The sequence below is a fragment of the Paraniabella aurantiaca genome (assembly GCF_050309965.1).
In the GTDB taxonomy this organism is placed as follows: Bacteria; Bacteroidota; Bacteroidia; order Chitinophagales; family Chitinophagaceae; genus Niabella.
Genome location: NZ_JBLOSY010000003.1, coordinates 633,862 through 691,532, shown reverse-complemented (window position 1 = coordinate 691,532; position 57,671 = coordinate 633,862). Strand labels below are relative to the sequence as shown.

Annotated in this window: 45 protein-coding genes and 1 pseudogene (2 of these 46 only partly in view); 27 read left to right on the top strand and 19 right to left on the bottom strand. The window is 42.7% G+C overall.

Annotated features, from left to right (window positions below; genetic code table 11):
- A protein-coding gene (locus ACLOAU_RS26265; RefSeq protein ID WP_427864887.1) for a 3-hydroxyacyl-CoA dehydrogenase family protein crosses the window boundary here: on the bottom strand, window positions 1-794 show its 5' portion. Its footprint begins 100 nt before the window's first position; 794 of the gene's 894 nt are visible here — the first part of the coding sequence; its start codon is at window positions 792-794; its stop codon lies off the left edge, out of view.
- A gap of 108 nt (window positions 795-902) precedes the next feature.
- On the opposite strand from ACLOAU_RS26265, the gene ACLOAU_RS26260 reads away from it, so the two are divergent.
- Complete coding sequence (locus ACLOAU_RS26260) at window positions 903-1,358, top strand: ribonuclease domain-containing protein (protein ID WP_427864886.1); 456 nt, start codon at window positions 903-905, stop codon at window positions 1,356-1,358.
- Window positions 1,355-1,636, top strand: a complete 282-nt coding sequence (locus tag ACLOAU_RS26255) for a barstar family protein (protein ID WP_427864885.1) — start codon at window positions 1,355-1,357, stop codon at window positions 1,634-1,636. The genes ACLOAU_RS26260 and ACLOAU_RS26255 overlap by 4 nt, the downstream gene beginning before the upstream one ends.
- Here ACLOAU_RS26255 and ACLOAU_RS26250 read toward each other — a convergent pair.
- The 3 genes from ACLOAU_RS26250 to ACLOAU_RS26240 are packed head-to-tail and all read right to left on the bottom strand — an operon-like array spanning window position 1,633 to window position 4,963.
- The gene (locus ACLOAU_RS26250) at window positions 1,633-2,121 is read right to left on the bottom strand and encodes a VOC family protein (RefSeq protein ID WP_427864884.1); all 489 of its coding nucleotides are present in this window, start codon (window positions 2,119-2,121) and stop codon (window positions 1,633-1,635) included. The two genes, ACLOAU_RS26255 and ACLOAU_RS26250, sit on opposite strands and share 4 nt — an antisense overlap.
- Window position 2,122: 1 nt before the next feature.
- A complete protein-coding gene (locus ACLOAU_RS26245; protein ID WP_427864883.1) occupies window positions 2,123-3,478 on the bottom strand; it encodes an efflux RND transporter periplasmic adaptor subunit in 1,356 nt (451 codons plus the stop codon).
- Between the two features lie 57 nt (window positions 3,479-3,535).
- Window positions 3,536-4,963 (bottom strand): TolC family protein, encoded by a 1,428-nt coding sequence (locus ACLOAU_RS26240; RefSeq protein ID WP_427864882.1) that lies wholly within the window; start codon window positions 4,961-4,963, stop codon window positions 3,536-3,538.
- 669 nt (window positions 4,964-5,632) lie between these two features.
- On the opposite strand from ACLOAU_RS26240, the gene ACLOAU_RS26235 reads away from it, so the two are divergent.
- On the top strand, window positions 5,633-6,028 hold the full coding sequence (locus tag ACLOAU_RS26235) for a helix-turn-helix domain-containing protein (RefSeq protein ID WP_427864881.1): 396 nt from the start codon (window positions 5,633-5,635) through the stop codon (window positions 6,026-6,028).
- A 74-nt stretch (window positions 6,029-6,102) separates the two neighbouring features.
- On the opposite strand, the gene ACLOAU_RS26230 is transcribed toward ACLOAU_RS26235, so the two are convergent.
- Complete coding sequence (locus ACLOAU_RS26230) at window positions 6,103-6,738, bottom strand: C40 family peptidase (RefSeq protein WP_427864880.1); 636 nt, start codon at window positions 6,736-6,738, stop codon at window positions 6,103-6,105.
- A gap of 507 nt (window positions 6,739-7,245) precedes the next feature.
- On the opposite strand from ACLOAU_RS26230, the gene dnaE reads away from it, so the two are divergent.
- From dnaE to ACLOAU_RS26210, 4 genes are all read left to right on the top strand, one after another.
- Window positions 7,246-10,917 (top strand): DNA polymerase III subunit alpha, encoded by a 3,672-nt coding sequence (gene dnaE, locus ACLOAU_RS26225; RefSeq protein WP_427864879.1) that lies wholly within the window; start codon window positions 7,246-7,248, stop codon window positions 10,915-10,917.
- Window positions 10,918-11,015: 98 nt separating this feature from the next.
- A complete protein-coding gene (locus ACLOAU_RS26220) occupies window positions 11,016-11,735 on the top strand; it encodes a phytanoyl-CoA dioxygenase family protein (RefSeq protein WP_427864878.1) in 720 nt (239 codons plus the stop codon).
- A 45-nt stretch (window positions 11,736-11,780) separates the two neighbouring features.
- On the top strand, window positions 11,781-12,347 hold the full coding sequence (locus tag ACLOAU_RS26215) for a thioredoxin family protein (protein WP_427864877.1): 567 nt from the start codon (window positions 11,781-11,783) through the stop codon (window positions 12,345-12,347).
- Window positions 12,348-12,776: 429 nt separating this feature from the next.
- Window positions 12,777-13,460 carry a TIGR02117 family protein gene (locus ACLOAU_RS26210; protein ID WP_427864876.1) on the top strand — a complete coding sequence of 228 codons (684 nt, stop codon included), beginning with the start codon at window positions 12,777-12,779 and terminating at the stop codon, window positions 13,458-13,460.
- A gap of 26 nt (window positions 13,461-13,486) precedes the next feature.
- Here the strand turns inward: ACLOAU_RS26210 and mqo are convergent, their stop codons facing one another.
- From mqo to ACLOAU_RS26190, 4 genes are all read right to left on the bottom strand, one after another.
- Window positions 13,487-14,968 carry a malate dehydrogenase (quinone) gene (gene mqo / locus ACLOAU_RS26205; RefSeq protein ID WP_427864875.1) on the bottom strand — a complete coding sequence of 494 codons (1,482 nt, stop codon included), beginning with the start codon at window positions 14,966-14,968 and terminating at the stop codon, window positions 13,487-13,489.
- 258 nt (window positions 14,969-15,226) lie between these two features.
- On the bottom strand, window positions 15,227-17,113 hold the full coding sequence (locus ACLOAU_RS26200; RefSeq protein ID WP_427864874.1) for an ABC-F family ATP-binding cassette domain-containing protein: 1,887 nt from the start codon (window positions 17,111-17,113) through the stop codon (window positions 15,227-15,229).
- 134 nt (window positions 17,114-17,247) lie between these two features.
- Complete coding sequence (locus tag ACLOAU_RS26195) at window positions 17,248-18,033, bottom strand: SDR family oxidoreductase (RefSeq protein WP_427864873.1); 786 nt, start codon at window positions 18,031-18,033, stop codon at window positions 17,248-17,250.
- Between the two features lie 13 nt (window positions 18,034-18,046).
- Complete coding sequence (locus tag ACLOAU_RS26190) at window positions 18,047-19,621, bottom strand: M1 family metallopeptidase (RefSeq protein WP_427864872.1); 1,575 nt, start codon at window positions 19,619-19,621, stop codon at window positions 18,047-18,049.
- Window positions 19,622-19,887: 266 nt separating this feature from the next.
- Between ACLOAU_RS26190 and ACLOAU_RS26185 the strand changes: the two genes are divergently transcribed.
- Window positions 19,888-20,520 carry an START domain-containing protein gene (locus ACLOAU_RS26185; protein ID WP_427864871.1) on the top strand — a complete coding sequence of 211 codons (633 nt, stop codon included), beginning with the start codon at window positions 19,888-19,890 and terminating at the stop codon, window positions 20,518-20,520.
- 54 nt (window positions 20,521-20,574) lie between these two features.
- Here the strand turns inward: ACLOAU_RS26185 and ACLOAU_RS26180 are convergent, their stop codons facing one another.
- Both ACLOAU_RS26180 and ACLOAU_RS26175 read right to left on the bottom strand, forming a co-directional pair.
- Entirely contained in the window at window positions 20,575-21,264 is a 690-nt protein-coding gene (locus ACLOAU_RS26180) for a rhomboid family intramembrane serine protease (RefSeq protein WP_427864870.1), read from the bottom strand.
- A gap of 52 nt (window positions 21,265-21,316) precedes the next feature.
- Window positions 21,317-21,961 (bottom strand): J domain-containing protein, encoded by a 645-nt coding sequence (locus ACLOAU_RS26175; protein WP_427864869.1) that lies wholly within the window; start codon window positions 21,959-21,961, stop codon window positions 21,317-21,319.
- 233 nt (window positions 21,962-22,194) lie between these two features.
- Between ACLOAU_RS26175 and ACLOAU_RS26170 the strand changes: the two genes are divergently transcribed.
- The 9 genes from ACLOAU_RS26170 (at window position 22,195) to ACLOAU_RS26130 (ending at window position 35,830) form a co-directional block, all read left to right on the top strand.
- Complete coding sequence (locus tag ACLOAU_RS26170) at window positions 22,195-23,682, top strand: DUF6600 domain-containing protein (RefSeq protein WP_427864868.1); 1,488 nt, start codon at window positions 22,195-22,197, stop codon at window positions 23,680-23,682.
- A gap of 202 nt (window positions 23,683-23,884) precedes the next feature.
- Entirely contained in the window at window positions 23,885-25,057 is a 1,173-nt protein-coding gene (gene uxuA / locus ACLOAU_RS26165; protein WP_427864867.1) for a mannonate dehydratase, read from the top strand.
- A 284-nt stretch (window positions 25,058-25,341) separates the two neighbouring features.
- Window positions 25,342-25,896, top strand: a complete 555-nt coding sequence (locus ACLOAU_RS26160; protein WP_427864866.1) for an RNA polymerase sigma-70 factor — start codon at window positions 25,342-25,344, stop codon at window positions 25,894-25,896.
- A gap of 63 nt (window positions 25,897-25,959) precedes the next feature.
- A complete protein-coding gene (locus ACLOAU_RS26155; protein ID WP_427864865.1) occupies window positions 25,960-27,150 on the top strand; it encodes a FecR domain-containing protein in 1,191 nt (396 codons plus the stop codon).
- A gap of 290 nt (window positions 27,151-27,440) precedes the next feature.
- On the top strand, window positions 27,441-30,800 hold the full coding sequence (locus tag ACLOAU_RS26150) for a SusC/RagA family TonB-linked outer membrane protein (RefSeq protein WP_427864864.1): 3,360 nt from the start codon (window positions 27,441-27,443) through the stop codon (window positions 30,798-30,800).
- Between the two features lie 17 nt (window positions 30,801-30,817).
- Window positions 30,818-32,314: a RagB/SusD family nutrient uptake outer membrane protein gene (locus tag ACLOAU_RS26145; protein ID WP_427864863.1), complete on the top strand. Its 1,497-nt coding sequence runs from the start codon at window positions 30,818-30,820 to the stop codon at window positions 32,312-32,314.
- A gap of 10 nt (window positions 32,315-32,324) precedes the next feature.
- Window positions 32,325-33,158, top strand: a complete 834-nt coding sequence (locus ACLOAU_RS26140) for a DUF4843 domain-containing protein (RefSeq protein WP_427864862.1) — start codon at window positions 32,325-32,327, stop codon at window positions 33,156-33,158.
- A 29-nt stretch (window positions 33,159-33,187) separates the two neighbouring features.
- On the top strand, window positions 33,188-34,636 hold the full coding sequence (locus tag ACLOAU_RS26135) for a PKD-like family lipoprotein (RefSeq protein ID WP_427864861.1): 1,449 nt from the start codon (window positions 33,188-33,190) through the stop codon (window positions 34,634-34,636).
- 30 nt (window positions 34,637-34,666) lie between these two features.
- Window positions 34,667-35,830, top strand: a complete 1,164-nt coding sequence (locus tag ACLOAU_RS26130; RefSeq protein WP_427864860.1) for a redoxin domain-containing protein — start codon at window positions 34,667-34,669, stop codon at window positions 35,828-35,830.
- A gap of 83 nt (window positions 35,831-35,913) precedes the next feature.
- Here ACLOAU_RS26130 and ACLOAU_RS26125 read toward each other — a convergent pair whose 3' ends face one another.
- The 6 genes from ACLOAU_RS26125 to ACLOAU_RS26100 all read right to left on the bottom strand — a co-directional run bounded on the left by ACLOAU_RS26125 (window position 35,914) and on the right by ACLOAU_RS26100 (window position 46,922).
- On the bottom strand, window positions 35,914-37,212 hold the full coding sequence (locus ACLOAU_RS26125; RefSeq protein WP_427864859.1) for a dicarboxylate/amino acid:cation symporter: 1,299 nt from the start codon (window positions 37,210-37,212) through the stop codon (window positions 35,914-35,916).
- A 32-nt stretch (window positions 37,213-37,244) separates the two neighbouring features.
- On the bottom strand, window positions 37,245-37,826 hold the full coding sequence (locus ACLOAU_RS26120) for a hypothetical protein (protein ID WP_427864858.1): 582 nt from the start codon (window positions 37,824-37,826) through the stop codon (window positions 37,245-37,247).
- Between the two features lie 19 nt (window positions 37,827-37,845).
- Window positions 37,846-38,439 carry a sugar O-acetyltransferase gene (locus ACLOAU_RS26115; RefSeq protein ID WP_427864857.1) on the bottom strand — a complete coding sequence of 198 codons (594 nt, stop codon included), beginning with the start codon at window positions 38,437-38,439 and terminating at the stop codon, window positions 37,846-37,848.
- 38 nt (window positions 38,440-38,477) lie between these two features.
- Entirely contained in the window at window positions 38,478-39,449 is a 972-nt protein-coding gene (locus ACLOAU_RS26110; RefSeq protein WP_427864856.1) for a YihY/virulence factor BrkB family protein, read from the bottom strand.
- Window positions 39,450-39,563: 114 nt separating this feature from the next.
- Window positions 39,564-41,858 (bottom strand): translocation and assembly module lipoprotein TamL, encoded by a 2,295-nt coding sequence (gene tamL, locus ACLOAU_RS26105; RefSeq protein ID WP_427864855.1) that lies wholly within the window; start codon window positions 41,856-41,858, stop codon window positions 39,564-39,566.
- Window positions 41,859-41,894: 36 nt separating this feature from the next.
- A complete protein-coding gene (locus ACLOAU_RS26100; protein WP_427864854.1) occupies window positions 41,895-46,922 on the bottom strand; it encodes a translocation/assembly module TamB domain-containing protein in 5,028 nt (1,675 codons plus the stop codon).
- Window positions 46,923-47,165: 243 nt separating this feature from the next.
- Between ACLOAU_RS26100 and ACLOAU_RS26095 the strand changes: the two genes are divergently transcribed.
- The 5 genes from ACLOAU_RS26095 to ACLOAU_RS26075 all read left to right on the top strand — a co-directional run bounded on the left by ACLOAU_RS26095 (window position 47,166) and on the right by ACLOAU_RS26075 (window position 49,271).
- The gene (locus ACLOAU_RS26095) at window positions 47,166-47,996 is read left to right on the top strand and encodes an alpha/beta fold hydrolase (protein WP_427864853.1); all 831 of its coding nucleotides are present in this window, start codon (window positions 47,166-47,168) and stop codon (window positions 47,994-47,996) included.
- Window positions 47,997-48,020: 24 nt separating this feature from the next.
- Window positions 48,021-48,266, top strand: a complete 246-nt coding sequence (locus ACLOAU_RS26090; RefSeq protein ID WP_427864852.1) for a hypothetical protein — start codon at window positions 48,021-48,023, stop codon at window positions 48,264-48,266.
- Window positions 48,267-48,279: 13 nt separating this feature from the next.
- Window positions 48,280-48,741: a PA2169 family four-helix-bundle protein gene (locus tag ACLOAU_RS26085; RefSeq protein WP_427864851.1), complete on the top strand. Its 462-nt coding sequence runs from the start codon at window positions 48,280-48,282 to the stop codon at window positions 48,739-48,741.
- Window positions 48,742-48,767: 26 nt separating this feature from the next.
- On the top strand, window positions 48,768-48,926 hold the full coding sequence (locus tag ACLOAU_RS26080; RefSeq protein WP_427864850.1) for a phosphatidate cytidylyltransferase: 159 nt from the start codon (window positions 48,768-48,770) through the stop codon (window positions 48,924-48,926).
- A 141-nt stretch (window positions 48,927-49,067) separates the two neighbouring features.
- The gene (locus ACLOAU_RS26075) at window positions 49,068-49,271 is read left to right on the top strand and encodes a hypothetical protein (RefSeq protein ID WP_427864849.1); all 204 of its coding nucleotides are present in this window, start codon (window positions 49,068-49,070) and stop codon (window positions 49,269-49,271) included.
- An 81-nt stretch (window positions 49,272-49,352) separates the two neighbouring features.
- Here ACLOAU_RS26075 and ACLOAU_RS26070 read toward each other — a convergent pair whose 3' ends face one another.
- Window positions 49,353-50,555, bottom strand: a complete 1,203-nt coding sequence (locus tag ACLOAU_RS26070) for an NAD(P)/FAD-dependent oxidoreductase (protein ID WP_427864848.1) — start codon at window positions 50,553-50,555, stop codon at window positions 49,353-49,355.
- A 107-nt stretch (window positions 50,556-50,662) separates the two neighbouring features.
- Here ACLOAU_RS26070 and ACLOAU_RS26065 point away from each other — a divergent pair, with 107 nt between their 5' ends.
- Window positions 50,663-51,691 carry a ligase-associated DNA damage response exonuclease gene (locus ACLOAU_RS26065; protein WP_427864847.1) on the top strand — a complete coding sequence of 343 codons (1,029 nt, stop codon included), beginning with the start codon at window positions 50,663-50,665 and terminating at the stop codon, window positions 51,689-51,691.
- The gene (locus tag ACLOAU_RS26060; protein WP_427864846.1) at window positions 51,688-53,277 is read left to right on the top strand and encodes an ATP-dependent DNA ligase; all 1,590 of its coding nucleotides are present in this window, start codon (window positions 51,688-51,690) and stop codon (window positions 53,275-53,277) included. Before ACLOAU_RS26065 ends, ACLOAU_RS26060 begins: the two co-directional genes overlap by 4 nt.
- Before the next feature lie 196 nt (window positions 53,278-53,473).
- Here ACLOAU_RS26060 and ACLOAU_RS26055 read toward each other — a convergent pair.
- Window positions 53,474-53,871 (bottom strand): annotated as a pseudogene (locus tag ACLOAU_RS26055) (IS200/IS605 family transposase).
- A 304-nt stretch (window positions 53,872-54,175) separates the two neighbouring features.
- Between ACLOAU_RS26055 and ACLOAU_RS26050 the strand changes: the two are divergent.
- From ACLOAU_RS26050 to ACLOAU_RS26040, 3 genes are all read left to right on the top strand, one after another.
- Complete coding sequence (locus ACLOAU_RS26050; RefSeq protein WP_427864845.1) at window positions 54,176-56,638, top strand: ligase-associated DNA damage response DEXH box helicase; 2,463 nt, start codon at window positions 54,176-54,178, stop codon at window positions 56,636-56,638.
- Window positions 56,639-56,868: 230 nt separating this feature from the next.
- Window positions 56,869-57,504 carry a ligase-associated DNA damage response endonuclease PdeM gene (pdeM, locus tag ACLOAU_RS26045; protein WP_427864844.1) on the top strand — a complete coding sequence of 212 codons (636 nt, stop codon included), beginning with the start codon at window positions 56,869-56,871 and terminating at the stop codon, window positions 57,502-57,504.
- A 48-nt stretch (window positions 57,505-57,552) separates the two neighbouring features.
- On the top strand, window positions 57,553-57,671 hold the 5' portion of the coding sequence (locus ACLOAU_RS26040) for a hypothetical protein (RefSeq protein ID WP_427864843.1). It continues 49 nt past the right edge of the window; the window shows 119 of its 168 coding nt (coding positions 1-119); the start codon lies at window positions 57,553-57,555; its stop codon lies off the right edge, out of view.

Here is a 57,671-nt window from a genome sequence, read left to right as displayed (position 1 = left end):
ATATTCACCAGTAGCGGGCAGGGGGCGTATTTAGGACTACCAAATCCATTATAGAGTACCTGCAAAATTGAAAGACATACATCCAGCCCGATAAAGTCCGCCAGCTGTAATGGCCCCATCGGGTGGGCCATGCCCAGTTTCATGATAGTGTCGATAGCTTCTACATCGGCCACACCTTCATGTAGCGTGTATATAGCTTCATTGATCATAGGCATTAAAATCCTGTTGGCCACAAAGCCGGGATAGTCGTTAGCTAAAGCGGGCGTTTTCCCTAATTGTTTGCTAAGCTCTACGATAGTACCCGTTACATAATTGCTGGTAGTGTAACCGTTAATGACTTCCACCAGTTTCATCACCGGAACGGGGTTCATAAAGTGCATTCCTATTACCTGTTGCGGTCTTTGAGTTGCTGCCGCAATCCTGGTGATAGAAATGGAGGAGGTATTACTGGCCAGGATGCAGTCGGGTGGCGCTGCTTCATCTGCCTGTTTAAATAATTGTAGTTTGATAGATTCGTTCTCAGTGGCTGCTTCCACAACCAGTTGGGCAGTGGCGACCCCTTCACTGATATCTGTTTCTGTTTGTATATGTTGGAGAATCACAGCTTTTTGTTCTTCGCTGATCAGCTCTTTGGCAATCTGTCGATCGAGGTTTTTTGAGATAATGCCGATGGCCTTTTGCAATTGCTGTTCGGATATGTCAATCAGTGTTACATTAAAATGATGTTGCGCAAATACATGGGCGATGCCATTTCCCATAGTGCCGGCTCCAATAACAGAAACATTTTTAATCATACGGAATGTTTAGTTACCGAAAGATAGCAAAAAGCGGGCAAGTCTGGGTATATAGATCTCCCATCGAATAATCAGCTGAATCGTCAACTAATTGCATAAGTTTGCAGTATGATGACCGGTAAAAAATTGAGCTATATTCTCCTGGCGCTGCTACTGGCGGGGGCATTCCTGTTTTTTAAGGGTAAGCCACAAGCCGGTGGCGGTACTGCTGTAAACGACAGTACTGTTCAAAGTATCGATCAGCTAACCCGGGAAGACCTGGTGGTGTCTTATGTAAAAAAACATCAGCAGTTACCGGCATATTATATTAAGAAAAGCGAAGCCAGGGAAAAAGGCTGGGATGCTGCTACGGGTAATCTCTGCGATGTGTTACCCGGTAAGGCAATTGGGGGGGATGTATTTTCTAACAGGGAAGGAAGCTTGCCTGCGGCGGAAAAGAGAAAATGGTTCGAAGCGGACTTGAACTATAAATGCGGCCGGCGTAATGCAGACCGTTTGCTTTATTCAAGCGACGGATTGATATATGTTACACATGATCATTATAAAACATTTCAACAAAAATGAAACAGGTGAAATTTGATTTTGAAAGAATTGGAACTATCGATGATTTTTATGTGGTTGCAGTGCGTGAATTAGGATTACCGGAGCATTTTGGAAAAAACCTGGATGCCTTATGGGATAGCATTACCGGCGATATAGCGCTACCTGTATCTATTCAGTTTGTTAACCTTTCTATGACGCAATTGGAGACCTTTGAGAAAGTGATCAGTTTATTTGAAGAAGCTGCTGAAGAATTGGGTGACAATTTTATATTTGAATATTACCTGAAGCCGATGTATTAGGGTGTAAATCCTTGCTGATCATTATTGATCTCCAGCCAATAGCCATCGGGGTCCTGGAGCCATAGCTGCCTGATGCCATCTGGCCTTGTTGTTACGGCTCCTTTTTTACCTCCGGCATCCTCCCACGAGAGATTATTCTTTTTAAGTTTTTCGATGAACGCTTCCAACGATGGAACGCTGAAACAGATATGATGGTTTTTATAATACTCCTTTTTCCCTTCTGATCCTAGTATCAGGTGCAGGGAGGTATGGGGGCCTGTTTTCAGCCATACATGCTTGCCCAATTTAAAGGGCTCTTCTATTTGGGGTAGCCCGATAATGTTTTTGTAAAAATCAGCGGCTTTCTTAAGGTCCATAACAAATAGCGCCTGGTGATTTATTACTGCCACCGCTTTGCTGCTGTCCTGTGCCTGCGATTGGCTGATGCCTGCCAGCAAAATAAAAGCAAGTATGCCTGTTCTCAACCGGCTGATAGAAGGTGTCATGCTATTTCTTTTTAAAGAGTTCGTCTTTAGTAACAATTTTTACTTTATCGCCGTCCTTTAGGGTTTGGCTTACCATGTTGTAAGGGCCGGTAACAATCATATCACCGGGCTTTATCCCGCTGGTGACCTCTATATAGTTAATGTCCTGTATGCCGGTTTTAACTACTCTTTTTTTCACAACACCATCTTTCATCACCATAAACACTACTTCCTGCATGTCGTTGTCTTCGGTTTCTAAGGCATCTGTAGTATTTGCTTTCTCATTTTCCTTTTTAGCTTCGGCAAGGCTCTTATCGCTGTCTTTAATACGCGCGTTTACTGAAGCTATAGGTACGGCAATGACATTACTTTTCTGTTTGGTTTTGATGTCAGCGCGGGCATTCATACCGGGCCTGAAAGGAAAACGGCTTTTTCCTGACGGGTCAATAAGGTCCTGGTAAGAAGATTTATCAAGGCGGATCCGCACTTCGTAATTAGTTACCTCGGTACTCGCCGTGGCAGCCAGGGCAGACTTCACACTACTGGCTATTTTGGTAACGATGCCTCTGAACTTGCGATCATTATAAGCATCTACTTCAACATCAGCATTGTCACCAATATTCACTTTTACAATATCATTCTCACCTACGTCTACTCTTACTTCAATCGTGTTCATATCGGCGATGGTCATCATTTCGGTTCCGGCCATTTGTGCCGTACCTACTACTCGTTCTCCTTTTTCTATTTTAAGAGAAGATACAACCCCTGTCATAGGAGCAACAATCGTGGCGCGGCTCAAAGTGATATTGGCCGAGGTAAGACCGGTTTGAGAAGACTGTACACCAGCCTGGAGGCTGCGTATGTTTTGTAGTGCGGCGTCGTAATTTGCTTTGGCGGAAGAAAGGCTGGTTTCGAATTGTTCAAACTCCGCTTTGGATATAACGCGGTCGCTGTATAGGGTTTTATTACGGTCGTATTGTTGTTGTGCCTGGTCCATAGTTGCCTTTAATGCACCCAATGCGGCCCGGCTATTCGCTACTGTAGCCTGCGATTGGCCTACCCTTGCAGCAGCTTCGTCTCTTTGTAAAGCATATACATCTGCATAAACCCTGGCAAGCACCTGGCCTTTGGTTACACTGTCACCTTCGGCAACGGTAAGTTCGGTGACCTCGCCGCTAATATCGGGGCTTATCTTAACCTCGTATTCGGGGTAGATCTGCCCGCTGGCAGTTACTGTTTCGGTAATAGAACGGGAAGCGGCTTTCTCGGCTGTTACCGTTAATGCTCCTTTACCTTTATTCATATTTACTGCGATCAAAAACACGAGTGCCAAAGCCGCCCCGGAAATGATCAGTATTTTTTGCCAACGTTTACTCATTGATATGTATAATTTGGAATCCCGATAACTCGGGAAGTGATTGGGATTACTGCCCGGTTAAAGTTTTAATCCTAAGCCCTTGTAAAATTCTAACAATTTCATTTTAAAAACATAATCATATTGCGCTGATACCAGGTTTATTTTCGCCCTGAATAAATTATTCTGGTTTAAAATAAGGTCGATAGGCTGCAGTAAACCCACATCAAATCTTTTCCGGGCAAAATCGTATGCCTTTTGTGCCGACTCTACTGCCACCTGTGTCGCATTATACTTTTGAATAGCTGCCACAGCATTGGTATGCGCCTGGTAAATGTCCTGTTTTAAAGTGCGGCTATCCTGTTCTTTTAATAATTGCTGGTTTTCTACATCCAGTTTTGCTTTTTGCCAGTTGATGCGTGCAGATCCTCCGTTAAAAATAGGAATATTCAAAGCCAATCCTGCATTTTGGCTGAAGTTGTTACTGAGTTGCCTGAAGTAAGTGTTTTTGTCAAATCCCTGCGGAACTCTGGCCTCTGAATAAACGACATAATCCTGCCCGCTTATATTTACAAGTCCTGAAGGCGCTGCAGTTATTGTATAATCTCTTGGAATAATCCTTTGCGCATTGGAATAACGGGAGCTTAAACCACCAAAAAAAGAAAGGGTAGGGTACATGCCCGCTTTAGCCACTGCAACATTTCTTTCGCTGGCAAGCAAATTCAGGTTATTGATCTTCTGCTGGGGCAGGTTTTCCAAAGCCGATTGATATACCAGTGCGGGATCCAGTTCTGCCAAGGTTTCTAAGGGAATCGATTCAACAGGTGGAACCTCTATCTCAAAAGGAACATCCGCCTCCAGGTTGATCAATGCCTTTAGTTGCAGCAGCGACAAAATATAATTCGTTCGTGCTGTGATCATATTAGAGCTGTCGGTAGCATATTGGGTTTGGGCTTCCGCCTGGTTTAATTCGGGTAAGGCACCGGCATCTACCTGTTTCTTTATATTATTGAATTGTTCCCGGCTTTGAGCAACCTGCACCTGGCTGATATTGATTTGCTCTTTATTCAATAACGCAGCCAGGTAAGCATTGGCCACATTCAGCGATACGTCATTTTTGGCTTTTTCCAGGCGGGCAACGCTTGCCTGTGCCAGGTAATTATTGGCTTTTACCGTATTCTTTTTCGCAAACCAGTTGAAAAGGTCTAATCCAACGTCAAGGCCATGATTGGCAAATAATATTTCGTTGGTGGTAAACTGGTTCGAGGTAGGGTCGATGGACCGGCCAAACTGAAAGCCTCCGCTGTGCTGGCTGTTAATTCTCGGGTATAACGCCAGTATACTCTGGTGATGCGTTAACTTATCAAAACGGGCCTGTACGTCGGCCTGTTTTACAGAAATATTATTTACAATGGCATAATCCACGCAGCGTTTTAATGACCATTTTTCCTGGCCGAGTGCCGAACCATAGATTGCAATAAGCAGTAAGACGAAAGTTTGTCTCTTCATAAAATAAGCTAAATATGAGTAAAAATAAGATAGAATACAGATATTACCTATACCATAGGTTTTCTGTTATTGTTGAATGTAGAACAGTGCCCGCCACTTTGCCCATATCACATAGTAACATTTGAATGGCTCTTTTTAAAGAGATGTTGAAGTCAATGATTCCAATAATGCATTTGCATGACACAGCTATCATAATTAAGTTATCTAAATAATAAAGGATACACAGCCAAGAAAAGGATATAAGAAAGTTCCGCAATGCCATAATAGTATACCGCATTGGAGCGTTTAACCAGTATGTAAATTTGAAAAGTTCAATAATTTATCAATATTCACTGGCTCAGAATAAGGATCAACTCATAGTCATCAAAAAGTAAAGCAGCCATTTGTATAGCTGCTTTACTACGATTAATAGCCTCTGGTCTTTCTCGATAGGTTTTTAAAAAATACAGTTTTATAAACAATTTTCTTTTGCGTAACTTGCAGTGTTCGGACAAGCAAAGGTTTGTCCAAAACCACTGGCTAAGTTGCGCATGATGGTATGTTTTTCGGAGTCTGTTGATTAGCAACGACAGCCGCGGTAAAAGTAAAAAGAGGAAATAAGTTGAGCAACCCAAATTTCTTATATGTTTATCAGTTTTTTATATAATTTTGTTTGAATATGTGTTACCTATGATACATCATACTCTAAAGCAACTAAGAAAGAGTAAGGGAATTACTCAAACGCAAATGGCGGAGTTATTGCATAAAAGTCAGAATGCATACAGTTTGCTGGAATCCGGGCAATCGAAAATAGATGCGGCAACCATTCCGGATATCTGCCGGGTATTTGATATTACACCCAATGAGTTTTTTGGTTTTGAGCATAGCGGCAAAAACGGTTCCAAACAGGTAGACCTTGTTGAGATCATCAGGCTGTTAAAAACCGAATTGGACAAGAAGAATGAATTGCTAAAGCTTTCATTGACAGCGCTTAGTGAAGTAGAGAAGATAACAGAAAAAAATAAAAACCTCATTAGTTTTCTGAATATCACCAAGAATTATCTATCATCCCAGGATAGCTGTTGATAATGGGATAAAAAAAAGTTCCGCAAGCGGAACTCTTAGTATTAAAGTTGAGTTGTTGTTCGGTAGAATGGAATTTACATTCTTTTAGCACCCAAATAACGGGCTGCATAATATTTTTCGTCTAATCCGCTCACTGTAACGCCATTGCTGGATGAGGCATGTGCAAATTTGTTATTGCCCAGGTATACCCCTACATGTGATACGCCACCTCTTGTATTAAAGAAAAGTAAATCACCTGCTTGCAAATAAGCCATAGAAATAAACTGTCCCGCAGCTTTAAATTGATCACGGGCTGTTCTGGGAAGGTCAATATCAAATGCATTTTTGTACACTTCTCTCACAAAAGCACTGCAATCAATACCACTTTTGGTGGTGCCGCCAAACCGGTATCTGGTTCCGTACCACTCATCAATAGCTTCCAGCAATTTCACACTGGGAAGCATTCCCGGTAACATTTTCAGAATGGCACCATATTTGGATTGGATACCAGAAGGCATAAAAAACTTCTGGGCAGCTTCTAATAAACTTTCTTTTGTACTGTTCGATTTAGGCCTGATCCCGTTGATCTCGTCTTCAATAGACTGGGCAGATCTTACAGCAGTTGGTTTAGTTGGGTCTAGCTGGGCAAATGAATTGTTTACAAAAAACAAGCTAATCAGCCCTAACACACAAACTCTTAGCATAAACTTAAATCCTTTTATTGTTTTCATCCTGTTTTACAACCGGAATTAATTGTCAATTTTCTGAATCCTATTAAAAACGTCAAAAGAACAATATTATTGTTCAATATGCCATTTTTTTACAAATTTTATTAAAATGCTGATTTTTAATAAAATATCTATTTTTTTTGATTTTTTTCTACTTTTATTTATCGCCGGATACCCCATTTTGAAGGTTGAATTCCTTTTTTGGTGTATTTTTTTCTACGCCAGCGGCACTTTTTTCTGTTAAATCAGGTGGCCAAAACCTAAGATATGTTATGTAAAACCGGCTCCGGGTACCTAAAATTCCGCCTGGATGAAGCATCAACTTTGTAGGTATAAGCGATGTTATGGATGTAGATCGCCAGAAATATTGTGCATAAAGAATTTGGGTGGCAAGGGAAAAATATTGCACATTGCAAGGCGAATCCGGGAGGTAAAAAGCGCAGGTAATTCCCCGGGGACCATGATATTTTAAAAGGAATAGCTGCTGTTGCGGCAATCAAAAATAAGCGGATGAAATTCTCACATTTACACGTTCACACACAGTATTCATTATTGGATGGTGCTGCACCTATCGGCAACTTATATAAAAAAGCCATTAAGGACGGAATGCCTGCATTGGCGATCAGTGATCATGGTAACATGTTCGGTGTTTTCCAGTTTGTGGCAGAAGCGTATAAGAACCTGGATGAGAACGGAAAACCTAAAGTGAAACCGGTCGTTGGTTGCGAATTTTACGTAGTAGAAAATCGTCTTGAAAAAACTTTTACCAAGGATAAAAAAGATAAAAGGTATCACCAGATTTTATTGGCCAAGAATGAGCAGGGGTATCGCAATCTGACCAAACTCACTTCGCTGGGATTTATAGAAGGGTTGTATGGTAAATATCCCCGTATTGATAAGGGGCTGATCCTGCAATACCACGAAGGATTGATTGCCACTACCTGTTGCCTGGGGGCATCCGTACCACAGGCTATACTGAGAAAAGGGGAAGCAGAGGCAGAGCAGGAGTTTAAATGGTGGCTGGACCTGTTTGGAGAAGATTTTTATGTGGAACTTCAAAGGCATGATATTCCGGACCAGGAAAAAGTAAACGAAGTGCTGATACGGTTTGCGGCAAAATACAAGGTTCCTATTATTGCCAGTAACGACTCACATTATGTAGACCAGGAAGATGCGAATGCCCATGATATCTTGCTTTGTATTAATACCGGCGAAAAGCAGGCTACGCCTAAATTTAAGGGGGATTTTGGCGATGAAGATGCGAACAGTAAAGGTTCCCGCTTTGCTTTTGCCAACGACCAGTTTTATTTTAAGACAACGGAGGAAATGACCCAGTTGTTTCATGATATTCCTGAGGCAATTGACAACACCAACGCCATAGTTGATAAAATTGAGCTGCTCGACCTGAAGCGTAGCATTTTATTACCCAATTTTCCTATTCCGCAAGAATATAAAACGCATACACAGGATCAAAAAACAGAAAAGGGCGATATTATGAGCGCCGACTCCCTGAATCAGTGGGAGTTTTTAAAGCACCTTACTTATGAGGGCGCCAGAGAGCGCTATGGACTGGCATTTGAAGGAGATGTGAAAGAGCGGATCGATTTTGAGTTGTTTACCATTAAAACCATGGGCTTTGCGGGTTACTTCCTTATTGTAAGTGACTTTATCAAAGCCGGCCGGGACAGTGGCGTATTTATCGGTCCTGGTCGTGGTTCAGCCGCAGGTTCGGTGGTTGCTTATTGTATCGGTATCACCAATATTGATCCCATAAAATATAACCTGCTTTTTGAGCGTTTTCTGAACCCCGACCGTAAATCGATGCCGGATATTGATACGGATTTTGATGATGAAGGGCGCCAGAAAGTAATCGATTATGTAGTACAGAAATATGGTAAAAGCCAGGTGGCTCAGATCATTACCTATGGTACCATGGCTGCCAAAATGAGTATTAAAGATGTGGCTCGTGTAATGGATCTGCCCTTGTCTGATTCAAACGCTTTGGCGAAACTGATTCCGGAGAAGCCGGGTATATCGTTAAAGCGGGTACTACATGCGCCCATGTCTGCCAAAGACGGAGAAAAGTCTCTGTCAGAAAAAGAGGGCCTGGCTTCAGAAGACCTGGATAGTGTAAGAAGGATACGTGAAATATATAACGGCAGCGATTTACAGGCCAAAGTATTGCATGAGGCAGAAATCCTGGAGGGCTCTGTGCGAAATACAGGTATCCACGCGGCGGGTATTATCATTGCGCCAAAAGATCTTACCGAGCTGTTGCCTGTAAGTACAGCTAAAGATTCCGATTTGTGGGTAACCCAGATAGAAGGTAGTGTCATTGAAGAGGCCGGCGTAATCAAGATGGACTTCCTGGGGTTAAAAACCCTTACTATCATAAAAAATGCCTTGCAGCTGATTAAATTAAATTATGGAATTGTAATAGATATCGACAGTATACCGCTGGATGATGAAAAAACTTACCAACTCTATCAGAAAGGGGAAACCAATGCAACGTTCCAATTTGAAAGTCCGGGCATGCAGAAGCACTTACGGGATCTGAAGCCCGATAAATTTGCCGACTTAATCGCCATGAACGCCTTGTATCGTCCGGGTCCTCTGCAATACATCCCCAACTTTATCAAGCGTAAACACGGAGCTGAAGAAATTACTTATGACCTGCCGGAAATGGAAGAGTACCTGGCGGAGACCTATGGTATTACGGTATACCAGGAGCAGGTGATGCTATTGAGTCAGAGTCTTGGTGGTTTTAGTAAGGGAGATGCGGATATACTGCGTAAAGCAATGGGTAAAAAGCAAAAGGCAGTACTGGATAAAATGAAAAAACAGTTTATCGATGGAGCGGTACAGAAAGGACATCCCGCCGATAAGCTGGAGAAAATATGGACGGACTGGGAAGCATTTGCGCAATATGCCTTTAATAAATCGCACTCAACCTGCTACGCCTTTGTGGCTTACCAGACAGCGTATTTAAAAGCACATTATCCAAGTGAATATATGGCTGCGGTATTAAACAACGCCGGTTCTTTGGAAAAGATCACTTTCTTTATGGAAGAGTGTAAACGTATGACATTGGAAGTGTTAGGTCCTGATATTAACGAATCGCTAAAAGGTTTTGCCGTAAATAAAAAAGGAGAGATCCGTTTTGGTTTGGGCGGGCTAAAAGGTGTGGGTGAAGCGGCCGTGGAGAGTATTATTGCTGAACGCGAAAACGGTGCCTACCCTAGCATTTTTGATCTGGTAAAGCGTGTGAATCAGCGTACCGTAAATAAGAAGACGATGGAGAGCCTGGCTTATGCCGGCGCTTTTGATTGTTTTACTGACATCCACAGAGCGCAGTACTTCTTTACACCTCCTAATGATAATATGAATGGACTGGAGAAGATCATTAAGTATGGCCAGGTATGTCAAACCCAGTCGCAAACCAGTTCGAATACCTTGTTTGGTGACCTCGCAGAGTCAATGGAGATACAGGTGCCTAAAATAGCTGAGTGCGAACCCTGGCCATTGGTAGTGCAGTTAGATAATGAAAAAGAAGTAACAGGGATTTTTGTGAGCGGGCATCCTTTGGATGACTATCGTTTTGAAATGGAGAACTACGGTATCTCGAAGATTGGTTATGTGAATGAATTTAAGGAAGACAAAGAAAAAGTAAACTCCAGTGCTACTTTTAAACTGATGGCCCTGGTAAGTGATGCACAGCATCGTGTGGCCAAGAGCGGCAATAAATTTGGAAGTTTTGTTCTTGAAGACTATAGCGGTAAGCTTGAAGTAGTATTGTTTTCTGAAGATTATCTAAAGCATTCGGCGATTCTGCAACTCGGCGCAACGGTTTACCTCACTGGTTTTTTCAAACAGCGATTTAATGGGGATTTCGATTTTAAAATATCATCAATTTGCCTGGCTGAAAGCGTTAAGAAAAATATGACTAAGAAACTGACTTTACAATTGCCTGCTGCAGATATTACTGAAAACATGATAGACTTTGTACAACAGAACCTGAAATCGAATAAAGGCCCCTCAGCTTTGAATTTAAAAATAGTAGACGAGGCTGAAAATATAGAAGTAGAACTCTTAACCAACGGTAAAGGCTTTGAGATGAACAGTGAGCTGATCGGGTTTTTAAAAGATAAAGAAAACTGGAAAGTGAAGGTGGAATGTAATTAGGAAGTAGTAAGTAGTAAATGGTGAGTAGGATGGACTCTGGTTAGTGCCAAGTCTTGGAAAGTTTAGTCAGGCGGTAGAGAAGTACAAATTTGATAGTTATGAATGATCCTCTGGTTCACAAAATGAAGCTTGTAGCACATGGCTTTTCAATTATTGAATTTGTTTATACCAGGGAGGAAGTTGATGCAGTATTGCAAATCATTGAAAAGGCAGATACTTCCAAAGAAACTTTCCGTCAATCAAACGATCTTTTTGCGATCCGGCAGTTTTTAAAAGAGTTGCCGGATGTATTGCCGGTTTTAATAAACGACCGGTTGAAAAATTTGATCAGTAGTTTGTTTGGTGAAAACTATTTCATTGTCAAAAGTATTTATTTCGACAAGCCTTCGGGTTCTAACTGGTATGTAGCTTATCACCAGGATTTAACCATATCTGTTGATCAGAAACGTGAGTTGCCGGGATTTGGTCCCTGGACAGTGAAGCAAAATCAGTTTGCTGTACAACCTCCGATTTCTATACTGGAAAATAATTTTACGATCCGTATTCATTTAGACGATACCAATGAGGAAAACGGTGCGTTAAAAGTAGTACCCGGATCGCATCGGAAAGGGCTGTACCGGCCTGAAACCATTGACTGGAGCAGTGAAACGGAAGTGAATTGTGTAGTACCCGGGGGAGGAGTAATGATCATGAAACCTCTTTTATTACATAGCTCCGGCCGAACTACTAATAATAAAAAAAGAAGGGTAGTGCATATCGAATTCTCTGCAACAGAATTGCCGGAAGGTTTGCAATGGTCGGAGCGTATTAATCTGTAGTCAACTTTTGATCTTCTTCCTTGTTATTGTTGGATGATAAAAACAATGAACTGGAATGAGTATGTTGAGTATACCCATCAACTGTTAACTACCGATCCGCCACCACCTCCTTATGATAATCCTGATTATCATCATTACACCAAAATGAATGAAACCCGCATGAAGCGGTGGGTAAAAACAAATCCTGTTACAGCGGAAACTGCAGCGGTAGTAAAAGCCATCAGCCAGCCACAAAACTGGGTGGTGATTACTGAACCCTGGTGCGGTGATGCAGCCCATATCGTACCCATATTGTACCTGATGAGTTCGTTAAACGATAAGATCAGTTTTGAGTTGCAATTACGCGATAGTGGATCTGAAATTGATCGGTATCTGACCAATGGCTCCAAATCTATTCCTATTTTAATAGTAAGAGATGAAGAAGGTAAAGACCTTTTTCATTGGGGGCCGCGGCCCAAAGAAGGCCAGGAAATGTACCTGGACCTGGCTGCGAAAAAAGCCGATTTCGAAGTGGTGAAGAATGCTATTCAAACTTACTATAATGCGGACAAGTCTTTGAGCACGCAAAAAGAAATAGTGGCTTTATTGAAGAGTTTGCCGGTTTTAAAATAGTTTATAACAGCTAACTACATCCGGCCGTGGGTAACCTCTTGCCGGACCAATAAGCTAATAGTTTAAACTTTTCCAGGGAGGGGGGTATGGGTTGTCATAAATATTTTGTCATGAAAAAAAGTATGACAAAAATCGTATGACGATTAATGTATCGTACGCCCCAATGGTGTGCCTGATTGTTTCCAGTTCAATTAGTTTCTGCCGGTAAGCATATTAACCGCGGAGAAATAAGCCCGCAGAGTATACGCAGAGATCTACATAAAGTCAGTAAATAATTTTGAAGCTGCTATTGAAGTATAGAATAAATGGATCGGCTGTAAACAGTTAATGGGACTCCGCGTAATCTCTTTTTCTCCTGGTCTCTGCGGCTAACAACAATGTTGCTGATCCTGCTTTTAAACCTATATTTACCCCGCAACGCTTATATCAATGAAAAAAATACTAAAACGTACCGCTAAAGTGTTATTGTACATTGTTCTGTTTTTGGGTATCTATGTATTGGCAGGACTGCTGATACCCTTTATACCGGTTAATAAAAATAAAGATTATCAGTCACCTAATGATTTAACGATTTACATTATGTCAAACGGGGTACATACAGATATTGTTGTACCGGTAAAAACGGAGTGGATGGATTGGACGCGATACATAAGCTATGCTGATACAGATCTTAAAGACAGCTCTTATTCTTATGTTGGCATAGGCTGGGGCGATAAGGGGTTCTACCTGCAAACACCAACCTGGGCCGATCTGAAATTCTCCACGGCATTTAAAGCTATGACGGGTTTAAGCAGCTCCGCCTTTCACGCGACTTTTTATAAAAATATTGTACCCGATTCTTCAACCGTAGCCATCAACATTAGCAAAGAAGACTACCAGGATCTTAAACAATTTATTATTAAAACTTTCGACCTTGATGATAAGGGAGGCTCCGTCCATATTCCCAGTGTGAATGATGGGTATGGCGATATGGATGCTTTTTATGAAGCCAAAGGATCTTATAATTTATTCTATACCTGTAATACCTGGAGCAATAATGCGTTAAAAGCTGCACATCAAAAAGCAGCGCTTTGGACGCTGCTTGATAAAGGTATTTTCAGGCATTACCGGTAAAGTTGCTGCAAAACCGGAATGTCTTGCTATGCATTCAATTCTAATATACGGCTGGTGCGCGCTCTTACCTGTGCCAGCAATTCAGGGTTGTCTTCCAGTTGCTGACCATAAGATGGGATCATGACTTTTAAACGATCAACATTGTCACCGGCTCTTTCAGGAAAGCACTGATACAGTAATCGCAGCATGATGGAAACCGCTGTAGAAGCGCCCGGAGAAGCACCTAACAAAGCGGATATAGTACCATCAGCCGATGTTACGATCTCCGTACCAAACTGCAGGGTAGGACCGTTTTCCGGATCGTTTTGAATTACCTGAACCCTTTGACCTGCTTCCTGCAACTTCCAGTCGGCATTTTGCGCTTCCGGATAAAACTGTTTTAATACGCTCATCCTGTCTTCAAAAGAAAGGCTCAATTGTCTGATCAGGTATTTTTCCAGATCGATATTCTTAATACCCACTTTGATCAGCGGAAAAATATTCCAGTATTTAACGGTGCCGAAAAGATCCCAGTAAGAACCTTCTTTCAGGAACTTAGTGGAGAAGGTGGCAAACGGGCCAAAAAGGATGGCTTTCTCTCCGTTGATAATACGTGCGTCCAGATGGGGAACACTCATCGGAGGGGCGCCCACTTCGGCCTGGCCGTATACTTTGGCACTGTGTTTAGCGCTAATTTCGGGATTTTTACATACCAGCCATTGTCCACCCACCGGGAAGCCACCGTATTTTTTACCTTCCGGTATGTCCGACTTCTGCAATAGCTCTAACGATCCGCCACCGGCACCGATGAATACGAATTTGGCCAGTACATTATATTTTTTACCGGAACTCAGGTCTTTCACCTTGATCAGCCAGCGACTGTCCTTTTGCTGCCTCAGTTTTTTTACTTCGTGATGTAAATGCAGTTCCGCTTTGCCGGTCTTCTGTAAAGACTTAACCAACGCGCCGGTGATAGCACCAAAGTTCACATCTGTTCCTAAAGTAGAATAAGTAGCCGCTATTTTTTCCGAATCCTCCCTGCCTCCTGTTATCAACGGAGCCCATTTTTCGATTACTTTCCTGTCCTCAGAGTATTGCATCTCTTTAAACAACACACTTTTCTGCAAAGCATTGAACCGCTTCTTCAGGTATTTTACGTCTTTATCGCCGCGTACAAAACTCATATGGGGAGTGGAGCGGATAAAATCCTTAGGATTGGCCAGTCTTTCCTGCTCAATTAAATAAGCCCAGAATTGTTTGGATACTTCGAACTGCTCCATAATAGAGCGGGCTTTGTCTGTATGTACCACTCCTTTGGCATCCTCAGGTGTATAATTAAGCTCGCATAAAGCTGCATGCCCGGTGCCTGCATTGTTCCAGGCGTCAGAGGCTTCTTCTGCAACATCTTTTAATCTTTCAAAAACATGGATCGATTTATCTGGAGCCAACTGGTTGATTAGCATCCCCAAAGTAGCACTCATAATTCCACCACCAATAAGGGCCACATCCGTTTCAATTGTTTCTTTCATCCGTATTTCGTGTTTTAAGTTATCGGACGGCTGCCGTTTGGCAGACCAGAAACGCTGCAGTACTATAAAGAATTATAACACGCATCGTTTTTTGTAAAATGCGGCGCGAAAATAACACGAATTGTTCAGCATACCTAAAGGAATACTGGATTAAATTAAATTTTAAGGCAGTATTTAACTAAAAACTGGCAGAGAATTAGAAAATGATTAGAAATAGTAATATTAAATTAATATTAAATGGATTGGCGGTATTGTGTTCTAACTTTCGATCAATTCGCTCAATTCAAGCCAGCGCATTTCTTTTTCATCTAAAAGATCAGATAATTCACCAATACGATTAGATAGCTTCTGCAGTTCTTCGAAGGGCAGGGTGCCGTCATTGAGTTGCGCTGTGATCTTTTCTTTTTCCGTATTCAGGTCTTCCATTTCTTTTTGCAACAACTCAAATTCCCGCTTTTCCTTAAAGGAAACCTTTTTCTTTTCAACAGGGGCTGTTGGCTGTGATACAGTTGTTGCCTTAACCGTTGTCTGGGGACTGTCAACTGCCATCTTTTTTTTATCTTCCTGTAAACGATACTGCGTATAGTTGCCCGGGAAATCACTGATCTTTCCTTCACCTTCAAATACCAGCAAATGATCTACCAGGCGATCCATAAAATAACGATCGTGGCTCACGATCAGCAGGCAGCCGGGGTATTCCATTAAAAAGTTTTCCAGCACTCCCAGTGTAGGCAGATCAAGGTCGTTGGTAGGCTCATCGAGGATCAAGAAGTTAGGATTCCGGAATAAAATGGACAACAGGTGCAGGCGGCGTTTTTCGCCTCCGCTAAGCTTGCTGATATAAGTGTACTGTTTGTCGGGATTAAAGAGAAAAAGCTCCAGGAACTGTGCTGCACTTATTGTTCCGCCTTTGGCTAATGGAAAATGCTCTGCAATATCTTTTACAAATTCAATAACGCGCATGTCGTTTTTAACTTGTAATCCCTGTTGTGAGTAATTGCCGAATATAACCGTGTCTCCTATATTAATTTTACCACTGTCAGGCTGTTGCAGTCCCTGTAATATATTCAGGAAGGTAGATTTGCCGGCGCCATTCTTACCAATAATTCCAACCCGCTCGCCTTTGCTAAAAGTGTAATCAAATCCTTCCAGTATTTTTTTCTCCCCGTAAGCCTTGTACACTTTTTTCATCTCCACTACTTTACCACCCAGGCGGTTCATTTTCATTTGTAATTGTACCTGCTCATTGGTGACCTGCTGTTTGGCTCTTTTTTCTACTTCGTAGAAATTATCTTCCCGGCTTTTCGACTTGGTGGTACGTGCTTTCGGCTGTTTGCGCATCCACTCTAACTCACGCCGGTAGAGGTTTTTAGCTTTATCAATACTCGCCAAATCATTTTCAATACGTGCTGCTTTTTTCTCCAGGTAGTTTTCGTAATCACCTTTATGAATGTAAAGGTTGCTGCCTTCCATTTCCCATATTTCTTCGGATACTGCATCTAAAAAATAGCGGTCGTGCGTAACTAGCAATAGGGTTACGTTTTCTTTATTTAAGAAATGCTCCAGCCATTCTACCATCTCCACATCCAGGTGGTTGGTAGGCTCATCCATGATCAGCAATACATGTTTGTGCTCAAAGCCAATATCAATAAGGGTTTTCGCGAGTGCCACCCGTTTTTTCTGTCCGCCGCTCAGGTTCTTTACCACGGCATCCAGGTGGTGTATTTTCAATTTGCCGAAGATTTGTTTCACTTTAGCGTCAAAATCCCAGGCGTTCAGCTCGTCCATTCTTCCCAGCGCGTCGGCTATTTTGTCCACATCTTCGGCTTCGCTGGCCGATTCGTAGTCTTTGATAGCGGTGATCACCGGGTTATTATGAAAAAACACATTGTCAGAGATCGTTCTTTCAGGGTCCAGGTCCGGCTCCTGCTCAAACAATACCACGTCCACATCTTTGCTGATCCAGAGTTTGCCTTTATCTGGGGTTTCTTTCCCCGCAAGAATTTTTAACAACGTGGATTTACCGGTACCATTGCGCGCCACCAGGGCTATTTTATCACCTTCTTCTATATGAAAAGAAATATCGGAGAACAGGGGCTGAATGCCATAACTTTTTTCTAAACCTTCCGCAGAAACATAATGCATGGCGCAAAAGTAAGCAAGATGTACAGTTACTGCGCTATTTTCAGCAGATTGTCTGATTTACCATAAGCTGTTTCTCCAACTATCACCTACAGGGATGGCTTCAGTAGGTTAATAACAAATGCCGGGTGAAGTGATTATATAGATTTTAAAAGCCCCCCATCAACCGGTATGCTGGTGCCTGTTACATAAGCGGCCTGCTCAGAAGCCAGGAAGGTTACCACATTGGCCAGTTCTGCTGCAGTTCCCAGTCGCTGCAGGGGAATGTCTGCTATGGCTTTTGCTTTTATTTCTTCTATAGTAGCATTCCCGGCTTTGGCCTGCGCTTCAAAAAGCTCCGTCAGCCGTTCTGTATCGAAGTTCCCGGTGAGTATATTATTGACTGTTATATGATACTTACCCAGGTCGCGGGATAAGGTTTTGCCCCATGCTACCACGGCCGCTCTTATGGTATTGGATAAAGCCAGGCTATCTACCGGCTCTTTAATGGTTCTTGATGTTAGGTTAACGATCCGTCCAAAGCCCTGCTCTTTCATATGCTTTACTGCCAGCGCTGTAGTATGCTGCACGGTTTGAAACAGCAAGTTAAATGCCGATTGATAGTCTGCCCCCGTTTTTTCCAGTACAGTACCGGCTTTCGGCCCGTTGGTATTATTGACAAGAATATCAACGGTGTTAACACTAAAGTAAGTATCCATTATCTTCTTGTAAGAGTCTAAATCAGCAAAATCAACAACAAGGTAGTTGTGCCGCTGCCCCTCAGTTACGGGAAGTGTTGATACAATAGTACGCAGTTTTTCCTCGTTGCGGGCCATCACCGTAACCGAGGCGCCACTGGCGGCTAATTGCCAGGCTATAGCATAACCCAAGCCCTGGCTGGCGCCACCCACCAGGGCTTTTTTATTTTTTAGTGAGATGATCATGGTGAGGAATTTTTTATAAGCTTCCTTTCTTTTTCAACTCGGCAAAGAAATCATCCAGGTTAACGCCCAGTGATTTTTCAAATGCCGCTTTCATGTCTTCGGGTTGCGGATGTTTATGCTTCCATGTTTTAAAATACTCCTGGAAGGCCGCATCAATTTTATCACGACCAAACATCTGCTCCAGTTCATATAACCAGATAGACGTTTTTATATAAGAGATCAGCCCATATTCTTCCGATGTTTTAAAATCAGCTGCCGGTTGGTCTATTGCTGCTTCCATTGGGATAGATGACAGCGCCCGGTAAGCCGTTTTCTGGAAATCATCGAGGGGTAACTTTTTCATTTGTGGCGGCATCTGGTCGCGGAAGATGGAATTATACCTGTATTTCTCCGCCTCATACCTAAACTGGTAATAAGTGTTTAGTCCCTCATCCTGCCAGGTATGCATGCGCTCATTGCTACCCAGCATGCTCATGAACCAGTTATGGCCAATTTCATGGGCTATTACTCCATCGAGATACTCTTTGCTGGCATCGGGTACGGTGATAATTGTAATCATCGGGTACTCCATACCACCGCTGGAGTTGTTTTTAGGACCTTCAAAAACCTGTACGGTAGGGTAGTCATATTCGCCTATTTTTTCGCTGTAATACCGGGTGCCATCTTTTGCATAGTCGATGCTGTTATTCCAGATCGTATTGGGCTTATTTTTATAATAGGTAAACGCGTCTACAATTTTGCCCGAACGTAATTTTAGCGTGTCATATTGTATCACTACTCCTTTTTCTGCAAACCAGGCAAAATCGGGTACATTTTCTGCATGGTAGGTGAGTGTTTTATTACCCGCTTTTCCTTTATATAATTCGGGAGTGGCGGTACGGTTGGCGGCATTTTTGGCTCCAATAGTTTTATATTGATTTAACTCGTCCTTGTTTTGTAAAATACCCGTAGCACCTACTACATAATCAGCAGGCAGGGTAATATTTACTTTGAAATTGCCATACTCGCTGTAATATTCTCCCATGCTCAGGTAGGGGAATTCGTGCCAGCCGTTTTTATCAAATACCGCAGGTTTAGGGTACCACTGGGTAGCCATATATTGTCCATCGGCATAACCTGAACGTGAAAAATAAGACGGCAGTTTTACCAGGAAGTCGGTAGAGATCGTAGTAGATTGTCCCGGCTTCAGGCTTTTGGGTAATACAACTTTTATAATATCGATATAGTTAGGGTTGCTATGCGGCTCTGTTTTGGCCACTTTCCCGTCTACCTTAAAATTTAAACCATCAATTTCTCCGCGTGTGATCTTAGTAAGGTCCTCTTCAGAGGTGGGGTCATTTTTGAGCTGCTGAAATAATGCAGTGCTATCATTTTTGTAGGCATTAGGCCAGATGTGAAACCAGATAAAATCAAGCGATTCAGGAGAATTGTTTTTATAAACAACATTTATATTGCCTTTAAGCGAATTGCTTTTGTCATCCAGCGCTACATCAATTTTATAATCGACATGTTGCTGCCAATAAGCGCTTTGCGCGAAAACCGTGGTAGTTAAGGTTAGCAAAAGTGATAAGGATAATAATCTCACCATATGTGTAAATTTTTTGAAAGATAAGGAGAAATTTGAAAGCTGTTCACAAAGAAACATTGCTATAGCAAACAGTTATATACTGTTAAGGGTTTCATAAACGCTATTTAAATAAAAGAGAAAAAAACAGTGTTTTTCCATAAGGAAAATCAAAGTACCTGATTTTTTATATTCAGCTGCATAGGGGTAAAAGGATGGTCGCTTGTATTGCTATTATAGGTTCTGATAAAGCGTGTTGACAACTCATTTTTAAATCTAAAAATAAAAGTATGAAAACGGTACTCCCATATTTTGCTCCATTAATACTGGCATTGATGTTCATTAATGTTTGCAGCGCCAGCGATTTTGAGTTAATAAAAGCCGAAAGAAATATATCACTTTACGAACGCTGGGTAAAGCATAATGGCCATACGGTAAGGGAGCTGAAGGCAGATTTTATTGTAAAAGCAGTGTCGGCTCAGGACGTGGTAGCATTATTGAAGAATCCGGCTAAAGGGCCGCGTTGGAATACCAATGCAAGAAACTATAAAATAGCCTATACCAGTAATGATGCGGTTTGGCTTACTTATGTGCGTTATAAAATTCCCTGGCCTATGGATGACCAGGACTGCAGCCTTAAATATTCTTTTAATAAGAGCGATTTAAATAGCCCGGTATGTAATATTTATTTTGAAGGTGTTGATACCGAGAAGTTCCCGGTTGTAAAAAATGTAACGCGCATTACAGGTACCAGGGGTAAATGGGTGGTGCAGAAAGTAAATAATGAAAGTCTGAAAATTACCTACCAGATCGTAACAGATAAAAGTGCCAGTGTTCCCCGCTGGGTGTCTGATCCCATCATACATGACAATCTTTTTAAAACCATTACGGAATTCAGGAAGCTGCTGGAGCAAACTTCCTGATCAGTAAATATTTTTTGGTGGAGTTAAGCTGACCGGCGGGAGGTAGGGCAATACTTATCTCCTTGCCGGTTGTTTGTTAACGAAAAAGCTAACCAGGATGAGACCTGCTATAAAGCCGCCCACATGTGCTGCATAAGCAACGCCGCCGCCTTCGCGACCCATGGCGCCCCAACCTTCAAATACTTGTAGCGCAATCCATAATCCAAGGGCGATAAAAGCATTCACTCTTATAATAAAGGGAATAAAAAATATACGGATCTTGTTTTTGGGAAATAACAGGATATAGCCTCCCAACACTCCGGCAATAGCACCGGAAGCTCCTACAAATGGAACATAAAGGCTGGCATTTGTGTAGGCCGACATACCTACATGCGCTAATGCAGCAAGGATACCGCAAAGCAGGTAAAAAATGAGGTATTTTTTGTGGCCCATTACATTCTCCAGGTTATCGCCAAATATCAGCAGGTACATCATATTACCAATAATATGCCCAAAGCCGCCATGCATAAACATGGATGTGATAATGGTTCCGTAAACGGGTATGGGAGTTACTCCCAATCCACCTCCTACTATATCCCGGTTGGATAAAATCTCTTCCGGTACCGCAGCATAGCTGCCCAGGAAAGCTTCGTTGGTACCCATGCCCTGGGCAAAAATAAATACGAGTATATTAATGGCTATTAAAAGGTAGTTAATATAAGGTGTGATAGTGCGACCCGAATTGTCATCTCCGATAGGAATCATAAGAGTTTAATTTTTATGTTGTTGTATTAAAGCCTATCAAAAAACCTGCCGTCTAGCGTCTTAAAGAAGTGCCCCAGATTAAAATACATAGCATTACTACCAATAAAATAATAAATGCGGGCTTCCAGGTTTCCCAAAAAACTTTTCCAGCGAGTTCTTCCTCTTTTTGCCGAAGCATTTCAATATGATTACTTTGAATGCTTTGTAATTTCTGGAGGTACCCGCTTTGTGCCGTTGTTGGTATGGCTGATGTTAACTGAAACAGCTCTTTTACTATAGCGTCGTTAATGCTTATTTCATCGAAATCATTCAGCAGTTTAATTCGTTCTTCCTTGAGTAAAACGTCCAGCTCATCTTTGATACCGTCTTTGTTCATGCGGTAAATATCCATCCGTTGTATTTTATCACTGGCCGATAAAACCAGTTTTAGTAAATCCTCAGGTGTTCGTACCGGTTGTTCAAATAATTGGCCATTGGCTTTATACAACCATCTTTCCTGCAGGTATTGTTCTTTCTTACTAGGGCTGGAAAGTGTTTCATATGCCTCCTTGATCAGTTCAAAATAAGCTAATGCCGATTGATTGTCAGGGTTTTTATCGGGGTGGTACTGGTGCGCCAGCCTGCGGTAGGCCGATTTTATCTCGGCCATATCGGCTGATGGTGGAATTTGCAGAATCTGATAATAATCGATAGCCATGCGGCAGATATGTTAAGTATTTAATTAACAGCCAGGTATAAATTAGGTTCATCTTATTGATACAAAACCTGTGTAGATGCCCTGGCTGCTACTTATTAAAAATTGTAAAATAAATCATAAAACCTTAAACGCTTATGAATTTTGGCAGCCCGGTGACAACTTAATTTACAATTCCACGTCATATAAACAGAAGGACATACTTCTATAATTATTAAAAAGTAAATTACAATAAAATGAAACGATTTATCAACTCTTTAGGTATTGGATTGATGCTTGCCTTTGCAATGCTATTATCCAGGCCTGTTGATGCGCAGCCGGGGGTAGGGGTGAGTATCAATTTTCAAACATTCTACGATGAGTTGAGTCCTTACGGAGAATGGATCGATTACCCTGAGTATGGGTATACCTGGAGGCCGCGTGTGGGAACTGATTTCAGACCGTACGCTACTAATGGTTCCTGGGCTTATACAGCCGATAACGACTGGATGTGGAACTCTGGTTACGATTGGGGTTGGGCGCCGTTTCACTATGGCCGCTGGTTCCAGGATCCTTATTATGGATGGCTTTGGGTACCGGGTTATGAATGGTCTCCGGCCTGGGTAAGCTGGCGGGGTGGTGGCGACTATTATGGTTGGGCACCCATACGCCCGGGAATTAATATTAGCATTGGCTTTGGTGGTTACAATCCTCCATACGACTACTGGACCTTTGCCCCCTGTCGTTATATGACTTCCATTCATATAGGCCGTTATTACTATCCTTACCGTAATAATGTAACGATCTTCAATCGTACCACTATTATCAATAATTACAATTACGGATCGCGTGGTGGCAATTACAGGGGAGGAAGGAATAGTTATTACACCAATGGACCGCGCAGGGGAGATGTGGAAAGATATACAGGGCGTATTAATGCAGTAACCGTTCGCAACTCCGACAGACCCGGAAGAGCTACTGTTTCAAGAAATGCGGTATCGGTTTACCGTCCTGCAGTAAGCAGAAATGACAATCGCTCTACTTATGCTCCACGTGATGTTCAGCGTTATGACAGGAATAGTGTAGCCAGCAGGGGTACCGACAGAAGTGGAAGAAATATCGATGTGCGCAGCAATTCGAGAGATAATGATTCAAGGGATTACAGGGTGAACTCGTCACCTCGCCGGGAAGATGCGATAAGAACCGATAGAAGCAATGAAGACCGGGGAGTCGCCAACAGGCAGGAGTCATCACGCAGGTTTGGAAATGATGCAGACAGGAACAACCAGCGTAATGAGCAAACGATGCAACGTAATAACGAAATGAGGGAGCGTCAGCAACAGATGCAACGTTCTCAGGAGAACAGATCGTCTACAGACCGTTCAGCTGAAATGAGACAGCGTAACGAAGCTGTACAACAGCAGCGTTCGGCTGAAATGAGACAAAGAAATGAGGGAATGCAGCAGCAAAGGTCAGAGGCAATGAGGCAGCAACGGGAAGCCAGGGTACAGCAAGAGCAGTCGAGAATGGAATCTCAACAGAGATCGGTGCAGCAGCCACAAAGGCAGTATGAAAGCAGGAGCAGGGAAATGCAGGTACAAAGGCAGGAGTCGGCTCCAAGAATGGAGCGCCAGGCGCCAAGCAGAAGTTTTGAAAGCCGTAGCTCAGCTCCTTCACGTTCAATGGGTGGCGGAGAAGGTCGCGGAAGCCGTGGTGGTGGAGAGAGCCGGGGCAGGGGACGATAAGAATTGGGTGAGGTTTAGTTTTTTATATATTTAAAGTTTGCAAAATGGCTCCGGTTTTCCGGGGCCGTTTTTGTTTCGGGTATGGGGTGAAACGAATATGTGCGTATAACGTATAACCAACAGGTACCCGCTTGTTGGTTTACATCGATTGAATTAGCAACTTTTAGAGAAATGCTGCGCTTTTGATCTATTTTAGCGCATTATGAGTTATACAATGATACAAACCATGCGATGGTATGGTGATAACGATGCTGTTTCGCTAAGTGATATACGCCAGTCGGGTGCTACCGGAATTGTAACTGCTTTGCACCACATACCAGTGGGAGCTATATGGAGCCCCGAAGAAATCAATAAAAGAAAGGAAACTGTAGAAGCGGCAGGGCTAACCTGGGAAGTAGTGGAAAGTTTGCCCGTTCACGAGGATATTAAGAAGCGTAACGGCAATTATAAAGAATGGATAGAGAACTATAAGGTGAGTTTAAAAAATCTTGCTGCAAGCGGTATTAAGGTGGTTACCTATAACTTTATGCCGGTACTGGATTGGGTAAGAACCAATCTTGATTATCCGACAGCAACAGGCGCTTTGTGCTTAAGGTTTGGGTGGAAGGAATTTATTGCTTTTGATGTTCATATATTGAAACGCCCGGGCGCGGAAGATGATTATAACGAAAATGATTTAAGGAAAGCCAAGGAGTTTTTTGACAACCTGAGCATCAGTGAAATCGATCATCTTAAAACGTCCTGTTTAATGGGGCTCCCTGGTTCTGAGGGGTTATTTACTACCGAACAGGTTCTGGATCTGCTGAATGAATATGGAGATATTACTGCTGAACAATTGCAGCAAAATCTTTTTTCATTCTTAAATGAAATAGCGCCAGCTGCAGAAGAGGCGGGTGTGCAGTTAGCAATACATCCCGATGATCCTCCGTATCCTATACTGGGACTACCCCGGGTAATGAGTACTGCGGCACATATTGAAGCATTAATAAATAATGTACCCTCCAAAAATGCAGGACTTTGTTTTTGCACCGGTTCTTACAGCGCCAGGAAGGATAATGATTTGTTGGATATGATCAAAAGGTTTGGCGACCGGGTGTATTTCCTGCATTTAAGAAGCACTGACAGAGATGAGGAGGGCAATTTCTTTGAAGCCAACCACCTCGAAGGCAATGGCAATATTGTTTCTATTATTCAATATGTGAGCCAGTTACAAAAAGATCAGCAGCGTCGCATACCGATGCGCCCCGATCATGGTCATCAAATGCTGGATGACCTGCAGAAGAAAACCTACCCCGGGTATTCTGCCATTGGCAGGTTAAAAGGGCTGGCCGAAATAAGAGGAGTGGAAGCGGCCGTTCAAAAATTACACTTATAGACATCAGAAAAGAGTAAGCAAAATGCCAGCGAATATCCGCTGGCATTTTGCATTACACGGGTAAGGCATTTCACCTAAAGTGAATTCTTCCTGGTCAATAACCTCATATCTTTTAAGTTTTAATCCGATATTAGGTCGCAAACACCTTAAGGATGGAGTGTTTTCCCGTCTTTTTATCGTATTATTTTATAATTTAATATTTTAAAATAATTAAATTATACATAACTTCGACCAGGATTTTTTTACATGGGGAGTTGATGATTTCATACAACGAAAAAATATTATTGGATAAAAGTAGTCTGGGAGATGAGGAGGCTTTTAGTCATTTGTTCCTGCAGAAAAAGGACCGGCTATATAGTTTTCTGATGCGGTTTTCGCAATCGCCGGAACTTGTTGAGGACATCATCCAGGATATTTTTCTAAAGCTATGGTCCAATAAAGAGCAGTTAAACTCCATAGAAAACCTGGATGCCTACCTGATCACACTTTCGAAACATCAGCTCATTAATTTGATTCGTCGCCGGGCCAGGGAGACAGCAATCGTGGTCACATTGAGCGGGAAAGCCCGTTTGCATGAAACCAATAATGCACCCGAGCATTTAGCATTGAATGAAACACAGGAAAAACTTGCAGCAATCATCGAACAATTGCCCAACCAGCAAAAAGTAGCCTTTTACCTCAGCCGGCAAACCAATCTTAAACACGAGGAGATAGCATCACTGATGCAGATCTCTAAAAATACCGTGAGAAATCATATAATCCAGGCTATGCGCACGCTGAAAAAGAGCCTGACCTCCCTGCTGGTATCCATTACAGTACATTTTTTTATTTTTTTTTAAGAAGCACTAGTTCTCAGCGAATGCTTATTTGTCTTTACTAGTACTGGATCTAATACCAGGACTATGCATATATCTTATTATAAAAATCTGATCCACAAATGGGGGCGTCAATTAATTTCCGAACAGGAAAAGGGTGAGCTTTTTACCTGGATCAATGAAGAAGCTACAGATGATGAACTTTTAGACATTATGCAGTATGAATATATGCAGGAGGGGTCGGACGGTAGTGTCATGCCTGTAGATATGCAGGAGCGCATTATGAAACGTATTTTCCTGGCTACCGGCCAGCAGGTGAAAACAGCTCCCCGGCTTTGGAGCAAAAGAATTGCCTGGGCTGCGGCTGCCGTTTTTGTGATGGCCATTGCCGGATATATTGCATTGATGCAGCCACCCGCTAAACCGGCCGTTAATCATGTGGCCTCCGCAACTGCCGATATTACAGCACCTATTCTCAACCGTGCGGTAATTACCATGGGTAATGGCCAAACAGTTTATGTAGACAGTATTCAAAAAGGACAAGTACTTCAGATCCCGGGCGGGGTATTGCGAAAGAGCAGGGAGGGCGATCTGGAGTATACGCTGGATAAGCAAGCCGCCGCAGCCGGTACTATGCTCAGTACCCTGTCAAATCCCAGCGGTAGTAAAGTCATACATATTAAACTTACCGATGGTTCCGTAGTGTGGTTAAATGCAGGTTCCAGTATCACGTATCCGGTCGTGTTTAACGAATCTTCCCGCAAAGTTTCCATGAGTGGAGAAGCTTATTTTGATATTGCTCATGATAAAGAAAAGCCATTCATTGTATACAAAAAAGGGGTGGTAAACATAGAAGTGTTAGGCACCCGGTTCAACGTGGCAGCTTATCAACAACAGGCCAAAGTAACCCTGTTAGAAGGATCCGTAAAAATTTCAGCCGACTCGCTGCAGTCGCAGAAAGGGAAATTTAAAATGCTGAAGCCGGGTCAGCAAGCGGTCGTAAACAAAGAAGAAATTCAGCTTGCGGGCACCGATGTAGCGCAGCAGGTGGCATGGAAAGAAGGTTTTTTTAGTTTTAAGAATGATGACCTTTCATCGGTACTCAGCCAGTTGGCCGTGTGGTACGACCTGGAAATTATTAATCATAAATCGGATGATAAACGTTTGTTCAACGGAGAACTGTCAAGAAGCCTCAGCCTGAAGCAGGTACTGGCCGTTTTAGAAGAATCAAATTTATCGTTCAAAATAGAAGGTAAAAAGCTAATAGTAATGCCCTAAAAAAACCGCTCCGGCTGGACCCCGAAGCGGAAAGTGTTTAGTGTGCATAAGAACTCTGTAGAATCTCTTATTATTTAACCAAACTATGCAAAGCTATGCATTTAATGAATTCCTCCTGCCCTGAAGGAGTGGAGCCCGAAGCTATACCAAAAACTACACGTTTAGCATGTCCTGGAAAAAGCTGTTGGTGGCATTTTATAATGTCGTCAAGTGCCAGCGTTTGCAGGAGCGTTTTGTTTGAACAGGCAGTTTTGAGGGGCTACGGGATCAGCAAAAAAACTGTTTTAAAAATGAAACTTACAGTAATTGTAATCCTGGTTGCGATTTTATCCTGTTCGGCGGCTGATGGCTATACGCAGTCTGTTACGCTTAATGAGCGTGGCGTATCAATTGAGCAGGTGTTGAAGATGATTCAAAAGCAAACCGGGTATGGCCTGTTTTATGATGCCAGTTTATTTGATAAGAGTGATAAACTGAACATCAATATCAAAAATGCATCAGTACAGGAAGCATTGCAGGCGAGCCTTAGGCAGGAACGGGTTAGTTTCAGCGTTGTCAATGGGGTTATCATTATAAAACCTATGGTATCACGGCCTGCATCTGCCCCGGCCTTGGAAGCGGTTTCTTTAGGGATAGACGTCACCGGTCGTATTGTCGGGGACGACGGTATTGCTATCGCAGGTGTTTCAGTTCAGGTAAAAGGCAGTTTGGGCAAAGGAACGGTGAGTAACAGCGATGGACGGTTTGTGCTTACAGATATCGACGAAACTGCTGTATTGATAGTAAGCGGTGTTAATATTGAGCCGAGGGAGGTGAAAGTGGGCCGGAAGAAAGATCTTGGAAATATAATAGTATCCATCAAAATAGCTGCACAAGAGGAGGTTAAGGTTATCAGCAACGGCTATCAAACCTTAAATAAAAACACGTTTACGGGTACAGCAGTGGCAATAACCGGTGAGGAGCTGAAAAGAGTGAGTACACAAAACCTGTTCCAGGCAATACAGGTGCTTGATCCGTCCTTCAGGTTGCTCGATAACAATTTTGCAGGTTCTAACCCTAATAATCTTCCAACAATCAATGTGAGGGGAACTTCTGCCTTGCCTACCGGTAGTAATGATATTTTAAGAAGAGACAATATCACCGGTATGGCCAATATGCCCGCTTTTATCCTGGATGGATATGAAGTAAATGTTCAAAAAATATTTGACCTTGATCTGAATCGTGTTGCTTCGGTTACGCTGTTAAAGGATGCGGCTGCTACTGCAATTTACGGATCGAGGGCCGCTAATGGTGTATTGGTAATTGTAACCAAATTGCCCAAGGAGGGCAAGCTCCAGTTCTCTTACCAGCATGAAACAAATATAATGGCGCCTGATCTTACCGGCTATGATGTTTTAAACGCTGCTGAAAAGCTGGAGTATGAGAAGAAGGCTGGTGTTTACACCGCTGCTGCTCAGAATACTATTTCGCAGGATGAGCTGGATGAACTTTATTATCACAGGTACAAGAATGTAGTGGGTGGGGTAAATACCTATTGGCTTTCTCAGCCACTGCGAACCGCTATAGGGCAAAAACACGGTTTATCCCTGGAGGGTGGTTCTAATACCTTTCGTTATGGTGCCGACTTGCGATATCAAACCCGGCCTGGTGTCATGAAGGGTTCGGGCAGAGATCAGTACTCGGGAGGTATGTTCTTCAGTTATAATCTGAATAATAAGATCAGGTTTCAGAACGAACTTTCCATTACATCGGTACAAGGCAGGGAGTCGCCTTACGGCAGCTTTACATCTTACGTAACCATGAACCCTTATTACCCTAAAACAGATGAGAACGGGAATACCATTCAGAATGTGGATGTATGGACCAGGCGGGCAGCCAGTGGCACTTACATATATGACTATGTGCTAAACCCTATGTACAATGCAACGTTGAGTAGTTTTGATAAAACGAAGTACAACGAAATACTTAACAACTTTGCAACTGAAATAGAACTGGTGAAAAACCTGAAGTTGCGCGGGCAGATCAGTATGTTGAAACGAATGAGCACCGGCGATCGTTTTGTTTCACCACTGGCTAATGAATTTTACTTCTATGAAGCAGCCAGGGCCGATGAAAGAGGTAGCTATACCAGCAGCGCGAATGATGTTACAACCTGGGATGGAAATTTAAGGCTGAACTGGATTAAACAGACCGGTGGTCATGTCATTAACCTGGTAGCCGGGTCCAATATCCGTACGGATCGTTCGGATGCGAAGTTTTTCACAGCGATAGGATTTCCCAATGACCGCTTTACCAGTATTGGATTTGCCAAAGGATATGCTGAAAATGGAAAACCGGGTAGCAGTTTATCTGAATCTCGCCTGTTCGGCGTTTTTTCCAGTGTCAACTACTCTTTTAAAAACCGTTACCTGTTAGATGGTACGGTACGGATAGACGGATCTTCATTATTCGGAGCTAATAACCGTACGGCTCCTTTTGGATCTTTCGGTGTGGGTTGGAATGTAGATAAAGAAAACTGGTTCAATATACCGCAGGTAAGCCAGCTTCGCTTACGCTTTACAACCGGCCTTACCGGTTCGGTTCAGTTTGCTCCCTTCATGGCACAAACCACTTACTCCTACGATCAGAATAACTGGTATTCTTCCGGTTTAGGCGCTTACGTAAACACTTACGGCAATAGCGACCTGTCCTGGCAGAAAACAACCAATATGGACTGGGGCGTGGATCTGGGATTATTCCAGGATCGGATTTTCCTGTCTTCGAGAGTTTACCGGAAACTTACCCGGGATATATTGACTGATATCAGTATCGCACCTTCTACCGGGTTCTCTACTTATAAAGATAACCTGGGCGATATGGAAAACAACGGGTTTGAGGTAAACCTGCGGGCCAACATCATACAGAATAAGACCTGGACCGTAGGGCTTATGGGTAACTTCGCACGCAATACCAATAAGATCGTAAAGATCTCCAATTCTTTAAAAAGCTATAATGAGCGGGCAGATGAGGCACAGCAGGGCGATGATCTGAAGGCCGTTCCGTTGTTGCGTTACAATGAAGGCCAATCTATCTATGCTATTTATGCGGTGCCTTCGTTGGGTATTGACCCGGAGAACGGGAAAGAGATTTTTGTGAAACGGGATGGCTCTCTTACCTACGAGTGGGACGCCAGGGATATAACAGTAGTGGGAGAAAATACGCCTAAGCTGGAAGGCTCTTTTGGTACCACACTGCGCTATAAACAATTGATGATGGTAGCTTTTTTTCAAACCCGGTTTGGAGGCGACATGTATAATCAAACCCTGGTAGACCGGGTGGAAAATGCCGATCCCCGTTATAATGTAGACAGGCGTGTGCTGGAACAAAAGTGGCAGCAACCCGGCGACGCGGCCTTCTATAAAAACATAGCAGATTTGGGAACAACCCGTGTTTCCTCGCGCTTCGTAATGCCCGACAATCTGATTAATTTCTCCTCACTCAATCTCACTTATGATGTAGATTCCCGGCTTGCTTCCAGGCTTTCTCTGACCGGACTTCGGTTCGGCGTTACGGCTAATGACCTCGCGAGGTGGTCTTCAGTAAGAGTTGAGCGCGGCATTGATTATCCGTTTGCGCGTAACATCAGTATTACCCTGCAAGCCATTTTCTAATTAACAAAAAAGACATTATGATAAAGACAAATCATATCCTTATATGCCTGACGGTGCTGACGCTTTTTAGCTCCTGTAAAAAGTGGCTTGACCTGCAACCCGAAAGCCAGATATCGGAAGATGTTTTATTTACTACAGAAGAAGGATTTAAAGAAGCTCTTATTGGTATCTACACACGCTGCACCAGAACTGATATTTATGGAAAAGAGCTAACCATTGGTACGCCTGAAGTGCTGGCCCAAAACTACAGCATCAGCGCCAACGATCCCTTGCGCTATCTGAAAACCAAGGCCTACGATTACAAAGATCCTAATTTTATTTCCCGCAAAGATGATATCTGGAAGGGCTTATATAATGCCATTGTTAACTGCAACCTGATACTGGGTAAGATAGATGAGAAAAAGAACCTGTTTATGCCCGGTAACTATGAGTTGATCAAAGGTGAAGCGTTGGGATTAAGGGCCTATCTGCATTTTGATGCACTCAGATTATTTGCACCCTCCTTCGCCAGTAATCCCAATGCGGCGGCAATTCCTTATGTAACCCAATACTCGAATAAAACAACTCCATTGTCTACGGTGACCCAGGTGCTCGACTCAGCGATCTTTGACCTGGAGCGTGCCAAACAGTTATTGAATAAGGATCTGATACGCAGCGCTGCTTACCGGGTAGGTTATCCCACACAAACAGATACAACACTCAATACCGAAGAGGGCGCGCGCGATCTGTTTTTACATAACCGCCGGCATCGCCTGAATTATTACGCTGTATGCGGAACATTGGCAAGAGTTCAGTTATACAAAAATAATAAACCACAGGCCCTGGCTAATGCGCAGGAAGTGATCAGTGCCAATAAGTTTCCATGGACAAAAGCTGAAGATTTTTTAGCTGTAGACGAGGATAAGAAAGATCTCATGCTTTACAAGGAGCTTGTATTTAGCTGGTTCATTCCCACGCTGGATGCCACCTATAACAGCAGTTGGTTTTCGGGTGGTGTTACCGGTATGCATCTGACACAGGAAGCATCACAGGAATTTTATGAAACGGGTACCGTAGGTAGCAATGATATGCGATACAAACAATGGTTTACTACGGTAAATAACCAGGCAAGCTATATTTCAGAAATACATAAATATCGCAGAAACAGTACCAGTACTACGAGCACCGCGAACCTTGCTTATATGGTGGCGCCGGCGATACGATTAAGCGAGATGTATTTCATAGCTGCGGAATGCAGTTATGCGGCTAACCCGGCTGCTGCTACAGCTTTTATAGATGAGGTGCGCAGCCACAGGGGTATCGGTGAGAAGATTACCGTAGCTAATGAGACGGCCCTTAGAAACGAGCTCCTGAAAGAATACCGGAAGGATCTGTTTGGGGAAGGACAGTTATTTTATGCGTTTAAAAGATGGAATGTAGCTATCAGAGGTCAGAATGGTACCAGTTATCCGGCTTCCAACAACATTTTTGTGCTGCCGCTACCTGATGATGAGATTATTTATGGCAACCGTTAAAACTTAAATTATGAGTCTATATATAAAGATATTATTAAGCAGAAAAGGGGGCTACCTGTTGTTCATGGTATTGCTCGCTGCCGGCTGCAAAAAGGCAGAGCCCCTAACTTTTGATCATGCTGCCAACATCTATTTCGATTTATCTCAGCAGCAAAAAGATAGCATCTCTTACACATTTGCTTATGATCTGGCAAAAGCTACTGATACAATAAATATTCCGGTTACGATTTCCGGTAAACGAATTTCGCAGGATCGCTTTTATACCGCCTACGTAGAAACGGACTCTTCAACCGCAGTACCCGGAACCCACTTTAAGCCCCTTGAATCACAGTATACCATTCCCGCGTTGGAAGGTAGAACCGTGTTGCCGCTGGTTGTTTATAACCGGCCTGACCTGGAAGACAGTTCCAGAACAATTATCGTGAAATTAAGGGCTTCAAGAGATTTGGGTATAGAAAACCCTGCTATTATCAGGGCCAGGGTGGTACTCTCAGCAAGGCTGGAGCAGCCTGCATGGTGGAGCATGTGGTGTGGCGCTTATTCTAGAACGAAGCATCAGTTGTTCTTAATTGTGACGGGTATCACAGAACTATCTACCGCGGGACTGGATGCTCCAAAGAACCTGTACATCGCCAACCTGCTGACGGTGATGCTCAATAACCCTTTTGATTGGGTAGCTGGTAATGCAGGCAAGGGCTATGTACTGGAGGCGGTAACTACGGGCAGTACAGATGCTTATTATTTCTACACACCTCAGAATCCAAATAAGAAAATACTGTTGCAGAAAAATACCGGATCAGGAAGGTATTTCTTTATAGATGAAAATGGACAGGAGGTAAGATAGGTGAGCTTGCCCGAGAAAAAAATATTTGAATGAAAGTTAAACATAATAAGATGATCAGACAATACAGCCTTTTGTTGATGGTTTGCGGCATTATACTGGTTTCCTGTTTTAAGGATAAAGGTAATTACGATATAGCGCTCCCGGTAGAGCCGGTAATTTCCAACCTGGATACAGTATACACTGCTTACGTAGGCGATAGCCTCATCATTGCACCCAAGGTGACGGCGCCTGCCGGTGCAGATCTTGAATTTGAATGGAGAATTATGGTACCTGAAGCAATCAGTGATACGTTGTACCGTTTCACAGGCCCATCGCTGCGTATTATTTTTGGCTTGCAATCGCGCAGGTATCGTACCAAGCTCACGGTGCATAACAAGACTAATGGAATGAAATATTTTCATTGGTTCGAGATACAGGGTGTTACTGAATTCACCAGGGGCACCACTGTTTTGAGTGTTGAAAACGGAATAACGCAGTTCTCTTTTGTAAAACCGGATGGAACCGTGCAGCCCAGGGTTTATGAAGCGATTAATAACAAAACCCTGCCTGCTGATCCCCTGCACTTATTTTATCTTACCAACCAGTTTACAGGAAATACACCACTGGGGTACTGGATCATCACCAAAAACGGAGGTGTTCGTTTAAACGTCAGTACAATGATGGAAGACGCGATAAATCCTAATACCTTAAGGGATAACTTTTTTACTCCGCCTGCCGCTATACAGGTTGGCTCTTTGCAAAAGAACCCACAGGGTGTAATGGTTGGGGTGATCAACGGTAAGTTTTACGGAGGGGCCACCACCACATGGGATCAGTCGCCTACGTATGGGATGTTTGGAGGATTTGCCAATGGAGAATATGAGCTCGATCCTCATTTTATAATGACCAATATTAATAATAACATCACTTATATAGCTTTTGAAAATAATAAAAAGCAATTTACACGCATCAACTCTTACGGCGTACCTACTTACTTTGGCACAGACTACACCGTAGTGAACCGTACAGTTTTTGATCCTACCAGCGTAGGAATGGACCTGACTGAAATGGTACAAATCAACAGCACCGATACATATGCGTATTGCAGGGATAATGCCGGTGTTATGCAGGAACTGATGTTCAACGTGAACTTTAGCGGACCCTTTACCTTTACCGCCCGTCATAAGCGACCCTTTATCAGGCAGGAGTTATTTACCGCTAAAACGAAACTGGTAGCCAGCAGAAGCGGTGCCATTTACATTGCTTCAGGAACTGCAATTTATCGGTATAACCCGCTTAATGAAGAACTGAGGCCCTTAAACACCACCTTCAATAGTGATGTAACCATGCTTAAACTCTCCGATGATGAGAACACGCTGATCGTTGGAACGGCTAACAGCCTGGTTTATTTAAACATTAGTGTTGGTAATTATGGCGACCTGGTTAGCAGGGTAAATGGTATTCCCGGGTCACCTGTAGATATACAAATAAGAAATTAATCAATCGATCACCAGATAAAAAAGTATACAATGAAGTCAATAAAGATCACGCTTGTAGCGATGGTACTTACCCTGAGTGCAGCCGCTCAGAAAAAGGCATTTAAATTAGAGGGTACTGCACCGGCCAGTAAGGAAGGGGCAACAGTATACCTCGATTATCAGAATGAATCGGGTAGTGTAGCCGATTCGGCCATTATTAAAAACGGGAAATTTTCTTTTAAGGGCACTGTAGATGAGCCCTCCTATTCACGTATGATATTGGATCATAAAAACCAGGGCAAATACTGGATTGCGAATGTTGGTGACCGTTTGTTTTTTTACCTGGCCAATGAAAGCTACAAGATCGAGATTAGAGATTCTGTACAATCGGCCCGCATTACCGGCTCGCCTACTCAGGCAGCGTTTCAGTCGTATATAAAAGAAATCGGAGGTGACTTTATGATGATAATAGGTGCTGCTCAGGCTGCTCAGGCTGCTATACCTCAAAATGTACCCGATTATAATGAGCGTGCGAAAAAGCTGTATGATTCAATCGAACAAAAATTTGAAGATCGCCGGTTGAAGGAAATTGAATTCGCCAAGCGTAATCCAGGGTCCATTTTCTCAATCGATGCCCTTACTGATGCCGCCAACAAGCACCCGCTTAGTTCGCTGGAGCCTATTTTTTTAGCGTTGACCGACGAGGTGCGCAGCCTGCGGGGAGGCAAGGCGCTTGATACAAGAATACTTGCAGAGAAGACCATCAAAATTGGGAATATTGCACCTACATTTTCGCAGGCAGATACCAGTGGGAAATTGGTTCACCTGGCCGATTACAGGGGGCAGTATGTATTGGTTGACTTCTGGGCCAGCTGGTGTAAGCCCTGCCGCGCTGAGAACCCGAATCTTAAAAAGGCGTACGATAAATATAAAGATAAACTTACGGTGATCGGCGTTTCGTTAGATGATAAGGACACCAGGGAGGCATGGATTGCGGCAATACATAAAGATGACCTGCCCTGGGTACATGTTTCCGATTTAAAAGGATGGAGTAATGAAATTGCATTGAGATATGGGGTACGGGCAGTTCCTCAAAACTACCTGTTAGATAAGGAAGGTAAAATTATTGCTTCTAACTTGCGCGATGAACGGCTGCACGAGGTTTTGAATGACGTGTTTTCTGGTAAAACGCCGGTAGCAGTTAAAGCCGATTAGAAATTATCCTGCCCACAGGATTTAAAAAGGGACTATTCGCCTTAGGATGAATAGTCCCTTTTTAAGTATTTTTTGCTGCAATCTCAAGCAGCTTGCTTCACACCTAATACGGTATCCAGCTGTTCCTTATCCAGTTGCTTTTCCCAGCGTGCAATTACCACCGTTGCCACCGCATTGCCCACCATGTTGGTTAACGCGCGGCATTCACTCATAAACCGGTCTATCCCTAATATTAATGTCATTCCTGCAATGGGCACTTCCGGCACTACGGCCAGGGTAGCAGCTAAAGTAATGAATCCTGCCCCACTTACACCCGCCGCGCCTTTAGAGCTCAACATGGCTACCAATAGCAGTACAATCTGGCTTTCTAAAGGCAGGTCAATATTACAGGCCTGTGCTATAAACAGTGCTGCCAGGGTCATGTAAATATTGGTGCCATCCAGGTTAAATGAATAACCTGTAGGAACTACCAATCCCACGATGGGTTTGGCGCAGCCTGCCCTTTCCATTTTCTGCATCAGGCTGGGTAAGGCGGCTTCCGATGAGCTGGTGCCTAGTACCAGCAATAATTCATCCTTTATATATTTTAAAAACCTGAAAATAGAAAAGCCGTTGTACCGGGCTACAGCTCCCAGTATTACGATTACGAATAACAGAGACGTGGCATAAAAGGTAATAACCAATGCCAGTAAATTGCCGATGGAAGAAATGCCATATTTGCCAATGGTAAAAGCTATGGCGCCGAAAGCCCCGATGGGAGCCAGTTTCATTAAAATAGCCACTACTTTAAAAACCGGATAAGCCAATGCCTCCATAAAATCTAGTACCAGCTTGCTCTTGGGCATAGTGAGCGATATACCTATGCCAAATAATATGGCTATTAATAATACCTGTAAAATATTATCGCCTGTAAGCGGGCTTACCAGCGTTTTAGGGATAATATCGAATATGAACTTGATGAGCGAGCTATCATGCGCTTTGTTTACATATTGCTCAATAGTGGATGCATGCAATGTTGCGGGGTTGATGTTAAGCCCCTTGCCTGGCTTAACAATATTGCTTACAATAAGACCTAATATAAGCGCCAGTGTAGAAAAGGTTATAAAATACAGGAAAGCCTTTCCCGCAACGCGGCCTACTTTTTTCATATCGTTCATAGAAGCAATACCTGCCGTGATGGTTACAAATATCACAGGGGCTATGATCATTTTGATCAAAGCAATAAAGCCATCTCCCAGTGGCTTCATTTGCTCGGCGAGGGATGGTTTAAAATAACCTAACAGCGCGCCTATAGTAATGGCTATTAATACCTGAATATATAGTACCTGGTAAAATTTTTTCTTTCGGGCAGGCGTGTCGTTTGGATGTACTTCAACAATCATTCGTTCATTTCTTTCCGGAAATATCGGAAAAATTATTCAAGCAATTCTTTGGGAACGATCTTTTTTAAAAAAGGCATCTTGTCTTCTTCCATTACTATAAACTTCCATTCGTTGAGGTTTTTGGATTTAGCAATCACATCTTTTATAGAACGGATGGTATAATAGCCGGTTGCTTTGTTATAAGTTACATTGGGTTCACCAAACTTCGATTGTAATGTTAATGTAAGAAACTCATTTTCTGCCAAAGTGGAATCAGTTTGGGTGGAGTCGGTTCCGAATTTCATGCGAAGGATGTTGGAGTACTGCAGTTTCAGGAAATGAGCACTGTCAATTAGCCTGGCTTCGCCTACCTCCAGTACCCTGGCAGAATCTATCTGGTAATCGAATTCCGGCATATTAAAGATACTTTCCATAGCTGTAATCATTTGTTCCCTGGGGATTAGTGTATAGAAGTCTTCAATAATAAAATCGGCGGCCTTCCTGAAATCTTTTTTAACGATCAGGTTGGTGTAATGCATGAACTGCTGCTCTGCAGTTTTTTTGTAGTCCTGGGCAATAGCATCTGTAAACCACATGCAAACAATAACCAGGATTATCAGGGGCCGGGCTTTCATGGGAGAAGTTTAGGAGTGATTAAAATTTTAAGTTCCTGAAATAATACTGTTGATCTTCATCTGTAATGCTTCGTATGGCTTTGCATGGGCTACCTACCGCGATGACATTGGCGGGAATGTCTTTAGTTACGACACTGCCTGATCCGATCACCGTGTTGTCTCCAATAGTGATACCCGGATTAATCACCGTGTTGCCGCCAATCCAAACATTATTGCCAATCGTCACGGGGAATGCGTACTCGTATGCTTCATTCCTTGGTTCATAATGTATGGGGTGCCCCGCCGTATAAATAGCCACGTTAGGCGCCAGTAACACATTGTCGCCGATAGTTACGGGCGCGCAGTCCAGTATAATACAATTGTAGTTAGAGTAAAAGTTTTCGCCAATGGTGATATTGTAACCGTAGTCGCAATAAAATGGCGGTTCTATATGAAATTGAGTACCGGTGCGCCCCAGCAATTTTCTTAAGAGCCCGTTCCGTTCTTCCAATTTAAAAGGATGCAGCTGATTGATCTGGTAATTCAGGTCTTTAGCCAGTTGACGTTCTTCAAACAGCTGGGGCTCAAACGATTTATAAGGTTGGCCAGCCAGCATTTTTTCTTTTTCAGTCATAGTTTTAAATAGTGTTATGCTGTAAATGTAAGGTTTGTTTATTGCTCTGACGTATACTCGGGATGTTGCGGTGGTAGTTGTTTTACATGCTTCTCTTCTGTTATCACTTCCACGTGCACTGCGTATTTTGATGGTCTGATACTTTCACTATATTTTTCGGCATATACCTGCGTAAACTCTGCGCCAAAGTATAAAATAAAGGCAGTGTAGTATACCCATAGTAATACGATGATAATTGTACCTGCAGCTCCGAAGATAGCGCCTGGACTAGATTTGGTAATGTATAAATCTATAAGGAGTTTACCTATACCAAATAAAACTGTTGTAAAGGCAGCACCTACAAAAGCCGGTTTCCATTTGATGATCACATCCGGTAATACTTTGAAAATAACTGCGAACAGAAAGGTAATAACGCTAAAGGTTACAACGTTATTAATAATAAAAAACAGCCAACCCGAATTTACGGGCACCAAGTCCTGAAATCGTGTTTGAACACTGCCTAAAATACTATTAAGGATCAGGGATACCAGTAGCAGAAATCCAAGGGAAATGATCAGTGAAAAGGATTTTAGCCGGTTAGTTAACAAGCCCATAATACCTTTTCTGGGTTTGGCTTTAACTTTCCATATTGTATTCAAACTGTCCTGTATTTCCAGGAATACAGCCGTGGCACCAATAATAAGAGATATGATACCAATGATCAGTGCTACCGTAGTTTTGCCGCTTAGGCTGGCTTGCGATACAATATTCTGGATTTGCAGCGCCGTGGCATTGTCGGTAAACTGGCTTACTTCTTCAAAAATCTTCCCTTCAATAATCTCTTTTTTATAAATAAGACTTGCCGAAGCGATGACAATCGTGAGCAGGGGCGCCATGGAAAAAACGGTGCAATACGCCAGTGAAGAACTGAGTTTCGGAACCTTGTCGGCGGAGAAACCTTTAGCTGATGCGATCAGGAGGTCGCCTGTATTTTTAAAGAAGCTTTTTGATTTGCTGAACGCTCTTTTCATGAGGCTTAACTTATTTTGAGTATAATTGAATAATTATATTCAATAATAAAGCCATACTGCCTGTTTTAATAAAAAAGATATTGCTTAACGCTCTGATTGATAATTACCTGTTCGTTAAAACGGATAGCCAATACCGATATTCAGAATAAGATTTTGCTTACGCCAGGCAGGGTCACCGAATTTTATCTGGTTAAATACCCAGCGCTCACCGGCGGGTAACCATGGTTTTCTAAAAGGCATGGCCAGGTCGAACCTGATTACAAAAATGCTGGCATCTACTCTCAGGCCAACCCCGCCGCCAACAGCAAATTCATTGATGGCATTGCGTAACCTGAACTGGCTACCTATACGGGATGTATCTGCTTTAGCCGTCCACACATTGCCCGCATCTACAAAAACGGCTCCATGTATCACGCTGAATAATTTGGCACGAAGCTCTCCATTGAGCATCATTTTTATATCGCCACCCTGGTCGGGGAAGATATTGCTCGAATCCAGATTAAGGTCATAATTGTAGGAACCCGGGCCCAGGGATCTCGCCCTGAAAGCCCTGATATCATTACTACCTCCTGCAAAAAATTGTCGTATATAAGGGAGCACCGTGCTATTGCCATACGGAATACCATAACCAATGTTGGCGCGCCCGGCCAGGATTAACTGGGGCTTGATTTTATAGTAGTCGCGAAAGTCTGCTTCCAGTTTGATGAACTGGTTAACCGCCGTATTAAACAATGTTTTTTGACCCTGGTCATTCTTTTTAAGAAAAGCATTTACCAGGTTGCCTGCTGTTTCAGCAGTACCCTGGAAATAAATATTGTTTCGTTTAGCATCCTGAAACTGGTCGCTATAAGTAAAGCGGTAATTAGTGCTGAATATAAACTGGTTCTCGTAGTTACCCCTTAAACTGGGCACTCTTACCAAAAGTTTTTCAAGGCTGTCCGTTGTTTTTAGTGTGCGTACATAAGTAACGGAGAAAGGATTGAATGTATGGTCCACAAACTGACTTCCCTTCCAATTATAACCAAACTCGGCGTTGCCGGATAGCATGGTGAAATAAAGAGCCCTGTTCAGCAGCTGCCCTCCCAGCGTTATATGTGTTTTAGGTACATAATTGCTGGCACTTTTAAAATTGACAGGCGCAATAATACGGGGGAAAATGAGCCTTGCACTGGCGCTTACTGAATAGGAGTTGGTTCTGGCTCCACTCACCTGTGTTTCAAACCCGCCTGCTAAGCTGGTTACCAATTGCTCAGCACCTCTGAACAGGTTGCGGTTGGTATTAGATAATTTTATTTCAGATCCTACGAAGTTGTTCGATTTACTGGTGCCGGTTACCTGTAAAGACATCGAGCGCTTTTTTTGAGGAGTAAGATAAAAATTAGCATCCAGTAAATCGCTTTCCAGGGTGTCTATGGGTCTGAACTCAGCTTTTACAAAACGGAAGGTACCCAGGTTAACCAGGCGGTTGAGGCTAAGGCTATGATCGGCACGATTATACAACTCATCTTTCTGAAAGAAAACCAATCTGTCGAAAATCCTGGGCTTGTAAGTGTTTTGCGGATCGTAAATTTTGAAGTCGTTATGTATTATTGGTTTTGATAACCGCAGTGCAGAATCACGCCTTATATTATAATTTGGATAAATTTTGATCTCGTTGATCCGGTAAGGTTTTAAGCCTTCGACAGGAGTAATGTCTTTTACTTTTACATACACATTTGCTTTATTATCACCGATGGTGCTATCTACCTGAAGTAATAGGAAGTCGGGATTAAAGAAGAAGTATCCTTTTTCTTTCAGATCGTTATCAATGCGTTCCCTTTCGGCTGTAAATACATCTATATCGTAAAAAATACCAGGTTTTAATAACGACTTATCTGACCCGCGCCTGATGATATTATTTAACGCGGTAGGTTCAGCAGGAAATTTAATTTCATTAAGGGTATATCTGTCCTTGGTTATGGCCTTATATTCTGCACGACCCGTGCGCCCTTTTATAATAGCTTCACCTGTAACTGCAGCCTGCAGGTAACCCTTACTGATCAGGTGGCTTTGCAGTATATTGATGTTGTTTTGCAAGCGAAGATCGCTCATCAAAACAGGTGGCTCACCCAGTTTGGTCCGGATCCAGTTCCGCAATCCCTTGGGCTTTTTAGGTTCGCCGGCCAACGCATAAAAAGAAAGCTTGTATCGCATGCCCAGAATCTTTTTGTTGGGCTGGGGGCGTGTCATTTCTTCCAATGTGCTTTTCAATGCTTTTTCACCAGGAACTTTTTTAGCACTATCGGGGTTTATTTTTACCGTTGCGCCGGTATATAAAACCTGGCCTTCCTTCAGGGCTTTTAAGCCTGTACAGGAGGCCGCTGTAAAAATAATAGTTGCTAATATTGCTATGTTATAAAATGTCCGCATTCTTATATTGTTATCGTCGTACACGCATCAGATCAATTAAGGTTGTTGCTCCTGATCCCTTTGCTGTCTTCTTGCTTCACGTTCCTTTCTTAATTTTTCTTCGCTTTTAAAACTTCTGAATATTTCGTTGAAACGGTTATAATCTACTACCATTACGAAGCCTAAACCCGTTTCAATAATTTGACCTTCTACCACCAGGGTAGACTGATTGCGCCGGTAAGCCCTGAGCCTGTAGCGTCCATCGCGCGATAGCGCATATTCGATATTTACATTGCCGGCTATATTGGCTCCATTGTTATTTTGGGAGCGTGCTCCTTCCAGCGCAAAATCACTGCCCACGGTTATGGTTAACCTGTCGTTCAACAACCGTTTGGAAAGGGCCACATTCAGGTCGGTACGCGTTTGCTGTGTGCCTGTACTAAAGTCATCCTGCGAGGTAAGATCAAATGCTACATCCACTCCTTTAATAAGGTCCGAAGCCAGGTTATTGAGCTGCTGCGTTAATAACCGGCTCACACTCTGGCGGGCCAGCATTTCAGGGGAGGCGCCCCCGGCAAGGCTTTCAAAAGGATTTTCCGATATAAACCTGTTTAAAGCCAATACCGCAAAAACCTGTTTATTCAGTTCGCTGGGGTTAGAGTTTACCTGCATTAACCGCGCGTTTACAATACCATCGATAGCGTTTCTTTCATTTTCGGGCAGCGCGATTTCGAAGTTGATCTTAGGCTTTAATAACTGTTCCGTCATTTTCAGGTAAACCATAAATGGCAATTTCTGCCTGGCCCTGGTTTGTGTAGATTGATCTAATCCGGCAAGCTGGTCTGAAATCAAATCAATAGGAGCCGTATTTACATTGTATACAGCTGTCAGATCCACGTTAGCTTCAGTAGGTGCGCCGGTCCATTGTATATAACTGCCCTGTTGTAACTCAAACTTTCTTTTAGCTAATCCGCCTATAGAAAGATTGTAATTACCACCCGAAACCAGGTAACGTCCTGTCATGGCTATTTTGCCACTGGGGTCCATCGTTAAATTGAGCTCGGCTTCTCCTTTCACTAATAGTGCATCACCATTGGCCGGATCTACTACCACCGTAATTTCAGCTTCCTTCTCTGTTATCAGGTCCATAGATACATTCAGCCCTTTTAATTTAGACCTGGTTAAGCTATCTACGTTCAAAGCTTCCCTTCCATTATTAGGAGGCGCATCCATGTCTACAAATTCAACAACGCCTTCCTGGCTTACAATATCCGGATCACTGTCAGGTATGGCGAAGAAGAAGCGTGTGTCTTTATTGATTCTTAAAGAGCCTGTTACTTCAGGTTTATTTAAATCGCCGCCAACGTTGGCATTCAGCGTTAAAAATACTTTACCATAGAAAAGCTCATTATCTTGCGACGTGGAATTGAGTGCCATGAAATTATTGGCCCGTAACTTCAGATCGAAGCCGAAATCCTGGTAGTTGGTGGTTTTGATTAAGCCATTAATAGTAAATGCCTGGTTGGCAGAATCTCTTAAGGTGAAATTGCTAAACCTGATTCCGTTGGAGACAAAGGCAATATTTTCATCATTCAGCCTGAAGTAGGAATTAAGCTGTGCTACATTCAAACCTGCATTTTTAAATCCTAAATTACCCAACACTTTTGGCGACGTCAAAGGCCCTTTGGCGGTAAGCTGGCCGGTTAGCATACCAGAGCCATTTTTTATCTGCCCGCTGCTCAGGCTTTCAATAAATTTAAGATCAAAGCGGTTGATGTTTACGGTCATATCCAGCGAACCATTGTCGGTAGTGTAGTAATAGCCGGCTACTTTTACATCATGCACACCGGTTAAGGCCACATCCACTTTGAATGCATCCTTGGTGTAATTGTCGGCCAGTATTTTTACATCACCTAACTGATCTTTTTGATAGCGTAATTTGTTGATAACAAGATCAGCTTCAAAGGCGGGAGACTCCTGTATATTCTTTACATCAACCGTTCCATTAAGTGTACCCCCCACCAAAGCCGTATCCTGTTCGGCGTAGCGGGTCAATGTTTCCAGCATGAAATTTTGGAAGCTAACTTTGACCGGCGAATTTGCCGCCGTGGAAGTACTGTTGACAGATAGTGATTGCCCGTTATTGCTAATGTTGAAATTCCTGACGTATACACCCGCTTCTCCGTATTGAATTAAATTATCCTGCGCCACCTGCCATTTATCATAGTTGAGCAAGAGCTTTTGCGGGTCTAATGAAAACTGGTAGGTTTGATTATCCGCTTTGAAGTTTCCACCAATCATATACTTGTCCTGGTTTTTACTATCACGTAAAAACACATTAACCCCAAGTAAATTGTTAGCAGCTGCCCCATTAATAGATGAATTGTATAGTTTAACCGCCGGACTCTCTACGCTTTTTATATCAAGGGCATAGGCGAGTTTCGAGCTGTCGTTAAGATTGCTGATATTAAGCGTAGTGTTTTTTACATCAAAGCTGTCGTATACTATGTGTGGAAAATTAGCATTTACAATGAGGCTGTCTGCTTCCGTATCTAAAACGCCGTTTAAATAAGAGGGCGCAAATGTGTACAGTGAAGGAACAAATTCTTTCAACAATTTGGAATCGTGTATTGTTAGATTAAACTTCATTTTTTGCGGACCGGTTTTTTTTACCGGTGCAAATGCATAGTACTTGCCTATTTCGTTGGTAAATGCCTGCCCGATTTGCGTGAGTTGGTATTTACCACTTAAATCAGCATTAATAATATCAGATTTTAAAGTAAGGTTGTTTTCTGTTGCTGTAGATAATGCATTGAGGTAAATAGTATCCAGGTTAATAACACGGCCATCCATTGCTACCTGTAAGCTGGCTACATTAGCAGTGCCATTCAAGTAGTCCGGGTCAACCGTAGGGAAATCAAGTGTAGCGAGACCGGCAACTTTAAATTCTGAACTGGCAAAATTTAACTTTTGCAGATCAATGTTCTTCAGATCTACGGTGCCTTTTAATGATGGATATTTACCGGCTATGTTAACATGGGTAGCAATATCAAAATGGGCATTAGAGTCCGGGCTGCTGGCCTGCAATTGCAACGCTTGCTTGGCATATTTGCCATCCAGTTTAATATTGCGATAATTATACTTGTTGTAGTAGGCGCTGTAAATGGTTCCTTTAACAGCTGCATTAGCCGTTTGAGCAGAAGTGCCTGTTCCTGCAACGTCCAGGAAGAGGCTTACTGTTCCAACATCTGTTCTTTTCAGCAGGCGGCCTACATTAAATTGTTTGAGATCTACTACAGCTTTATAGGAAGGATTTTTAGTAGAACCCCCCATCGCAGCATTTACCTTAGCCGAGCCCATATCGGTTCGTACATCCAGGTTGGTAGCGAATTTGCTGATACTTCCTGCAAATTTGCCATTAGCGGCAATCTGGTTAGGCAATTCAATACTGTTAGGTAATGTGCCCTTAGGAAGCAATGCATTTAAATCAGACTTAGAAGTAGTAAACTTTGCGATATTAATATTGAAAAGTGTATTGTCCACTTTAGGTAAGCCTTTGATCGTTCCCTTAATGTCAATATTAGTATTTTTTAATCCGCTTAATTGTAGTTGATTAATATCGATATCATTCAATCTGCCTTTGATAAGCGCTGCCAGGTTCAACTGCTGGTTGCGATAGGTAGCCGGAATGGAGGAAACAAAATACGCGGCATCTGCTAAACCCAAAATTGATTTGCGGAACTGGATATTCATGTCTACACGTTCGGGGTGTTTGCTCAGATCGTCCTGCGAAGTGTAGGTAACCAAAGAATTATTATCAATATAAGTGTGGGGCGTTTTAACCAGCAAATCATCTACACTGATCTGTTTGTCGTCGTAAATAACTTTTCCTCTCAGTTCATTTAATACAAAGCCGCTGGTGTCTGCCAGCTTACCGCCGTTAACCGTAGCTTTAATGCCTGTGCTGTCGATAGCGATATCCTGGCCGCTTAGTCCTAGGCCTTTTACATTCAGGTGGTTGAAGTCCATAACTCCTTTTTCATGGGGAGCCGAAAGATTGTCGTACCTGATATTATTGTTGGAGAGTACAACCTTATTGAGGTATAAACTGAAGGACGATTCTTGGGTACTATCTGCCGCTTTTTCAATAGCAGCTTCATTGGATGGGGTAGGCCGGTATGCAAAATCGATAACAGAATTGCTGAGTTCGCCATTACTGGTTTGGTACCTGCCATGTGTAAGGTCGATCAGCAGATCGTTAAAGTTGAAAGTTTTTAAGAAAGCAAAAGCCCTTGTATCTGAGAGGCGATCGTCATACTTTAAATCAATATCACTAAAAACAAAGTTTTTCACTTCTATCAACGGCAAACGCCCTCCCGATTCTTTTTCTGTGCTATCTATTGCAGCATCTGCCTTTTGCTGTAATACGGTTAAAGGCTTGTTCTGGAAATAATGAAGCTTTGTATTGGCAAGTTCCAGCTTGTTCAGCACATAATGCATTTGTTCCAGGTCGAACTTGTCTACTCTTGCGCTCAATTTGCCTAATGATACGCCCGCATCGTTTCCCACTACATCATCTTTGAACTTAATGCGGATATCATTGAAAGTGATCTTATCTAATTTCAGTTGTAACGGTGCTGTCGAATCTTTAGGTGTTTCCGGCTCTTTTTCTGCAGATACAAAAGCGTCTACCAGGAACTGGTAGTTAAAACTGGTATCCGGATTAACACGGTACAAATTTGCATTAACATTGTCCAGTTCAATATTACTTACAGCAATACGGCTCCGGATCAGGCCGATCATATCTAACTGAACAGCCAGGCGGCCGGCATATAATAAAGTGTCTTTTTTTAAATCCTGTATATAAAATTTATCCAACTGTAACCCTGTGGGGAAATTTATCCTCACACGCTCCAGGCTGATCTCTGTTCCCGTTTTGGTTTTTAAATAAGAGACTACCTTATCTTTTACAAAATTCTGGACAGCAGGTATTGTTAGCGAAATAGCCACCAGTATAACAAGCATGATAATGCTTGCAATAACCCACAGTACAATCTTTAAAACCTTACGTGCTACGCTGCTCAAAAAATTATTGTTTTTCTATATGATGAATTTAACATATATCTTATTGTCGCTTTTTTGGTAACATTATAAGATAGTCGTTCCGGCAAAAATATAGTTTATGCAAATTGCGTGCTATTTTTCCTATAGGGTCAAATTCCGGTACTGTTCGTTGTTTTTTGAAAAACGGCGGTATGAATCAGCCAGTTGGCTTGGTTTTGGTATAGTTTCTAGCAGCAAAATTTAAATAATATCAAAATCATTGATATGCCTTATCTAAACAATACGCAAACATCTAATGAGGTCAAGATCTTTTATGAAGACCATGGAGCAGGGAAACCAGTGATATTAATTCATGGATGGCCGCTAAGTCATCGCTCCTGGGACGGGCAGGTAACTGCATTAACAGAAGCCGGATACCGGGTGATTGCTTATGACAGAAGAGGCTTTGGCCAGTCCGGAACGGAGTGGAACCGGTACGACTATGATACGCTGGCATCTGATCTTGATGCGTTGATAACTGAACTTGATTTAAACGATGTAACCTTAGTTGGCTTTTCTATGGGAGGGGGAGAAGTAGTACGCTATCTGACTAATTATGGAGCCAGCCGTATTTCGAAGGCTGCTTTAATAGCCTCCATTATTCCGCTGGTTCCTCAAAAGGAAGATAACCCGGATGGAGTGCCCCAGGAGGAGCTGGATAAAATTGCACAAGCATTGAAGACGGATCGTGTAGCTTTTTTAAAAGACTTTCATAAAAATTTTTACAATTATAGCTTGCTGAAGAAGGATGTAAGTGAAGCGAGACTGGACGCCGATTTTATTGTAGCTTCCGGAGCATCTGAAAACGCTACGCAGAAGGCTGCAGAAGCCTGGGCTACTACTGATTTTAGGTCCGAGCTTAAAAATATAACAGTACCCACACTAATTGTACATGGCGATGCTGATCAAATAGTACCTATAAAAACTTCGGCTGAACAAGCCGCAAAAGGTATTTCCAATAATGAGTATCATATTATTGAAGGAGCACCTCATGGCTTAAATGTAACCCACACTTTTGAGCTGAACAGCCTCTTGTTAAATTTTTTGAATAAATAATTTTCTGACTTAAATAGAAAGATTATGGAAGACAATAGCGGACGTGAATTTACGATAGAAGCCAAAGTAGGCGGAAAAATGCAGCAGGTGCAGGTTGTGGCTTCAGAAACAACAGATGGAGCAGCTTTTTATATTTGCAGGGTGGAGAATGATGAGATCACCCAGGTGAGAAAAGACGAGCAGGTGTGGAAACAAATATGGGGCGAGCTGGATGAAGCGGATATTAAATCGATCGGTGAAGCGATAGAAGGTGCAGTATTGGAAGAATAATTAAAAAGTGCATATGGAAACAGCAGATAATAAACAGGTGGAGATACTTAACGATCTCATACAGATCAATAATGACAGGATCGCCGGATATGAAAAAGCAATTGATGGACTGGAGGATGAAGGCAACGAAGATCTGAAGCGCTTATTTCGTCACCTGGTCAACAATAGTGTAGACTATAACGAAACGCTTGAAAAGCAAATTGGTTTGCTGGATGGAGAACCGGCACTCGGAACATCTGGCGCGGGCAAGTTGTACAGGGCCTGGATGGACTTCAAGGCGCTTATAACAGGTGGTGACCGGGCAGCCATACTTGAAAGTTGCATAACCGGGGAGGAAACGGCCATTCGTGCGTACAAAGAAGCTATAGCCGATGAAGAGCTGGCTTCTGACTTACAGCATGTATTAAATGGGCAGCTTGCCGAACTTCAGCAGTCCTACCAGGAAATTACCGCCTTGAGAAAGGTGCTCGAATAAATAAACAACCTTTAAACCTTTTTTCTATGAAAAAAATATCATTACTCTTAATGGCCATTGGGGCTTCTTTTATGTTACAAAGCTGCGAACTGGTAGAAGGCATTTTTAAAGCCGGTATGTGGTGGGCTTTCTTTCTTGTGGCATTAGTAGTTATCGGTTTGTTTTGGTTATTACGGAGAAAATAGCGGCTCGAAAAATATGGCAAGCAATTTGCATTTATTATGGGTAGAAGGATGATGTTGCATTTATAATACTCACCGGCGGCGTTGTCAAAAGCTGACTAAACAAAATGAATACCTGTTGTAAACAATTTTAAAGAAATATATATGAGAGACGCTTTCACCAATAACTCAAGAAACTTCGGCAGTAGCGACGCTGCAAGTGCCTTTCCTATCAGATTTACCGGAGATGCCATTCAATACTTATCCGCATCAATGTCCATTAATCTTAATGACTGGAAGTGGCATGAAGAAGAGATCAATGGTCAGAAGCATTGTGTAATTACTGACCGTTTGTTATCAGAAAAGTGATAGTGTTTTTGCCGATCAGCGTATGCTGATGGAATTGCGGTTACAACATTTTTGTAACCGCTTTATTTTTATATAAGTGTACTATCTTTTAAACCGGTAATAATAGGATAGCTCATTAGGCTTGTCAACAAGCATATCGGCTATGATTTTCCTGCCCTGTATGGAAAAGGTAATACCGTTACCGCCAAAGCCTAATACGAAAAATGCATTTTTAAAATCGGGGTGCGCACCTATATAGGGTAATCCGTCTTTGGTAGATCCGAAAAGTCCGGCCCACATTATATCTTCAATGAAATTAATGCCTGGCATTAATTCCTGCAGCTGCTTTAAGAGGTCTTTGGATTTCTTCTCCTTGTTTCGTTGCATGTAAGTGGCAGAAGTAAACCTGCTGTCACCTCCACCTACCAATAAGCGCCCATCATCTGTAGTGCGCATGTATAAATAAGGTTTGCGTGTGTTCCAGAGCAATAAATTATTTACTTCCTTGTTGATCTTTATCTTCTCTTCGCTAACACAGGCATAAGTGCTGTGTAGATCGGCGATGCGTTCGTCAAACATATTCACCGTTTCATATCCGGTGCAGTAAATTATTTTCCTGGCTTTCACCCGGTATCCATTTTCGAGAGAAATAGTAATACCTTTATTTCCATGGTCGATCTTTTTGATATCTACCTGGTCGTACACCTGCAGGCCACGCAGGGTATTAAGTCTTATAAGTTCGTGAGCCAGCTTGTAGGCATCTACACTTGCAGCAACTGAAGATAAAATGCCGCCGAAGGACTGTAAGCCATATTGCCTTTTAATAGCCGTTGCACTAAGCCATTTAACACCGAGCTTATTTTGATCTCTTGCTTCAAATTCTTTGTATAAGTGCGGGCTGGCAGCTTTGGTATGAGCCAGGTATAGCGAGTGTTTTTTCTGGAAACCGCAGTCGATCTTTTCCTTGCTGATTAAATCTTCAAGTTCCCTTATTGCGGCTATTCCTGACCTGTAACATGTTACTGCGGCATCGGTGCCAATCTTCTCCTCCAGTTTATATAGTGGTACATCAATTTCATATTGCAGCATAGATGTAGTAGCTGATGTACTTCCCAATGCGATGTCGTTTTTGTCGATCAAAGTTGTTTTATAACCCTCTCTGACGAGCATGTCCGCAATCAATGCCCCGGTGATGCCGCCGCCCAGTACTACTATATCGGTAGACAGGTTTTGTTGTACAGAAGGATAGGTATAGATAAGCCCGTTTTTCAGGAGCCAGAAAGACTCATAAGTTCGTAATCGCATACATGATTTTAATTGTGCTATTTATTAAACAATTATCAATCCAATTTTTATGCAGCTGTTGGTGCGTTTCAGGAACGATATTTGAAAAGATTAAACAAATTATTGTTTTGAGTCTGTTACAATTTACCAACAAAGGAATTTATTGTCCGCAAGGGAACTTCTATATCGACCCCTGGCAGCCGGTTGAACATGCGCTGATCACTCATGCGCACGGTGATCATGCCCGGTGGGGCAGCAAACATTACCTCGCTCACGAGGTATCCAAACCTATCATGCAGGCGAGATTGGGTGAAGATATCAGCATTGAGACTTTGCCTTACGGCGAAACTAAAATGGTCAATGGTGTTAAAGTGAGCTTGCATCCTGCCGGACATATTGTAGGTTCGGCTCAAATAAGAATGGAATATAACGGCTTTGTTAGCGTGGCATCCGGTGATTATAAAGTAGAAAATGACCATATTTCTACACCTTTAGAAATCGTGAAATGCCATGAGTTTGTAACAGAAAGTACGTTTGGGCTACCTATTTATAATTGGTTAGGTCAGCAGCAGATATTCAACAATATTAAGAACTGGATTTCGGGAAATCGGCACAACCAACGAACCAGCATTTTTATTGCTTACAGTTTAGGAAAGGCGCAACGGCTCATGAAGGGATTAGAAGGTGTGGCTTCTATATTAGTTCATAGTTCAATTGGCAGGCTGAATAAAGCCATTGAAAGTACGGGGATAAAACTGCCGGCAACCAGCTTATGGCATGCTGATATGCCTAAGGCTGATGTGCAGGGCAATATTGTGATACTGCCTCCTTCACTGCTGGGCACCAATGTTATTAAAAGAATTCCGAACGGAGCCATTGCTATTTGTTCGGGTTGGATGCAGGTGCGTGGCAGCAGGCGCTGGCAGAGCGCTGATGCAGGTTTTGCCGTAAGCGATCATGCAGATTGGCAAGGTTTGCTGAACACTATTAAGGCTACCGGAGCGGAGCAGGTATTTGTTACCCATGGTTACACTGCTACTTTTTCAAAGTATCTGAATGAGATTGGTATCAGCGCTAAGGAAGTAGTAACCCAATATGGTAACGATGAGGAGGCTGAAGCGGCAGACCTTAAAGCGAAAGAGGAGGGTGCGGTATGAAAAATTTTGCCGCACTGATACAATCCATTGAAATCAGCAACAAAACCAATGATAAGATTGATGCAATTGTTGAATACCTGAACATCGCTCCCGACAATGATAAATTATGGTTGATTGCTTTGTTTACAGGAAGAAGGCCCAAGCGCCCCGTGAAGTCTACATTGATCCGCGAATGGGCACTGGAGTTATCAGGTTTGCCCGAATGGCTGTTCCTGGAGTGTTACAGCAATGTAGGCGACCTTGGAGAAACCATTAGTTTGATATTGCCCCAACCACTTTATCGCATTGAGAAGACAATTTCACAATGGATGCGTGAGCTTATTGAGCTGGGTGCAAAAACAGATGAAGAAAAGAAAGCGTACGTTTTGGAAGCATGGAATGGACTGGAGTATAATCAGCGGTTTATTTTTAATAAACTGATTGGTGGGGGCTTTAGAATTGGTGTGTCGTACAAATTGCTGGTTAACGCACTTTCAAAATTCAGTGGAACAGATGAGAGTACGATGATGCACAGTATTATGGGGAAATGGGATCCGCTGGAGACTGAGTTTGCGGATTTGATTGGCGGTGTTCATGTGAACGCAGACAATTCGAAACCCTATCCTTTTTGCCTGGCATATCCTATTGATAAACCAGTAGAGGAATTAGGTGATCCTGAAGACTGGCAGGCCGAATGGAAATGGGATGGTATCCGCGGGCAGATCATCAAACGGAATGATGAATTTTTTGTTTGGAGCCGGGGTGAGGAGCTGGTTACAGATCAGTTTCCTGAATTGCAATTACTGGCTCCTCATTTACCAGATGGCACTGTGATAGATGGTGAGATACTCGCTGTAAAAGACGGGCAGGTATTAAATTTCAACCAGCTGCAAAAAAGACTGAATCGTAAAACCATCTCAAAGAAATTGCTGGACGAAACACCTGCGGGATTTTATGCTTATGATCTTTTGGAATATGAGGGTAAGGATGTGCGCGATAAAATATTCTCGGAGCGCCGGCAATTGCTGGAGGCAGTTATAGAGAAGATGCCGTTCGGCTATGTGTTATTGTCTCCCGTGGTGAGTTTTGATGAATGGGTGCAGCTGGCTACTATACGTGAGGAGGCGAGGGATGTAAACAGCGAAGGTATTATGTTGAAGGCTAAAAACTCAGTCTATCATTCGGGGCGTAAAAAAGGTGACTGGTGGAAATGGAAAATCAATCCGCTGTCCATTGATGCGGTGTTGATCTATGGTCAGAAGGGTAGTGGCCGCCGCAGCGCTTTCTATACAGATTATACATTTGCTATCCGGTCAGGTGATCAGTTAGTCACCATTGCTAAAGCCTACTCCGGTCTTACAGATAAAGAAATTAAGGAAGTTGACAAATTTATTAAGGCGAATTCACTGGAAAAATTTGGCCCGGTGCGTACTGTAAAGCCCGAGCTGGTTTTTGAAATAGGATTTGAAGGTATTGCAGAAAGCAACCGGCATAAGTCGGGCGTTGCTCTTCGCTTCCCTCGTATTCTTCGCTGGCGCAAAGATAAAAAAGCTGATGAGATCAATACCATCGATGATCTGAAAGAAATGTTGGTGAAATATGGGTGATTTTTGGTGACATTATTTTGAAGAGCATGAATGTAATATTAAATTTCAATGCAAAATACCTCCAATGCTCGTTATTACATTTTTGGACAAGGAGAGACAAGGCCGCAGGCCTGAATCATTTTTTAACATCGGAATTAATTCCGGTGATAAAGCATAACCTCCAATCCGAGTGCCATGGGCACGGTGCATGTTTGTCCTATTTCAGGTCATGGAAAATATATTGTGTATCATAGCTGATTTTAAATTCTTCAAGTAACTCAAGGTACTCTTCTTTAAATGTTTTGTGCTGATGATGTTCTTGCTGATTTTGCACGTATCTGAATATCATATCAACATCCCGCTGGCTATATGAAAATACGCCATAACCCTCCTGCCACTCAAACCTTTGCTTCGTAAGCGTATGATCATTGATATATTTTGATGACTTGGCTTTCACTATCTTCATCAGTTCCGAAATGGATATTACAGGCTTCAGGCCAAAAAGCAATGCATGTGATCTGCAACTCCATTGATAATAATGGTTTTACATCCTGTTTCGTTTATTAGATTTCCTATCACAGCCTGTATCCTGTTTCGCCATTTATCGTCAAGCATAGCGCTCCTGCGTTTTACAGCGAAAACTGTTTGAAGGTGGATTTGGTAGTAAGTGTTTGCCATAAGTTTTATTTTTATTATAAAAGTATAGTTTTTTAAATGCTTCGAGCTTACGGCTCTCAATCTTGGTTTTTTGCTTTTTTCAACGGACTAAAGTCCATTGTTATAAAATAATACTCCGAGCCTTTGGCGCTACAGATTAAAATGATAGCATTTCAAAATGAACTCGTTGCAAAAAAATATTGATAGGTAAGTACCTTGGTTGTAAATTCGATAGTTTAAAAGTTCCTCAATCCCAGATATAGTGAAGCGTATTCAATCCACACCCGGCTATCAGATCGTTGAAGACTGGTTTAAATCACTTGGAAACCAGCCCTTCACTTTCCAGCAGGAAAGCTGGCAACGCTTTCACGAAGGAAGTTCAGGTTTGGTGATCGCACCCACCGGTTTTGGGAAAACTTTTTCTGTTTTTTTTTCAGTAGTGATTCATTACCTCAATCATCCTAAAGAATACGGCGATGGATTGAAGCTTATATGGATCACTCCCTTGCGTTCACTGGCAAAAGATTTGGGAAGAGCTATGTCGGAAGCTTTGGCAGAACTGGGGCTGGATTGGGAAGTGGGTGTAAGGAACGGCGACACTTCTACTGCCGAAAGACAGAAACAGGTAAAGCGAATGCCCGACGTATTGATCATTACACCTGAGAGTCTTCATTTACTATTTGCTCAAAAAGACAATACCCGGTACTTCAAATACCTGAAATGTATTGCCATTGACGAGTGGCACGAGCTGCTGGGTAGTAAACGGGGTGTGTTAACCGAGCTGGCTATATCCCGGTTAAAGTATATTGTTCCCGGGCTTCGTATCTGGGGTATCAGTGCCACTATTGGTAATATAGATGAAGCGCTGGATGTGCTGATCCCTTACCAGGATACACCTAAAACCATCGTAAGGTCGAAAGAAAAAAAGAAGACGGAGATTATATCCATCATCCCCGACGAAATAGAAGTGCTGCCCTGGGCCGGACATCTGGGTACCAAGATGGCTGCACAATTGATCCCGATCATTAATGAAAGTCGTACTACGCTGATCTTTACCAACACCCGCGGGCAAAGTGAGCTATGGTACCAGGTCATGCTTTCTGTAGCACCTGATCTGGCCGGACAGCTGGCTATTCATCATGGTTCCATTGATATGGAATTGCGAAACTGGATTGAAGATATGCTGCATACAGCACAGTTGAAAGCAGTGATCTGCACCTCTTCTCTCGATCTGGGTGTTGATTTTAAACCGGTAGATACGGTGATACAGATTGGGTCTCCCAAAGGAGTAGCCCGCTTTTTACAACGTGCGGGACGCAGTGGTCACTCACCTTTTGAAACATCGAAGATTTATTTTCTACCTACTCATTCACTGGAATTAGTGGAAGCAGCTGCTTTGAAGGAGGCCGCTTTGAAGGGGGTGATTGAAAGCAGGCAGCCGTTGGTGCAAACTTTTGATGTATTGGTGCAATACCTGGTAACGCTGGCTGTGGGTGAGGGCTTCTTAGAGGAATCTGTGTGTCAACAGGTAAAGCAAACCTTTGCTTTTAGTTATATGGAAAGGGACGAGTGGTTATGGGCATTGCGTTTTATCACGCAGGGAGGAGATGTATTGACGGCTTATGAAGATTTCCAGAAAGTAATTATTGAAGACGGCATTTATAAGGTAAAGAACCGGCGTATTGCCATGATGCACCGCATGAACCTGGGTGTGATTGTAAGCGACCCGATGCTGAAGGTAAAGTTTTTAAGTGGAGGCTATATCGGGATGGTGGAGGAGTATTTTGTATCGAAGCTCAATCCGGGTGATAAATTCGGACTGGCGGGCAAAATACTGGAATTTGTTATGATCAAAGACATGACGGTGCTGGTAAAAAAGAGTACTGCCAAACGGGCCATTACACCAAGCTGGCTGGGAGGCCGGCTGCCACTGAGTTCTAACCTGAGTGCTTTTTTACGTCACAAATTCAGCGAAGCCCTGCATCCCGGGGCAAAGGAACTGGAGCTTCAAAAGCTACATCCTTTATTTGTGCAGCAACAGGCTCATTCTCATATTCCGAAGGAAGGAGAGTTTTTGATAGAGCTGATCCAAACCCGCGACGGGCATCACCTGTTCATGTACCCTTTTGAAGGGCGATTGGTGCATGAAGTGATGAGTGCCTTAGTGGCGTATCGTATCAGCCGCGTTCAGCCGATCAGCTTTTCCATGGCCATGAATGATTATGGCTTTGAATTGTTAAGCGATCAGCCTATCCCGATGGATAAGATCGATATGAACCAGGTTCTTTCTGCAGAGAATCTTACTGAAGATATTGCCCGTAGCATTAACGCTGCTGAAATGGCGGGGCGTAAATTCAGGGATATTTCAGTGATTGCAGGGCTGGTGATGAAAAACTACGCCGGAAAATATAAGACCGATAAAAACCTTCAATCGTCTTCCGGCCTTATTTTCAGGATCTTTGAACAATATGATGCACAGAACCTTTTAATGCGACAGGCTTATGAAGAGGTTTTTTACCAGCAATTGGAAGAGCCTCGTTTGGCAGCAGCCCTGCAACGCATTCAACAAAGCAAGATCATTATTGTTAATGCTAAAGCCTTTACACCCCTGAGCTTCCCGATAAAAGTAGATAGCTTGCGGCAGGATTTAAGTAGTGAAGAGCTGGACGCAAAAGTAAAGAAGATGCAGGAAGAAGTGTTGAGGAAGGTGAATGGGAAAAGTTAGTAGGGAATGGTCAATAGTCAATAGTCAATAGTGAATAGTGAGTAGGGAATAGGGAGTGGGAGAAGGGATGGTGAGAAGTGAATAATGAATAGGGAGTGTTTGTAGGCAGGTGCGTAGAGGGCGTTGATGTTGATAGAACTTGAAATGGTAAAGTTTTATCATAGGCATCGATTCGTGTCCGCACGAATCGGAATAAAATTGTAAAATAGTGCTGGTCAGGGATTGATATAATGGAAATTATTGTTCAGAATGAAGTGTTGATATTGTCTGCGTTACGTGCCATTTACTGGCCACGTAAAAAAGCATTGATCCTGGCAGATATGCATTTGGGTAAGACCGGCTATTTCCGCTCGAAAGGTATTCCCATTCCTTCTACTGTGCTGGAAAATGACCTGCAAAGATTGTCTTTGTTGATCGATACGTATCAACCCGAAGTCATAGTGGTAGCCGGTGATATGTTTCACCATGATTATAATGCCGATATTGATTACTTCCATACCTGGAGGCAGTTGTATAACAGCATAGCTTTTGTTTTGGTGCCAGGAAATCATGACAAACTTTTAAATATAGATTACCAGGCTCTTGGTATTAAACTAACAGAAAAAAAGCACTGCCTGGATCCCTTCACTATTATACATGAGCCCGGCAGCAATGCTGATACATTTATGATAAGCGGGCATATTCATCCGGGCTATGCAATAGCTGGCCGCGCGCGGCAAAGCTTGCGACTCCCGTGCTTTATCGTAGGGGAGCAGCAAATGATCTTACCTGCTTTTAGCCTTTTTACCGGATTATATACTGGGCATCAGGCCATTGATACGAATAGTTACTACCTTATCGGCAATGATGCTATTTTTAAAATATAGTGGTCTTTCCGGCATGGTTTTTTGCACTATTGGGTAAACGGTTCGTATATGTCTAAAACAACAAAGAAATCTACAGATCCAATAGATGCTCCGAAAGAAGTAAAAGAAAGCAAAGATCCCAGGATTGATCAGGATGTGCCGGGTTTTCCCCATCATCCGTCCAGCAA

Bases quoted from the DNA above. Each gene is read 5' to 3' on its own strand.
- ACLOAU_RS26170 (WP_427864868.1), top strand. From the start codon at position 22,195: ATGAAACGATTTATCAACTCTTTAGGTATTGGATTGATGCTTGCCTTT.
- ACLOAU_RS26245 (WP_427864883.1), bottom strand. From the start codon at position 3,478: ATGAGTAAACGTTGGCAAAAAATACTGATCATTTCCGGGGCGGCTTTG.
- ACLOAU_RS26070 (WP_427864848.1), bottom strand. From the start codon at position 50,555: ATGCGATTACGAACTTATGAGTCTTTCTGGCTCCTGAAAAACGGGCTT.
- ACLOAU_RS26135 (WP_427864861.1), top strand. From the start codon at position 33,188: ATGAAAGTTAAACATAATAAGATGATCAGACAATACAGCCTTTTGTTG.
- ACLOAU_RS26240 (WP_427864882.1), bottom strand. From the start codon at position 4,963: ATGAAGAGACAAACTTTCGTCTTACTGCTTATTGCAATCTATGGTTCG.
- ACLOAU_RS26075 (WP_427864849.1), top strand. From the start codon at position 49,068: ATGAGAGACGCTTTCACCAATAACTCAAGAAACTTCGGCAGTAGCGAC.
- ACLOAU_RS26200 (WP_427864874.1), bottom strand. From the start codon at position 17,113: ATGCATTATGTTTCTGCGGAAGGTTTAGAAAAAAGTTATGGCATTCAG.
- ACLOAU_RS26255 (WP_427864885.1), top strand. From the start codon at position 1,355: ATGAAACAGGTGAAATTTGATTTTGAAAGAATTGGAACTATCGATGAT.
- ACLOAU_RS26140 (WP_427864862.1), top strand. From the start codon at position 32,325: ATGAGTCTATATATAAAGATATTATTAAGCAGAAAAGGGGGCTACCTG.
- pdeM (WP_427864844.1), top strand. From the start codon at position 56,869: ATGGAAATTATTGTTCAGAATGAAGTGTTGATATTGTCTGCGTTACGT.
- ACLOAU_RS26125 (WP_427864859.1), bottom strand. From the start codon at position 37,212: ATGATTGTTGAAGTACATCCAAACGACACGCCTGCCCGAAAGAAAAAA.
- ACLOAU_RS26175 (WP_427864869.1), bottom strand. From the start codon at position 21,961: ATGGCTATCGATTATTATCAGATTCTGCAAATTCCACCATCAGCCGAT.
- ACLOAU_RS26260 (WP_427864886.1), top strand. From the start codon at position 903: ATGATGACCGGTAAAAAATTGAGCTATATTCTCCTGGCGCTGCTACTG.
- ACLOAU_RS26230 (WP_427864880.1), bottom strand. From the start codon at position 6,738: ATGAAAACAATAAAAGGATTTAAGTTTATGCTAAGAGTTTGTGTGTTA.
- ACLOAU_RS26185 (WP_427864871.1), top strand. From the start codon at position 19,888: ATGAAAACGGTACTCCCATATTTTGCTCCATTAATACTGGCATTGATG.
- ACLOAU_RS26115 (WP_427864857.1), bottom strand. From the start codon at position 38,439: ATGACTGAAAAAGAAAAAATGCTGGCTGGCCAACCTTATAAATCGTTT.
- ACLOAU_RS26190 (WP_427864872.1), bottom strand. From the start codon at position 19,621: ATGGTGAGATTATTATCCTTATCACTTTTGCTAACCTTAACTACCACG.
- ACLOAU_RS26060 (WP_427864846.1), top strand. From the start codon at position 51,688: ATGAAAAATTTTGCCGCACTGATACAATCCATTGAAATCAGCAACAAA.
- ACLOAU_RS26085 (WP_427864851.1), top strand. From the start codon at position 48,280: ATGGAAACAGCAGATAATAAACAGGTGGAGATACTTAACGATCTCATA.
- ACLOAU_RS26180 (WP_427864870.1), bottom strand. From the start codon at position 21,264: ATGATTCCTATCGGAGATGACAATTCGGGTCGCACTATCACACCTTAT.
- ACLOAU_RS26145 (WP_427864863.1), top strand. From the start codon at position 30,818: ATGATAAAGACAAATCATATCCTTATATGCCTGACGGTGCTGACGCTT.
- ACLOAU_RS26220 (WP_427864878.1), top strand. From the start codon at position 11,016: ATGAATGATCCTCTGGTTCACAAAATGAAGCTTGTAGCACATGGCTTT.
- ACLOAU_RS26195 (WP_427864873.1), bottom strand. From the start codon at position 18,033: ATGATCATCTCACTAAAAAATAAAAAAGCCCTGGTGGGTGGCGCCAGC.
- uxuA (WP_427864867.1), top strand. From the start codon at position 23,885: ATGAGTTATACAATGATACAAACCATGCGATGGTATGGTGATAACGAT.
- ACLOAU_RS26155 (WP_427864865.1), top strand. From the start codon at position 25,960: ATGCATATATCTTATTATAAAAATCTGATCCACAAATGGGGGCGTCAA.
- ACLOAU_RS26095 (WP_427864853.1), top strand. From the start codon at position 47,166: ATGCCTTATCTAAACAATACGCAAACATCTAATGAGGTCAAGATCTTT.
- ACLOAU_RS26150 (WP_427864864.1), top strand. From the start codon at position 27,441: ATGAAACTTACAGTAATTGTAATCCTGGTTGCGATTTTATCCTGTTCG.
- ACLOAU_RS26120 (WP_427864858.1), bottom strand. From the start codon at position 37,826: ATGAAAGCCCGGCCCCTGATAATCCTGGTTATTGTTTGCATGTGGTTT.
- ACLOAU_RS26235 (WP_427864881.1), top strand. From the start codon at position 5,633: ATGATACATCATACTCTAAAGCAACTAAGAAAGAGTAAGGGAATTACT.
- ACLOAU_RS26215 (WP_427864877.1), top strand. From the start codon at position 11,781: ATGAACTGGAATGAGTATGTTGAGTATACCCATCAACTGTTAACTACC.
- ACLOAU_RS26130 (WP_427864860.1), top strand. From the start codon at position 34,667: ATGAAGTCAATAAAGATCACGCTTGTAGCGATGGTACTTACCCTGAGT.
- tamL (WP_427864855.1), bottom strand. From the start codon at position 41,858: ATGCGGACATTTTATAACATAGCAATATTAGCAACTATTATTTTTACA.
- ACLOAU_RS26250 (WP_427864884.1), bottom strand. From the start codon at position 2,121: ATGACACCTTCTATCAGCCGGTTGAGAACAGGCATACTTGCTTTTATT.
- ACLOAU_RS26090 (WP_427864852.1), top strand. From the start codon at position 48,021: ATGGAAGACAATAGCGGACGTGAATTTACGATAGAAGCCAAAGTAGGC.
- mqo (WP_427864875.1), bottom strand. From the start codon at position 14,968: ATGAAAGAAACAATTGAAACGGATGTGGCCCTTATTGGTGGTGGAATT.
- ACLOAU_RS26110 (WP_427864856.1), bottom strand. From the start codon at position 39,449: ATGAAAAGAGCGTTCAGCAAATCAAAAAGCTTCTTTAAAAATACAGGC.
- ACLOAU_RS26080 (WP_427864850.1), top strand. From the start codon at position 48,768: ATGAAAAAAATATCATTACTCTTAATGGCCATTGGGGCTTCTTTTATG.
- dnaE (WP_427864879.1), top strand. From the start codon at position 7,246: ATGAAATTCTCACATTTACACGTTCACACACAGTATTCATTATTGGAT.
- ACLOAU_RS26210 (WP_427864876.1), top strand. From the start codon at position 12,777: ATGAAAAAAATACTAAAACGTACCGCTAAAGTGTTATTGTACATTGTT.